This is a genomic window from Pseudomonas sp. NFACC08-1 (genome assembly GCF_900106735.1).
Lineage (GTDB): Bacteria > Pseudomonadota > Gammaproteobacteria > Pseudomonadales > Pseudomonadaceae > Aquipseudomonas > Aquipseudomonas fluorescens_Q.
Map to the genome: position 1 here is coordinate 122,005 of NZ_FNNL01000009.1, position 56,650 is coordinate 178,654.

Genomic DNA, 56,650 nt, shown 5'->3' on the forward strand with positions numbered 1-56,650 from the left:
ACCGCCTTCGGCGACGCGGTTTTCGATCAGGCGATCAGAACCGCCTTCGGCGACGACAGGTTGGGAGGAGGCGGCAAATACGTTGGCGGCCAGTACAGAGAAAGCGAGGCTGAGGATGACTTGGCGTTTCATGATGGTGTGCTCCGGGGGTGCAGTGGTTTGTGTGGGGCCATTGTTGTCCCGGGCGATCATCAAGAGAACTTCATTGACATGATGGTGAACATCGATGGCAGTGATAGCTCGTTGGCCCGCTACCGGTCAGCTCGATGGAACACTGATGGGCTCGCGGGCTCTACCGGCATAACGCTTATGCAGGAGGTACGTTCATGTATCAGTTATTCGGTTGCAGGCAATCGGGCTCTTCGGCGGTGGAGGTTGCCCTGTGTCTCTGTGAGGTGGCTTATCGGCGGGTCGACGCCTATTCGACGCAAGACAACGATGCGGCGAAAGAGCTTGAGACACTCAATCCTCTGAAGCAGGTGCCGACCTTGCAGTTGCCGGACGGTTCGGTGCTGACTGAAGCGGCGGCGATCCTGATTCACCTCGGGTTGACCTTCCCAGCCTCGAAGCTGCTCCCGCAAGACCCGGCCCAGTGTGCCCAGGCCATACGGGGCCTGGTCTACATCGCGGCCAATTGCTACACGCCCATCGGCATTATCGATTTTCCGGAACGCTGGCTGGACGAGGCGGACGAAGCGACTCGACAGCGATTGATATCCGGCACGCAGCAACGGCTGTATCGCAATTGGGCGCTGTTTGCCGACCAGTTCCCGGCCCGACCTTTTCTAGGCGGTGACGAACCCGGAGCGCTGGATATCCTGGCGGCCGTGATCACGAAGTGGAGAAATACGCGGGAGGCGATGCTGAGCGCCCGTCCAGCGTTCCATGAGCTGTTGGAGCGCATTGACCACCATCCGCGCGTTGCGCCGGTGCTGTCGCTGCATTGGCCTGAGTGAATCAAGGACACGCCTTGCGTGCAGCCGCTTGCTCGACAAGGCCGGCAAATTGCCGGACATTCTCCTGATGCGCCGTCACCAGTTCGTCGATACTGGCGCCCGCCGGCGTTTGCAGGCTGCTGCGGCACGTGATGGGACGGGCGTCATTGCCCGGGTTGCGCAGTCGCCATTGCACGTCCATGCGGGCATAGCGGCCAGGGATCGAGTCAAAGCGTTGCACCTCTACCCGCAGCAATGATTTGGGGGCGCCAGGGTTGCTCAGTTGTTCGTCCAGGCTGCTGTGCAGTTCATCGGCCAGGCTGGCGCCCCACCATTCGGTTTCCATGATCGCCAACCCGCTGTTGCCTTGGCGAATGACCATCTGGGTGCGATCCACTTGGGGTGGGACACTGACCTGTTCGATCTGGATGTCCACGCTGGAGCGCGATTGGCCTGCCGGTTGGGCCGGGCTCAACGTGTGATAGTGGATCGGATCGCTGCGGCAGGCGCCGAGCAGCAACGCCACGGCAACCAGGGTGAGTTTCAGCGTCAGTGGCATGGGGCGGGCTCCTGTGATCATTCTTTCACCGGCAATGTGAGGTTCTGCGCCGGTGCGTCCTTGGGACGCCCGCGAAGCAGCGATTCGGGATGGCGGCTCAGGTAGTCCGACAGTTCGCGCAGCGAGCGCGACATGCGCCCCAGGTCGTCCAGGGTCTGGGTCAGTTGTTCGCGCTGCGGTGAATCTTCGGCCAGGGTCGAGTTAGCCGATTGCAGGGTCTTGCTGACGTCTTGCAAGGTGCTTTGCACGCCCGGCAGGGTCTTGCTGTTGAACTGGGCCAGGCCTTTGCGCAGCTCCACCAGGTTGCCATCCAGGTTGCCGGCAATGCTCTCCAGTGGCAGTTTGTTGATCCGCTCGATCATCGTCTGCAGTTGTTCCTGCAATTGCTGGAGACTGCCCGGGAGGGTCGGGATTCGCACGGGGCGGGCGCTGGGATCGAAGGCCACTTTTTCAGCCTTGGGGTAGAAGTCCAGCGAGATGTACAACTGCCCGGTCAGCAGGTTGCCGCTACGGGCCTGGGCACGCAGGCCGCGCTCGACGAAGCTGCCCATCAGGCGGGCACTGGCGGCTTCGTCTTCGGGGTCGTGGTTGAGCGACTTGAGCAGTTTTTCATGGGCCTTGCCCAGGCGCTGAGGGTAGATCACCACGCCGACGTTAACCGGAAAGCTGCGTTGCTTCTCATCGAAATCGAGGTTGATGGCCACCACCCTGCCGATTTCCACGCCGAGGAACTCCACCGGCGCACCGACGCGTAACCCGCGCAGGGCCTGGTCGAAACGCAGGGCCAGGTATTGGCCCTTGCCATCGGGCGGGGCGAGGGCGCTCTGCTGGTCGGCAAACAGCTCGAAGGTCTTGTCTTCGCTGGCGGCGGTGTCGTTGGGGCTGTACTCCGGTGCCCGGAACGCGATGCCACCCAAGAGCAAGGCCGAGAGCGATTCGGTCTTGACGGCGAAACCGTTGGCGCCGACGTTCACGTCGACGCCGCTGACGTTCCAGAACCGGGTGTTTTCGGTGACATACACATCGTTGGGCGCGTTGATGAACACGTCGATGTTGACGCCTTTGCCGTCGGCGTCCAGGGCGTAGGACACGACTTGGCCCACCGGGATCTTGCGCAGGTACACCGGCGAGCCGATGTCCAGTGAACCGAGGTCCTGGGAGTGCAGGGTGAAGCGCTTGCCTGGTTCGCCGTAGGTGATGGGCGGCGGGTTCTCCAGGCCCGTGAAGGACTTGGCGCGCACTTTCGACTGACCGGCGTCGGCCCCAATGAAATCCCCCGACAGCAAGGTGTCGATCCCCGAAATACCGCCGGCCCCGATGCGTGGCCGTACGACCCAGAACACCGAATCTTCGTGAGTGAAGGTGTCGGCAGTCTTGGCGAGCTTGACCGTGGCGGTGACGTTCTTCTGGTCCTCGCTCAGTTGCACGTCGGTGACCTGGCCGATGACCACGTTGCGATATTTCACCTGGGTCTTGTTGGCGGTCAGGCCCTGGCCGGTCTTGAAGGTGATGGTGATGGTCGGGCCTTCCTGCAGCCAGTTGTGGACCACCAGGGACAGCCCCACCAGGACCGCGATGATCGGCACGATCCACACCAGCGACACCGTCCAGCGGCGGGTGGTGACGTGGGCGCGGCCGGGTGCGGGTTGCTGCCCGTCAGTGGCTTGCGACTTCATCCATGACCTCCTCGGATGGTTGAGTGTCCCAGATCAGCCGGGGGTCGAAACTCATGGCCGACAGCATGGTGAACAGCACCACGAGGCCGAAGAACAGGATGCCCGGTCGTGGTTCGATGTCGCTCAATGCCTGGAACTTGACCAATGCCGCCACCAGGGCCACCACCAGCACATCGAGCATTGACCAGTAGCCGATGACTTCCACCAGCCGGTACAGCTTCGCCCGCTGGACTTGGGCCCAGGTGCTGCGCCGCTGTGCGGTCACCAGCAACAGGGTCAGCACCACGAACTTGATGCCGGGCACCGCAATGCTGGCGATGAAGATAATCAGGGCGATGTCCCAGGCGCCGCTTTGCCAGAACTCGATGACGCCGCTGATGATGGTGCTGTCGGCGCCTTCACCGAGCATCTGGGTATTCATGACCGGTAGCAGGTTGGCCGGGATGTAGAACACCAGCGCGGCCAGCATGTAGGCCCAGGTGCGGGTGATGGCGTCGGGTTTGCGTCGATGCAGGGCGGCGTCGCAGCGGGGGCAGGTTTCGGGCTCGTCGGTCATGTCGCAGGCCAGGCCACAGCTGTGGCACAGGCACAGGCCCAGGTCGCGGGCCTCTGGCGGGGTGTCCAGCGGCTGGCCGTTCACAGGCTGTCCCAAAGGTCGCGGACATCGCGCCCGGCAATGCGGATCATCAGCAGGCTCAAAGCCGCCAGGGCGAACAGGCCGATGCCCGGGAGCACGTCCAGCAGGCCGGCGAGCTTGATCACCGCCACCAGCGCGCCCAGCAGGCACACCTCCAGCATGCTCCAGGGCCGCAGGGTTTCCAGGCTGCGCATGCACAGGTTGAACCCCGGCGCCCGCCGCTGGAGGTAGGCATGGCCCAGTACCCAGAGCAGCAGCGCCAATTGAAAGGCTGGTGCAATGATGATCGCCACTGCTGTCACCAGGGCGATGAAGGCGATCGGCCCCTGGTTCAGCGCCACGATGGAATCCCATAACGTCGCGCTGTTGCTCAGGCCCTGGAGGCGGATGCTCATGATCGGGTAGATGTTGGCGAAGGCCCACAGCACCGCCGCGGTCACGCTCAAGGCCAGGCGCTGCTCGATGGTCAGGCCGTTGTAGCGCTGGATCACCGCGTGGCAGCGCACGCACGAGGCTTTCTGGTGCGCAGCGAGCATCACCGGTTCGTACACCGCATCGCAATGTTCACAAATGATCAATCGGTCGGTGTCGGCCATCGGGATGCTCGCAGGAACAACCCCTTCAATATAGAAGTGCCTTGGAAATGAGCAACCCGACCGAACGGATCATTCCCCGCGAATGTATTGCTCCAGTTGTTTGATCAGATCGGCCTGTTCGGCGATGGCTTCCTTGACCAGGTCGCCGATGGACAGCAGGCCGACCAGTTTGCCGTCCTCCACCACTGGCAAATGCCGCAGATGTTTTTCGGTCATGATGCTCAGGCAGGTCTCGACGTTCTGGTGCGGGTCGATGGTGATCACGGGGGAGACCATGATGTCACTGACCTTCGTGCCCACCGATGAGCGACCGCGCAAGACCATTTTGCGAGCATAGTCGCGCTCGCTGATGATCCCCAGCACTTCATCGTTCTTCACCACCAGCAAGGCACCGACATTCTTCTCGGCCATGCGCATCAGGGCCTGCAATACCATGTCGTCCGGTGAGATGGTGTGCACTTGCTGGTTCTTCTCGTCTTTTATCCGGAGCAACTGCGCGACGGTTTTCATGGGGGAGCCTCAGGTGTTGTTTTGCTGGTTGTTAAAGCATCGTAGACCCAACGGTGCAGAGCAAGCGGTAAAGCGGCGGCCAGTCGTCCAAAAGCGTCATTGCCCGGGGATTTCCCTCAATCCCGTGGCCAGGCGCCGTTGTGGCGAGGGAGCTTGCTCCCGCTCGATCGCGCAGCGATCGCAAAAAGGGGCCGCTGCGCAGCCCAGCGGGAGCAAGCTCCCTCGCCACAAAAAAAGCGGGTGGGTGGTGTGTCAGTTGGGCAGGTGAAGTTCCCTCGCCACAGGTAGAATCGTCGCCTACGCAAAATTCGAGGTTGCAGCGGTGGATTTACAGCAGGGCTTCGTCCTGACCCGGCATTGGCGCGATACCCCGGCCGGCACCGAAGTCGAGTTCTGGCTGGCGACCGACGCCGGTCCCCGGCGCGTGCGCTTGCCGGTGCAGACGTCGGTGGCCTTCGTGCCGCAGATCCAGCGCGGCCAGGCCGAAGCGCTGCTGCAAGGGGAGAAGGACGTTGAGTTGCGTCCCCTGGACCTGCTGGATTTCGAGCATCGTCCGGTGCTGGGGCTGTATTGCCAGCAACACGCCCAACTGATGCGCCTGGACACCACCTTGCGCCGCGCTGGCGTGGAGGTGTTCGAAGCAGACATCCGGCCGCCGGAGCGCTACCTGATGGAGCGCTTCATCACCGCCCCGGTGTGGTTCGGCGGTACGCCGGCCGCCGATGGCCTGCTGGTGGATGTCCAGATGAAACCGGCGCCCGAATACCGTCCACCGTTGCGCCTGGTGTCCCTGGACATCGAAACCACCGCCCAAGGCGAATTGTATTCCGTCGCCCTGGAAGGCTGCGGCGAGCGCCAGGTCTACATGCTCGGGCCAGCCAATGGCGACGATACCGGCGTGGATTTCCAGCTGGAATACTGCGAATCGCGCACGCTGCTGCTGAAGAAACTCAACGATTGGTTCGCCCGTTTCGACCCTGACGCGATCATTGGCTGGAACCTGGTGCAGTTCGACCTGCGGGTACTGCATGAACATGCCCGGCGCCTGGCGGTGCCGTTGCGCCTGGGGCGTGGTGGGGAAGAGATGCAATGGCGCGAGCACGGAGCGCGCAACAACCACTTCTTCGCCTCGGCCGCTGGCCGGTTGATCATCGACGGTATCGAGTCCCTGCGTTCGGCGACCTGGAGTTTTCCCTCGTTCAGCCTGGAAAACGTCGCCCAGACGCTGCTGGGGGAGGGCAAGTCCATCGATAACCCGTACCAGCGCATGGACGAGATCAACCGCATGTTCGCCGAGGACAAGCCGGCCCTGGCCCGCTACAACCTCAAGGACTGCGAGCTGGTGACGCGGATCTTCGCCAAGACCGAACTGCTCAAGTTCCTCCTGGAGCGGGCCAGCGTCACCGGCCTGCCAGCGGACCGCAGCGGCGGTTCGGTGGCGGCCTTCACGCACCTGTACATGCCGCTGATGCACCGTCAGGGGTTCGTTGCCCCCAATCTCGGCCAGCGTCCGCCCGAGGCCAGCCCGGGTGGATTTGTCATGGACTCCCAGCCGGGGCTCTACGAGTCGGTGCTGGTGCTGGACTACAAGAGCCTGTATCCATCGATCATCCGCACTTTCCTGATTGACCCGGTGGGCTTGATCGAAGGGCTGCGCCACCCGGCTGACCAGGAGTCGGTGCCAGGCTTTCGCGGGGCGCGTTTCTCCCGTACCCGCCATTGCCTGCCGGCCATCGTGGCGCGGGTCTCCGAAGGCCGGGAAACCGCCAAGCGCGAGCACAATGCGCCGCTGTCCCAAGCATTGAAAATTATCATGAACGCCTTTTATGGCGTGCTCGGTTCCAGCGGCTGTCGCTTCTTCGATCCACGCCTGGCCTCGTCCATCACCCTGCGCGGCCACCAGATCATGCAGCGCACCCGCCAGTTGATCGAAGCCCAGGGGCATGTGGTGATTTATGGCGATACCGATTCCACGTTCGTCTGGCTGCGTCGTGCCCATGGCCAGGAGGAAGCGGCCAGGATCGGTCGCGAGTTGGTCGCCCACGTCAACCAATGGTGGCGTGAGCAGGTGCGCGATGAGTTCGGCCTGGAGAGTGCGCTGGAGCTGCAGTTCGAAACCCATTTCAAGCGCTTTCTGATGCCGACTATCCGCGGCGCCGAGGAGGGCAGCAAGAAACGCTACGCCGGATTGGTCACCCGTGCCGATGGCAGCGACGAAATCGTCTACAAGGGCCTGGAAACCGTGCGCACCGACTGGTCGCCGCTGGCACGGCAATTCCAGCAGGAGCTGTACGGGCGGATCTTCCACCGCCAGCCCTATCAGGATTATGTGCGCGATTATGTGCAGCAGACCCTGGCCGGTGCGTTCGATGATCGGTTGGTCTACCGCAAGCGTCTGCGTCGGCCCCTGGAAGACTACGAACGCAACGTCCCACCCCATGTGCGGGCTGCGCGGCTGGCCGATGAGTTCAACCAGCGCCAGGGCCGGCCACGGCAATACCAGAATGGCGGCTGGATCAGCTACGTCATCACCGTCGCCGGCCCCGAGCCGCTGGAAATCCGCAGCGCGCCGATTGATTACGACCATTACGTGAGCAAACAACTGCAACCGGTGGCGGATGCGATCCTGCCGTTTGTGGACGATGATTTCTCGACGTTGGTGGGGGGGCAGATGGGGTTGTTCTGATGACGAGGGTCAAGGTTCCTGTGGCGAGGGAGCTTGCTCCCGCTGGGCTGCGCAGCGGCCCCTTTTGCGACCGCTTCGCGATCGAGCGGGAGCAAGCTCCCTCGCCACAAAAAGCTGCCAGGCCCGGGGAAACTAGACCATCGCCAACCGCTGCTTGCCCCGGGGCTGGGGAAATATCAGGTCGAGGGCGGCCAGGTCCTGCGGTTCCAGCTTGAGGTTGGCCGCTTCGGCATTCAAACGCACATGCTCAGGCTTCACGGCCTTGGGAATGGCAATCACATTGTCCTGGCGCAACAGCCAGGCCAGTGCGATCTGTGCCGGTGTGGCGCGATGGCGTTCGGCGATCTGTCCCAGGGTGTGATCCTTGAGCAGGTGCCCGCCCTGGCCGACCGGGCAGTAGGCCATGATCGGCATGGGCCGTTGCTGGCACCAGGGCAGCAGGTCGAATTCGATGCCGCGTTCCTGCAGGTTGTACAGCACCTGGTTGGTGGCGCAGGCAGGCGAGGCCAGCTCCTCGAGGTCATCGACGTCAAAGTTCGACACACCCCAGCGGCCGATCTTGCCTTCTTCGCGCAGGCGTTCGAACGCTTCGACGGTTTCTGCCAACGGGTACTGCCCGCGCCAGTGCAACAGATAAAGGTCGATGTAATCGGTGTCGAGCCGGCGCAAGCTGCGTTCGCAGGCCAGGGGAATGCCTTTGCGACTGGCGTTGTGAGGGTAGACTTTGCTCACTAGGAAAACCTGGTCCCGCAGGCCAGTGATCGCCTCGCCAACGACGGTCTCCGCACCGCCTTCGGCATACATCTCCGCCGTGTCGATCAGGGTCATGCCCAGTTCGATCCCCAACCGCAGGGCCGCGACTTCTTTCTTGTGATGGGACGGTTCCTCACCCATGCGCCAGGTGCCCTGGCCAATGACCGGTACGGACACACCCGCCAATTCCAGCGTCCTCATGCCTATCTCCTGTTTTTTGCTTTGACGTGTGGCAGCAGGATAGACCAAGTGTTCAGTGTTGATCGTTCCCACGCGAGCATGGGAACGATTCGGCGGGGGCGTTACTTCGCGGAGAACTTCAACACCATGGTTTGGGTGTAGGTCTGGCCCGGATCAAGCCGCGTCGAAGGGAAGTTCGGCTGGTTGGGCGAGTCGGGGTAGTGCTGGGTTTCCAGGGTGAACGCGCCCCAATGTGGATAGACCTTGCCTTGCTTGCCCTTGACCGTGCCGTCGAGGAAGTTGCTGGTGTAGAACTGCACGCCAGGCTCGGTGGTGTAGAGCTGCAGGCGGCGTCCGGAGTCCGTGTCATACACCTCGGCGGCCAGTTTGCTCACGTCACCCTTGGCGTCCAGCGCCCAGTTGAAATCGAAGCCGCCCTGTTTCGGTTCGGCGAACTTGAGTTGTGGGTGATCGGCCTTGATATGGGTGCCGATGGCGGTGGGTTGGGTGAAGTCCATCGGTGTACCGGCCACGGGGGCCAGTTCGCCGGTGGGAATGAGCTTGCCGGTGACCGGCGTGTAGTGGGCTGCGTGCAGGGTGGCGAGCTGCTCGAGGATGTCGCCGTTACCGGCCCCAGCCAGGTTGAAATAGCTGTGGTTGGTCAGGTTCAGCACCGTGGGTTTGTCGGTGGTCGCCTTGTAATCGATGCGCAACTCGTTCTGTTCGTTGAGGCTGTAGGTGACGTCGGTCTTCAGCGTGCCGGGAAAGCCCATCTCACCATCCGGTGACACGTAGGTCAGGGTGACGCCCACCGAGTCCTTGCCGTCATGGGGCTGGGCCTTCCAGACGCGCTTATCGAACCCTTGCGGTCCGCCGTGCAAGGAGTTGCCATGGTCGTTCTGCGGCACCTGGTAACGCTTGCCGTCCAGCTCGAAGGCGCCGTCGGCCAGGCGATTGCCGAAGCGGCCGATGGTCGCGCCGAAATACACGCTGCCGTTCTTCTGGTAACCCTGCACGTCGTCGAAGCCGAGCACGATGTCGGCGGCCTTGCCGTTTTTGTCCGGCACGCTCAATGACTGGAGGATGCCGCCGTAGGTGATGACCGTGGCCTCCATGCCGTGACTGTTGCGCAGCACGAATTTTTCCACCGCCGTGCCGTCGTCGGTTTTGCCGAACGCACCGCGTTCATTGGTCAGGCCGGCAGCGTGGGAAGCCGAGGTGGCGATCATCAGAGACACTCCGAGGGCCGTGAGCAGTTGTCTGGATTCAAGCATGGTATGACCTTCCTTCCTGTTGTTTTGTTGTTGTTTTGAACGCGGGGCGAGTCCGCTACTGGTCGGACAGCGCTGAAGGTTTTTCTGGTTAGTAGTCTTTCTATTTGGTGGGTGAGAAGGGATTTATAGCCATTAATGGGGATTTATCAATTAAAAAGTAAGACTAATTGCGTGATTGGGTCGTTGCTGAAGACCGAGGGTTTTCTCCAGGTACTGCACTTTTGTGATTTTTGCCGCTCTATCCATGGCCTGGAAGCGACGACCCCCATCGCTTCCCCATGCCCAGACCGAGATTCGATGGCCGGTGTTTTTTATCCTGTGACGAGATTGCGCCGCTGCTGCCTGGCTTTGTTGGTCGGTGTGTCGATGCTGTTCAGCGGCGGCTGCAGCCATCAGCAGGGACAGGACATGGTCACGCAGTTCAGCAACGCCAAGCCCCAGGAGTTCTTGCAGACCAGCGTCGACCGCATGGCCACGTTGTCGATGCACGACAACTTGCAAAGCCTCTATCTGCTGATGAACAAGCTGTACCTGCGCAACCCCGAGGAGCTGCGCAAGTCCGGCTTTCTTGACGCTCGCACTGCGGAAAAACAGGTGCGCATGGCCATCGAGCAGCAACAGCCTTTGCCGACCTTGGGTGGCAAGAAGGACCTGGCGGCCCTGAGCTACGCCATGAGCCCGGAGTTTCTCGGCGATCGGGTAGGGGCGTTCATCTATGCCATCGGCAGCATGCTGGTCACCGCGCACGGCAATCGCCTCGAGTTCTACATGACCGACACCATCGACCCGCGTTTTGTCAGCAACGCGGCGCGCAATATCGAAAAAGCCACCTGGCTGCTGAGTCAGCGGCAGAACAAGGACGGCAAGCTGTTGCTGTTTTCCAATGAAATTTCGGAGGAGGGCAGCAACCTGAGTTTCGCTGTGGAGTTTGGAAAAATCGTCGCCCGATTGGACCTGCTGACCCAGATGCTCGATGAGCGCTACCGGCGGATTGGCTTGAATTACGCCCAGAGCCTGCTGTTCCTCAATTTCCTGCCGGTCCAGTGAAATGACGGAAAAGGAATAAAGATAGATCACATCGATATAGGGGGTTATAAGAAAAATCGCTATGCTCGCGGCCAGATTTTTCATGCGGTCGTGCTGAGACGGGTTTAATGGATTTCGGTAATGTCGGTTTAGTCGTTGCAGGCCTGGTGGTCGGCTTCATCGTTGGGATGACCGGCGTCGGCGGTGGTTCGCTGATGACCCCGATCCTGTTGTGGTTTGGTATCAACCCTGCGACGGCGGTGGGTACGGACCTGCTGTACGCAGCCATTACCAAGTCTGGCGGTGTCCTGGTTCATGCTAAAAATCGCAACATCGACTGGGCTATCACTGGCTGGCTGACGTTGGGCAGTGTGCCGGCAGTCGGCTTGACGCTGTGGTTTCTCAGCAGCCTGCACAGCTCTCCCGACGCCATGAACGCGGTGATCAAGCAAGCCTTGGGCTTTGTGTTGTTCGCCACAGCCTTGGCGATCCTGTTCAAGAAGCGTTTGCTGCAATTCGCCCATGACCGTGCCGGCGGGCACTACAACCCCACTGGCACGCGCCTCAATGTGCTCACGGTCATCACCGGCCTCGTGCTGGGCACCATGGTCGCCTTGACCTCCATCGGCGCTGGCGCCCTGGGCACCGTTGCGCTGTTCATCCTCTACCCGTTCCTGGTCACCAAGCGCCTGGTGGGCACCGAGATCGCCCACGCCGTGCCGCTGACCCTGGTGGCTGGCCTGGGCCATGCGAGCATGGGCAACATGGATTGGCACATCCTGGGTTTCCTGCTGATCGGTTCGTTGCCGGGGATCTATCTGGGCAGTCATTTGTCGGGACGCATCTCCGACGAGTTGCTGCGCCCCTGTCTGGCGGTGATGCTGGCGATGATCGGGTTCAAGCTGGCGTTCTAGCACTGCCACCGAGATCCCTTGTGGGAGCGGGCTTGCTCGCGAAAGCAGTTTTTCAGTCAACGTTGATGTCGACTGACAGACCGCTTTCGCGAGCAAGCCCGCTCCCACTCTCGTTTGTGGTGACTGTATTTTTAGCGCTCACACCTTCCTCCCGCACGCGTTGGCTACCATGGTTGCGCAATGACCCCCCTGGCCTAAGCTTCAAGTCAGGCAGGCGCAGTATTGAGCGACTCTCGCGGAACAATCGCCGCCCTGTGCAATCAGTACAGCGTAAATATCAAAAGGAGAGGCGCATGCTCATTCGGTCGTTGACCTTCGCTACCTTGCTGGCCATCGCCGGCCCCCTGTTCGCTGCCGATGGCGACTCACCCCTGGTGGCGGATGCAGGCAGGGCACGCCCCCTGATCGTTATCGCGCCGAGTACGGTCGACCCGGCCTGGGTCAGCCTGAAAAAGGCCTTGGATGAACCAGCAGGCAAGCAGGGTTTTTCCGAGCGCAACATGGTGCTCTACACCGTGCTCAATACCATTGGGCAGCGCGATGGCAAGGACCTGGACCCGCAAAGCACCATGGCGCTGATCCGCTCCCTCAAGCTGGGCGCCGGGGCTCAGACCAAGATCATCCTGGTGGGCAAGGACGGGGAAAAGAAGCTTGAGCATTCCGGGGCGATCGAACTGAAAGACCTCTTCGACACCGTCGATAAACTCCCCGCCGCGGAAAAAGAAGCGACGCCCCCGGCGCCACCTCCCGCGCCGGAGCCCGCACCGGCCAAGGATGCGAAAGGCACCAAGGCTGGCAAGGCAGTCAAGCCGCCGGCTGCGGTGAAGCCGTTGGACGATTGATAGTCCCGTGGCGAGGGAGCTTGCTCCCGCTGGGTCGCGAAGCGACCCCCCAGCCCCCCAGCTTATCGGTCGACGAACCATGCTAAAAAGCATAGGGCTGCTTCGCAGCCCAGCGGGAGCAAGCTCCCTCGCCACAGTGACTTACTCAACCTTCTACTGCGCTTCCAGCGCCGTCAGGATCCGGTGCGCCGCCTTCACCCGCTCCTCAATCGGATAATTCTTGTTCGCCAACAGCACGATGCCCATGTTTTTACCGGGCACGAAAGCCGCGTAGGCACCAAACCCGTTGGTCGAGCCGGTCTTGTTGATCCAGGCGCCGTCCGGCGCCGGGTGGGGCGGGTCGAGAGGTTCGGCTTTTTGTGGGGCCAGGGCCATCTGCGGTGTGTTGCCAGCGAGCAGGTCATCCAAGGTGAACGGGGCGGGGTAGAACTCCCAGCCCAGCCCCTGATTCATCCCGCCAACCTTGTAGAACCCCATATGCGTCGTGGCGATGGCTTGCTTCAGGTCTGCGTCCAGTTTTTCAGGTCGCAGGTTGGCCTCGACGAAACGAATCAGGTCCGTTGAACTGGTCTTGACCCCATAGGCTTCGGAATCCAGTGCGCCGGCACCGACTCGCACGGGTTTGCCGTCCTTTGCATAGCCTTGGGCGTATCGGCCCATCTGATCCTGCGGCACCCGCACATAGCTGTGCTTGAGGCCCAGCCCTGGCATCAGCGTGCGCTCCATCACCTCATCAAATGGCTGCCCCAGGCTGCGGGCCGCCAGATAGCCGAACAGGCCGATGCTCGGGTTTGAGTAGAGCCGCTGGGTGCCGGCCGGGTAGAGCGGTTTCCAGTTCCTGTAGTAACTGAACATCCGGTCCGGATGGTCCGCCTCGTCGGGAAACTGCAATGGCAGGCCGCCAGCGGTGTAGGTGGCAAGGTCGAGCAGGCGGGTGCTCTCCATGGCGCTGCTACGCAGCTCGGGCGCAAAGCGACTGGCCGGATCCGCCAGGGACAGTTTGCCCTGGGCCTGGGCATAGGCGCCGAGGGTGGCGGTGAAGGTCTTGCTGACCGAGCCGATTTCGAAAAGGGTCTGGTCGGTGACCGGCTTTTTCGTATCCTTGGCGGCGACGCCAAAACTGAAAAACTGCCGTTGGCCGTTGTGCGTGATCGCTACCGCCATGCCCGCGATGTCCTGCTGTTTCATCAAGGGCTGGATGACGGCATTGACCGTGTCTTCAATGCGTTCCTGGGCAAAGCTTACGGGCGTTCCGCAGACCAGGAAAAAAATCCCGGCGAGTATCGATCTGGCAATTGGCATGGTGCAGCGTTCTCGTTGACCTTCCTGGAGGGGGCTCAATCTAGGGCGTTTTTGGCGGCCCGGCAATCCGAGGTTATCGGGCCGAGGCGCGTTTTCTGAGTCGTCTGACGGGGCTGCGGGAACCTTCCCACAAAACGGTCGGGTTACCCGACGCGACCGGACCTCAAGCCAAACCACACAAAGCGGCAGCCGCCGGGTAAACTCGCGGCTCTTTCTAAAGGAGTTCACATGAGTTACTACCAGCCCGGCATTCTCGCCACCCCTGTTCCGCCTCAGGCCCGTCATTTGTTTTTTGCCCTGGAATCGGTCGAGGCATTGCCGGCTGCGCTAGACAAACTCCGGTTGTTGCTCGATAACCGTGCCGTGATCGGCTTTGGTGAATCGCTGGTCCAGGCGTTGGGCGCCCAGGTCGAGGGCCTGCGGGCTTTTCCGGCGCTGGCCGGCGTGGGTGTGGACAACCCCTCGACCCAACACGCGTTGTGGTGCTGGCTGCACGGCGAAGACCGTGGCGAGCTGATGCACCGCAGTCGCGCCATCGAGGCGGCGCTGGCCCCGGCGCTGCGCCTGGTACAGATGAACGAAACCTTCCGCCATATGACCGGCCATGACCTGACCGGCTACGAAGACGGCACCGAAAACCCGCACGACGAGGCTGCCATCGCTGCCGCCCTGGCCCAGGGCGCCGATGGGGTGCGCGGTGGCAGTTTCGCCGCGATCCAGCAATGGCAGCACGATCTGGATGGTTTCGCGGCGATGCAACCCCATGAGCGCGACAACATCATGGGCCGGCGCCTGAGCGACAACGAAGAAATCGATGACGCGCCGGAATCGGCCCACGTCAAGCGCACCGCCCAGGAAAGCTTCGCCCCGGAGGCGTTCGTGGTCCGTCGCTCCATGCCGTGGATCGAAGGCGACCGTGCGGGGCTGATGTTCCTGGCCTTCGGTTTCTCCCTCGATGCTTTCGAGGCACAACTGCGCCGCATGAGTGGCCTGGAAGACGGTATCACCGATGGCCTGTATCGCATGAGCCGGCCCATCACCGGCGGCTATTACTGGTGCCCGCCGCTGTTGGACGGACGCCTGGATCTGCGCGCCCTGGCCCGGTAAGCACAGCGGTTTGTGCAAAGTGTGACGCGAACGCTATTCTTGGCAGCGCACGTCTATCCGTGGAATGGGGGAAGCAAACGTGGATAAAGTCATCGTCATCACCGGTGGCGGCCGCGGAATCGGGGCGGCCACGGCGCTCTTGGCTGCCGAGTTGGGTTATCGGATCTGCATCAATTACCAGTCCGATGAAAGTGCCGCGCAGGATGTGCTCGAACAGGTCCGGGCCAAGGGCGCGCAGGCGATTGCCGTGCGGGCCGACGTGAGCATCGAAGACGAAGTGATCGGCCTGTTCGACCGGGTGGACGCCGAGCTTGGCCGTGTCACCGCCCTGGTGAACAACGCCGGCACGGTCGCGCAGAAATCCCGGCTCGATGAAATGTCCGAATTCCGCATTCTCAAGATCATGAAGACCAACGTACTGGGGCCGATTCTTTGCGCCAAGCACGCGGTGCTGCGCATGTCGCCCAGGCACGGCGGGCAGGGTGGCAGCATCGTCAACGTCTCGTCGGTGGCCGCGCGCTTGGGCGCACCGGGGGAGTACGTCGATTACGCGGCCTCCAAGGGCGCGCTGGACACCTTCACCATCGGCTTGTCCAAGGAAGTGGCCGGCGAAGGCATTCGCGTCAACGCGGTGCGTCCCGGCTACATCTACACCGATTTCCATGCCCTGAGTGGCGACCCGGACCGGGTCAGCAAGCTGGAATCAGCGATCCCCATGGCTCGGGGCGGGCGTCCGGATGAAGTGGCCGAAGCGATTATCTGGCTGCTGTCGGACAAGGCTTCGTATGCGACCGGGACGTTTGTGGATCTGGGGGGTGGGCGCTGAGCCCCGGGTTGTAACCCAAATTCAAAATGATCGAATAATCCGCCCCAACGTCTCCATGGCTTTTTCCGAGGCCTCGGTCCACGGGCTGCCATAGTTCAAGCGGATGCAATTCCTGAAACGCCGGGTCGGTGAAAAGATCGGTCCCGGCGCGATGCTGATGCCTTGGGCCAGGGCCATCTGGAACAATTTCAGCGAGTCCATCTGCTCCGGCAGCTCCAGCCACAGGAAGTAACCCCCCGCCGGTTGGCTGACCCGGGTCTGGGCGGGGAAGTAGCGGGCGATGGCGGCGAGCATCGCGCTTTGCTGTTCCTCCAGGGCATAGCGCAGTTTGCGCAGGTGACGGTCGTAGCCGCCGTGCTGCAAGTAGTCGGCGATGGCGGCCTGGGCCGGCATCGAGGCGCACAACGAGGTCATGAGCTTGAGTCGTTCGATCTTCTGTGCGTAGCGCCCAGCGGCGACCCAGCCGATGCGATAACCCGGCGCCAGGCTCTTGGCGAACGAGCCGCAATGCATCACCAAGCCTTCGGTGTCGAACGCCTTGGCGGGCTTGGGGGCCTGCTGGCCGTAATAGAGTTCGGCGTACACGTCGTCCTCGATCAGCGGCACCTGATGACGGCTCAACAACTCTACCAGCGCCTGTTTGCGCTCCTCGGGCATGGTCGCGCCCATGGGGTTCTGGAAGCTGGTCATGCACCAGCAGGCCTTGATCGGATAGCGTTCCAGTGTTTGCGCCAGCACGTCCAGGTCGATGCCGTCGCGTGGGTGGACGGGAATTTCCACGGCCTTGAGCTTCAGGCGCTCCAACACTTGCAGGCTGGCGTAGAACGCTGGTGCTTCGATCGCCACCAGGTCGCCGGGCTCGGTCACGGCTTGCAGGCACAGGTTCAACGCTTCCAGGGCACCGTTGGTGACCAGCAGTTCCTCCATGGGCAGCATCAACCCGCCGACCATGTAGCGCAGGGCGATCTGTCGGCGCAGTTGCGGGTTGCCTGGCGACATGTCCGTGACCACCATTCGCGGGTCCATGTCCCGTGTCGCGCTGGACAGTGAACGGGACAGCCGTTGCAGTGGGAACAGTGTCGGGCTGGGGAATGCCGAGCCGAACGGTATGGTGGCCGGGTCCTTGATCGAGTCGAGGACCGAAAATACCAGCTCACTGACGTCGACTTCGGTGGACTCGTGCACCTGGCTGCTGATCGCGGGCTCCGAAAACGGGCTCGGCGCGTGGGTATTGACGAAGTAGCCGGAGCGCGGCCGGGCCCGGATCATGCCGCGTCGTTCCAGCAGGTAATAGGCCTGGAACACGGTGGACGGGCTGACACCGTAGGTCTGGCTGGCGTAGCGTACCGACGGCACGCGCTGACCTGGCCCCAGCATGCCCGAGCGGATCAGTTCGGCGATGTCGTCGGCAAATTTCTCGTAGCGTTTCATGGAGGGACCAGTATCGAGTGACATTTGTGGACTTAGCTGTGGGAGCGAGCTTGCTCGCGATGACGGTGACATATGACCCACCGCTATCGCGAGCAAGCTCGCTCCCACAGGTGCCCGGCATCTTAAAGCTTCAACGATTCATCGGTGCGACAAAACGGCTCTTGGCGATGCTGTAAATGCCCGGCGCGTCACTGTCGACGACCTTGAACGTCATTGCCTGGGAGCCTTTGCCGGGCCGTTCGCTGAGCATCGCCACCGACACCGGCACATCGACGATTTCCCCCGGGGCCAGGCTCAGTTGGGTCTTGCCTTGCAGGATGAAGCCGTCGCCGTCCACCAGGGACAGCTGATAGTCCTGGCGCTGTTGGGTCTTGTTGATGATTTTCAGGCTGTAGATGTTCTCGATCTGGCCTGCGCTGTTTTCGCGGAACAGGCCACGGTCCTTGCTGACATCCAGCGACACCATGGGGCGTTGCATCAGCGCCACGACCAGCGCGCCGATCATCACCAGCAGCACGGTGGTATAGCCGATCAGCCGAGGTCGCAGCAGGTGAGTCTTGCCGCCCTGCAACTGATGTTCGGAGGTGTATTTGATCAGGCCACGGGCGTAGCCCATCTTGTCCATGATCGAATCGCAGGCATCGATGCAGGCCGCGCAGCCGATGCATTCCATCTGCAGGCCGTCGCGGATGTCGATGCCGGTGGGGCAGACCTGCACGCACATCTGGCAGTCGATGCAGTCGCCCAGGCCAATATTGGCCGGGTTTGCCTCGCGTTTGCGTGGGCCGCGGATTTCACCACGGGCCGCGTCGTAGGAAATAGTCAGCGTGTCCTTGTCGAACATCACGCTCTGAAAGCGTGCATAGGGGCACATATGCATGCACACCGCCTCACGCAGCCAGCCGGCGTTGAGGTAGGTGGCTGCGGTAAAGAAAAGCACCCAGAACAGGCTCACGCCGGCCATTTGCAGGGTCAGCAGTTCTTCGGCCAGGGGACGGATCGGCGTGAAGTACCCCACGAACGTCAGGCCGGTGAGCAGGCTGATGGCCAGCCACAGTGTGTGCTTGGCGCTGCGGCGCAAGAGTTTGTTCAGGCCCCAGGGCGCGGCCTGCAGCTTGATCCGCTGGTTGCGTTCGCCTTCGGTGATTTTCTCGCACCACATGAAGATCCAGGTCCAGGAACTCTGCGGGCAGGTGTAGCCGCACCACACGCGACCGGCAAACACGGTGATCGCAAACAGGCCGAAGGCGGCAATGATCAGCAAAGCCGACAGCAGGATGAAATCCTGGGGCCAGAAGGTCGCGCCAAAGATGTGGAATTTACTTTCGGAAAGGTCCCAGAGCACCGCTTGGCGGCCGCCCCAGTCCAACCACACCGTGCCGAAGAACAGCAGGAACAGAACCCCCGCACCGCTGATGCGCAAGGTGCGGAACAAACCGGTGAAGCTGCGGGTGTGGATCAGGTTATCGGTGGTCCTGGCCTTGATTTTCGACGGCGCGGGTTCGAAGGTCTGTATCAACTGGACGGGGATTCTATCGCTCATGGTCGGTCGCTCATCAGCCTCTATCTGGCCGGCGCACTATGACCATGGAACTGTTTGCATAACAGACTCAGGTGTTTCGATAAAAACCGGATCAGATGCCGCGAAGCCCAGGCCCTGCGACACTTTGATGCACCCAGGAAGTGCCGAACATATTACGGTGGCGAGAGGGATTTACTGTGGCACGGGAATTTACTGTGGCGAGGGGATTTATCCCCGTTGGGGCGCAAGGCGCCCCCAGGTCAGTGCACCCGGTATACCGGACAGACCCGGTCGAGGGTCTTTAGGGTTGCTTCGCAACCCAGCGGGGATAAATCCCCTCGCCACAAATCGCATCTGTTGCCTGTGGATCGGGATTCAGATCACCGAGCCGCTGTCGGTAGCCTTCAGGTGCTTGCGCTTATCGGTCGCGCCGGCCACGGTCAGGGCATCCACTTCGGCTTCGGTGAGATGGACCAGGTCACCATTGACTTCCACGGCTGACATGGCCTTGTCCGGGTCAGTGATGATGACCAGCTCACTGGCGGGGCGCAGCTTCGTTCCGTTGGCGGTTTTGATGTGGCAGGTATTGTCTTTGTCGATTTGCTCAAGCATGACGTCGCTCCTTCCTGAATGTCCTGAGTATTAGGTCTCGCCCGCTGACCAGGGTTCGTCGTGGCTGATCAGCGGTCGGGCGCACCTCTGGCTTCGCTTGCGGTCCATCGTTTATCCAATGAGAAAGAGGACGGTCCATGGACGCCTGGTGGCATGAAGTCTGGATAACCCTGCAGGCGGAATTCGCCGACATCACCGATGCCCAGCAGATGACCCGGGTCACGGTGCGCCTGCTGATGGCCGCGCTGCTGGGCGGCATCCTGGGTTTCGAGCGCGAACACAAGGGCAAGGCTGCCGGCGTGCGAACCCACATGCTCGTGGCCCTGGGGGCGGCGCTGTTCGTCTTGGTGCCACAGATGTCTGGCTCCCAGGCCGACGCCATGAGCCGGGTGATCCAGGGCGTCGTCGCGGGCATTGGTTTTCTCGGCGCGGGCACCATCCTGAAAAACACCGACGGCGACGAAGGTCATGTCAAAGGCCTGACCACCGCCGCCGGCCTGTGGATGACCGCCGCCATTGGTGTCGCCGCCGGGTTGGGGCGGGAAGCGACAGCTGTGTTGAGTACGATATTGGCGCTGGCTATTTTCAGTGTGATGCCGGTGATTGTCCGGGCGTTGGAGAAGGGCGGCAAGCCATAGCCTGAGCATAAGACTTGTGGGAGCGAGCTTGCTCGCGATGGCGTCCTGCCAGCCAACGTCCATGCAGACTGTCACACCGCTTTGGCGAACAAGCTCGCTCCCACAGGTTTTTCGTCATCCAGTTTCTTTGTTACTACGCTTGAATCAAACACTCTCCGGGGGCTCTTCGCTCGGCGGATCGCCCAACGGAGGCTGAGGATCCAGCGGCGGGTCTTTCTCTGGAATAGGCTCGGGATCAGGGCCGGGCGGTGGCAAGGTGGGATCATCGATGTTCGGATCGGGTGTTTCGGCCGGGATGGGAATATTCATCAGGACGGGTCTCCGTGACGCACATGGCTTGAGTCGTGCTTATTGTTGTTGACCTCCTTGCACCGGCTTTGATCCCCAGGATGCATAGGGGCAAATCCCTCTGAACTTTTAGTCGTTGATTCGGTTCGGAGTTTAAGTGAGTTTTTTCAGGGACCCGTTGGGCCTTTACCGCCACAAGCGCGTCCATGGGGCGTAAAAGGAGCGATGCTCGATGACTGCCGAACACCCGACTGAACTGGCCTACAACCCGCATTTGCCGCTGTCTCAAGCCTTGCTGTTGCCGCGTATCGCTATTGAAAACACCATGCCGGTGATCGACGGCGGACAATTCGCCGCCAAGGCCGTGGCTGGGCAGGACGTGACAGTGACCAGCAAAGTCTTCGCCGATGGACATGACAAGTTGGCCGTGCGCATTCGCTGGCGTTCGCTGCAGGATGAGGTATGGAACAGCGAGGTCATGAGCGACCTGGGCAACAACGGCTGGCGCGGCCAGTTCAATGTGCCGGAGCAAGGTCGCTATGTCTTCTGCATCGAGGCCTGGATCGATCAGTTCGCCAGTTTTCGCTACGAGCTGGAGAAGAAATTCGGTGCCGGGGTGCCGATCAGCCTGGAGCTGCAGGAAGGACGCAACCAGGTGCAAATGGCCGTCGAGCGCAGCACAGGGGAGCTGAGCGAGCAACTGGCGGCCTTGCACCACGAGCTCTCCGGCTTGTTGCCAACGGAACAGGTGGCGCTGTTCCTGGCACCGCGCAGTGCCGATCTGATGTCCCGGGCCGATCATCGCCCGTACTTGAGCATCAGCCCCGAGTATCCGCTGGATGTGGAGCGCAAGCTGTCTGAGTTTGCCAGCTGGTATGAGCTGTTTCCCCGCTCGATCACCGACGATCCTGCGCGCCATGGCACCTTCAACGATGTGCACTCGCGTCTGGCGGTGATCCAGGACATGGGCTTCGACGTGCTGTACTTCCCGCCGATCCACCCCATCGGTCGCAGTTTCCGCAAAGGCCCGAACAATTCCCTCACCGCCGGTCCCGACGACCCGGGCAGCCCGTATGCCATTGGCAGCGAGGAGGGTGGGCACGAGGCCATTCACCCGCAATTGGGTAGCCGCGAGGACTTCCGGCGCCTGGTGGCGGCGGCCGCTGACCACGGCCTGGAGATCGCCCTGGACTTTGCGATCCAGTGTTCCCAGGATCACCCCTGGCTCAAGCAGCACCCGGGCTGGTTCAGCTGGCGACCGGACGGCACGATCAAATATGCGGAAAACCCGCCGAAGAAATACCAGGACATCGTCAACGTCGATTTCTACGCGGCCGATGCGATTCCCAGCCTGTGGACGGAGCTGCGGGACATCGTGGTGGGCTGGGTCAAGGAAGGCGTGAAGATATTCCGCGTCGACAACCCTCACACCAAGCCGCTGCCGTTCTGGCAATGGCTGATCGCCGATGTGCGGGCGCAATACCCTGAAGTGATCTTCCTGGCTGAAGCGTTCACCACGCCGGCCATGATGGCGCGGCTGGGCAAGGTCGGTTATTCCCAGAGCTACACCTATTTCACCTGGCGCAACACCAAGGCTGAGCTGGCGACCTACTTCAGTGAGCTCAATGAATCGCCGTGGCGTGAATGCTACCGGCCGAATTTTTTCGTCAACACGCCAGACATCAACCCGGCCTTTCTCCATGAGTCGGGGCGCGCTGGTTTTTTGATCCGCGCGGCCCTGGCAACCATGGGCTCAGGCCTGTGGGGCATGTATTCGGGCTTCGAGCTGTGTGAGTCGGCACCGGTGCCGGGCAAGGAGGAATACCTCGATTCGGAGAAATACGAGATCCGCCCCCGAGACTTCACCGCGCCGGGCAACATCATTGCCGAGATCGCCCAGCTCAATCGTATCCGTCGACAGAACCCTGCGTTGCATACGCACTTGGGCCTGAAGGTCTATAACGCCTGGAACGACAACATTCTCTATTTCGGCAAGCGCACCGCCGACGGCAGCAACTTCATCCTGGTGGCGGTGAGTCTTGATCCGCACAACCCGCAGGAAGCCAGTTTTGAGTTGCCGCTGTGGGAGATGGGCCTGCCCGACGACGCCCAGACCCAGGGCGAGGATCTGATGAATGGCCATCGCTGGAGCTGGTATGGCAAGTACCAGTTCATGCGCATTGACCCGGCTTACCAGCCCTTTGGAATCTGGCGGATCAGCGTGGCGTGACAGGCGCGATGCCGAGAAAGCGCTGTTGTGTCGAGTGAGCTGTTGCGTGGCGAGGGAGCTTGCTCCCGCTGGGTCGCGCAGCGGCCCCAAAAAAGCGATGAGTGCTGCGCACTCAAGCGGGAGCAAGCTCCCTCGCCACACAACAGCTTCCTGCAGCAGCGCCCTTGCCACATAGACCTCACAAGCCTGCTCCAGCGGCTTTATTGAATTCATCAGGAGTTGCAAATGGCGAAGAAACCCCGGTCTGCCACCTTCATCAAAGATCCGCTCTGGTACAAGGATGCGGTGATTTACCAGGTCCACGTAAAATCCTATTTCGACTCCAATAACGACGGGATCGGTGACTTTCCCGGCCTGATCGAAAAGCTCGATTACATCGCCGACCTGGGCGTCAATACGATCTGGCTGCTGCCGTTCTATCCTTCGCCCCGGCGCGACGACGGCTACGACATTGCCGAATACCGTGGCGTCAGTGCCGACTACGGCACCATGGCCGATGCGCGGCGGTTCATTGCCGAAGCCCATAAGCGCAACCTGCGGGTAATCACCGAGCTGGTCATCAACCACACCTCGGACCAGCACCCCTGGTTCCAGCGTGCGCGCAAGGCCAAGCCGGGTTCGAAGGCGCGGGACTTCTACGTCTGGTCCGATGACGACCACAAATACGACGGCACGCGAATCATTTTCCTCGACACCGAGAAGTCCAACTGGACCTGGGACCCGGTGGCGGGCCAGTATTTCTGGCACCGCTTCTATTCCCACCAGCCCGACCTCAACTTCGATAACCCGCAGGTCATCAAGGCCGTGTTGTCGGTGATGCGCTACTGGCTGGACATGGGCATCGACGGCCTGCGCCTGGACGCCATCCCGTACTTGATCGAGCGCGACGGCACCAACAACGAAAACCTGCCCGAGACCCATGACGTCCTGAAGTTGATCCGCGCCGAGATCGACGCCAACTACCCCGACCGCATGTTGCTGGCCGAAGCCAACCAGTGGCCGGAAGACACCCAGTTGTACTTTGGCGATGTCGACGCCCAGGGGATGAACGGTGACGAATGCCACATGGCTTTCCACTTCCCGCTGATGCCGCGCATGTACATGGCGCTGGCCCAGGAAGATCGCTTCCCTATCACCGATATCCTGCGCCAGACCCCGGAGATCCCCGCCAATTGCCAGTGGGCGATTTTCCTGCGCAACCACGATGAGTTGACTCTGGAGATGGTCACCGACAAGGAGCGTGACTACCTGTGGAACTACTACGCCGCCGACCGTCGGGCGCGTATCAACCTGGGCATTCGTCGGCGCTTGGCGCCGTTGGTGGAGCGCGACCGTCGTCGCGTCGAGTTGCTCAACAGCCTGCTGCTGTCGATGCCCGGCACGCCGACGCTGTACTACGGCGATGAAATCGGCATGGGCGACAACATCTACTTGGGCGACCGTGATGGCGTGCGTACACCGATGCAGTGGTCCATCGACCGCAACGGCGGTTTCTCCCGCGCTGACCCGGCCAGCCTGGTGCTGCCACCGATCATGGATCCGCAGTACGGTTACCAGTCGGTCAACGTCGAGACCCAGGCGGGCGATCCGCACTCGCTGCTCAACTGGACGCGGCGGATGCTGGCGGTGCGCAAGCAGTCCAAGGCCTTTGGCCGTGGCACGTTGAAGATGCTCTCGCCAAGCAACCGCCGGATCCTGGCCTATACCCGCGAATACACCGGGCCTGACGGCAAGCACGAAATCATCCTCTGCGTGGCCAACGTGTCTCGCAGCGCCCAGGCTGCTGAACTGGATCTGTCGACCTACGCCGGCATGGTCCCGGTGGAGATGCTCGGCGGCAACGCCTTCCCACCCATCGGCCAACTGAATTTCCTGCTGACCCTGGCGCCGTACGGCTTCTATTGGTTCGCCCTGGCAACAGAGAACCAGATGCCGAGCTGGCACGTGGAACCGGCCCAGAGCTTGCCGGACTTCACCACCCTGGTGCTGAAAAAGCGCCTGGAAGAATTGCTCGAAGCGCCATCGCGCACCACGCTGGAGCAAACCATCCTGCCGAGCTGGCTGCAGAACCGGCGCTGGTTCGCCGGCAAGGACAGTGCGATCGAGAAGGTCGAGATTGTCTATGGCGTGCGCTTTGGTGACCCGCAGCACCCGGTGCTGCTCAGCGAAATCGATGTCACCAGTGGCGGTCAGACCCTGCGTTATCAGCTGCCGTTCGGCCTGCTCGCCGAAGATCAGGTCGGTGCGGCGTTGCCGCAGCAACTGGCGTTGTCGCGGGTACGTCGGGTGCGTCAGGTGGGCCTGATCACCGATGCATTCAGCCTGGAAAGCTTCGTGCGAGCCGTGCTGCACAGCATGCAGGCCGCCACGGTGCTGCCGTTCGCCGAAGGTGAGTTGCGCTTCGAGCCCACCGAAGGCCTGGCCGCGCTGAATCTGGGGGACGAACCAGAGGTACGTTACTTGTCCGCCGAACAGTCCAACAGTTCGGTGGTGGTGGGCAGCAGCCTCGTGCTCAAGCTGATTCGCAAGGTCGCCTCGGGTGTGCACCCGGAACTGGAAATGAGCGCCTACCTGACTGCTGCCGGTTTCAGCAACATTTCACCGCTGCTGGGTTCGGTGGTTCGCCGCGACGCCCAGGGTGAAGATGCGCTGCTGATGATCGCCCAGGGCTACTTGAGCAATCAGGGCGATGCCTGGGAATGGACCCAGAACAACCTCGAACGCGCCCTGCGCGATGAGCTGGCGGACGCGGTGTCCGAGCAGGAGCAGCATTACAACGCCCTGGGCGAACTGAAGGATTTCGCCGGCATGCTCGGCCAGCGCCTGGGGGAAATGCACCAGGTATTGGCCCAGGCTACCGACGACCCGGACTTCGCGCCGCAGGCCACCAACGCCAAGCAAGCCCAGGCCATCGGCAAGGACGTGGCTGCCCAAGTGGAAAACGCCTTGCGCCTGCTCAAGCAGAACCAAGGCCAATTGAACCCGGCGGACCAAGCCATGGTCGCACGTTTGCTGGAGCACAAGAAAACCGTCCTGGCCCATGTCCAGGCACTGGCCGGCAAGGCTGAAGGAGGCTTGCGCATTCGCGTCCATGGCGACCTGCACCTGGGGCAGGTGCTGGTGATCAAGGGCGACGCCTACCTGATCGACTTCGAAGGTGAGCCGGCGCGACCATTGCATGAACGACGGGGCAAGCACAGCCCTTATAAGGACGTCAGTGGCGTGTTGCGTTCCTTCGATTATGCGGCGGCCATGGCGATTCACTTGCACACCGTCGACAGCACGGCTGATGCCGATGCGGCGCGGCAACGGGTCGCTGATCGTTATCTGAAAGAGGCTCGCCAGGCATTTGTCGAGGCATATCGGCTGGCGGCAGCTAGTCTTGCCCATGAGTGGAAGGATGCTGAAGGCGAAGACGCCGCACTGGCGTTGTTCGGCCTGGAGAAGGCGGCCTATGAAGTGGCCTATGAAGCCGAGAATCGCCCCACCTGGCTGCCCGTGCCGTTGCACGGTCTGGTCGGGTTATTGAGTGGGCTGCAACCCTTTTCCGACGTAGCCGGACCGATTTAGTGGAGAGAATCATGAGTGTCTCGAACAAAGAACCACAGGGGCAGGCCAAAGAGTCGTTGCTGCCGGCGCCCCATGACATCGACGCGCTGGTGCGCGCCGAACACCACGACCCGTTTTCCATCCTGGGACCTCATGGCGACGGCGCCGGCGGCCAATTCATTCGCGCGTATCTGCCCGGTGCCCTGAGCGTGCATGTGCTGGCCCGCGATGGCGGCGAAGAGCTGGGGGAACTGCAACCCACCGCAACCCCGGGGCTGTTCGTCGGCCATTTCGACCGTGCCCAGGCGTACTTGCTGCGCACCCGTTGGGCCGGAGGCGAGCAAGTTGCCGAAGACCCGTACAGCTTCGGTCCGTTGCTGGGGGAGATGGACCTTTACCTGTTTGGCGAGGGCAATCACCGCGACCTCAGTTCCTGCCTCGGTGCGCAACTGACCACCGTCGATGGCATCGACGGCGTGCGGTTCGCTGTCTGGGCGCCGAATGCCCGGCGCGTTTCGGTGGTCGGGGATTTCAACGTGTGGGACGGGCGTCGGCATCCGATGCGCATCCGTTATCCGTCCGGCGTATGGGAGATATTCATCCCGAGGCTGGGTGCCGGTGAGGGTTACAAGTATGAAATCCTCGGTGCCCACGGCATCTTGCCACTCAAGGCCGACCCAGTGGCCCTGGCCACGCAGATGCCGCCAGACACGGCGTCGAAAGTTGCCTCCCCCCTGAAGATCGAGTGGCAGGACGACGAGTGGATGCAGCACCGTCGCGAGCGGCAGCTCCCGGGTGCGCCGCTGTCGATCTACGAATTGCACGCCGGCTCCTGGCAGTGCGAAATCGACGAGGCGGGGGAGGTGGCCCGGCAATACAACTGGCATGAAATGGCCGAGCGGCTGATCCCGTATGTCAAGGACCTGGGCTTCACCCATATCGAGCTGATGCCGATCATGGAGCACCCATTCGGCGGTTCCTGGGGCTATCAGCCGCTGTCGCAATTCGCGCCAACGGCACGCTTTGGTTCGCCGGACGATTTCGCGGCATTCGTCAACGCCTGCCACCAGGCCAGTATCGGGGTCATCCTCGACTGGGTGCCGGCGCATTTTCCCACCGACACCCACGGCCTGGCCCAGTTCGATGGCACCGCGCTGTACGAATACGGCAACCCGCTGGAAGGCTTCCACCAGGATTGGGACACGCTGATCTACAACCTGGGCCGCACTGAAGTGCACGGCTTCATGCTGGCGTCGGCGCTGCACTGGCTCAAGCATTTCCATGTCGATGGCCTGCGAGTGGATGCCGTGGCCTCGATGTTGTACCGCGACTATTCGCGCAAGGCCGGCGAGTGGGTGCCTAATCGCCATGGCGGACGGGAAAACCTGGAAGCCATCGATTTTTTGCGGCACCTCAACGATGTGGTGGCCTTGGAAACCCCCGGTGCGCTGGTCATTGCCGAAGAATCCACGGCTTGGCCGGGCGTCAGCCAGAGCACCCAGCAGGGCGGCCTGGGCTTCGCCTACAAGTGGAACATGGGCTGGATGCACGATTCGTTGCACTACATCCAGCAAGACCCGGTGTACCGCGCCCATCACCATAACGAACTGAGCTTCGGCCTGGTGTATGCCTGGTCCGAGCGCTTCGTCCTGCCGATTTCCCATGACGAAGTGGTTCATGGCAAACGCTCGCTGATCGACAAGATGCCCGGTGACCGCTGGCAGAAATTCGCCAACCTGAGGGCCTACCTCAGCTTCATGTGGGGCCATCCCGGCAAGAAGCTGTTGTTCATGGGGTGTGAGTTCGGCCAATGGCGCGAGTGGAACCACGACCAGCAATTGGACTGGTACCTGTTGCAATACCCTGAGCACCGTGGCGTGCAGAAACTGGTGAGCGATCTGAACCGTCTGTATCGCGAAGAACCGGCGCTGCATGACCAGGATGATGCGCCCCAGGGTTTCCAGTGGTTGATTGGTGACGATGCGCTCAACAGCGTCTACGCCTGGCTGCGCTGGAGCAAGGAGGGCCGGCCGGTGTTGGTGGTCGCCAACTTCACGCCGGTGCCGCGCGAGGCCTATCGGGTCGGCGTACCGTTCGCCGGGCGCTGGGTCGAATTGCTCAACAGCGATGCTGACACCTACGCCGGTTCCAACTATGGCAATGGCGGTGGTGCCTCCACCGAAGAAGTGCCCAGCCATGGCCAGGCCCTGTCGTTGGAACTCAACTTGCCGCCGTTGGCGGTGTTGATCCTGCGGCCGGAGGGTTAGGTTCTACAAAAGCCTGAAGGCGAATGATGACTGTGGCGAGGGAGCTTGCTCCCGCTGGGCTGCGTAGCAGCCCCCTTCGGGCGGTCGCTGCGCAACCGAGCGGGAGCAAGCTCCCTCGCCACAAGAGTTTGCGGTGGTCATAAAATCCAAGACCACCCCATTGGATGTGCCCACCTGAAGGAGTTTTGTGATTCCTTCAGCGCACCAGGCACGGCCGCTTGTTGTTGAACGTCCAGCCTGGAATCAGGTATTGCATCGCCACCGCATCGTCCCGCGCGCCTAGCCCCATGCCCTTGTACAACTCATGGGCCTTGGCCAACTGATCCGTGTCCAGCTCAATCCCCAGCCCTGGCTTTTTCGGCACCTGCACGCAGCCACCCTGGATCTGCAACGGTGCCTTGGTCAGGCGCTGGCCGTCCTGCCAGATCCAGTGCGTGTCGATCGCCGTGATCTCGCCCGGTGCCGCTGCGGCCACGTGGGTGAACATCGCCAGGGAAATGTCGAAGTGGTTGTTGGAGTGCGAGCCCCAGGTCAGACCCCATTCATTGCACATCTGCGCCACCCGCACCGAACCCTGCATGGTCCAGAAGTGTGGGTCGGCCAGGGGAATGTCCACCGATTGCAAGGTGATGGCGTGGCCCATCTCGCGCCAGTCGGTGGCAATCATGTTGGTGGCGGTCTTGAGGCCCGTGGCGCGACGGAATTCGGCCATGACCTCACGACCGGAATAGCCGTTCTCGGCGCCGCAAGGGTCTTCGGCATAGGCCAGCACCTTGTGCTGGTCGCGGCACAGGCGAATGGCCTCTTTCAGTGACCAGGCACCGTTCGGGTCCAGGGTGATGCGGGCCTGGGGAAAACGCTCGGCCAATGCGCTGACCGCTTCGATCTCCGCGTCGCCTTGGAGCACGCCGCCCTTGAGCTTGAAGTCCTGGAAGCCGTAGCGCGAATGGGCCGCTTCGGCCAGGCGCACCACGGCGTCGGCGTCCAGGGCTTTTTCGTGGCGTACACGGAACCAGTCGTTGTCGGCGTCCGGCTCGCTGCGGTAAGGCAGGTCGGTCTGTTGGCGATCGCCCACATAAAACAGATAGCCGAGCATCTTCACTTCATCGCGTTGCTGGCCTTCGCCGAGCAGGGCGGCGACCGGTACGTCCAGGTGTTGGCCGAGCAGGTCCAACAGCGCCGCTTCCAGGCCGGTCACCGCGTGGATGGTGATGCGCAGGTCGAAGGTCTGCAGGCCACGGCCGCCGGCGTCGCGGTCGGCGAACGCCTGACGCACGGTATTGAGAATCTTCTGGTACGTACCGATGGGGCTGCCGACCACCAGCGAACGGGCGTCTTCAAGGGTCTGGCGAATGCGTTCGCCACCGGGCACTTCGCCCACGCCGGTGTGGCCGGCGTTGTCCTTGAGAATAACGATATTGCGGGTGAAAAACGGACCATGGGCGCCACTGAGGTTCAGCAGCATGCCGTCGTGACCGGCCACGGGGACGATCTGCATGCTGGTGATGATCGGGGCTTTGCTGGCTTCTGGGGTGGTCATGTGCGCTTATCCTTGATGATCAGGCGTGACTGGCGGCAGGAGGATTGGCCGGCGTCGTTGCAGATTTGGGTTTAGGCGTATTGCGTGCGGCGAACACAATGATCGCGGCGATGATCGAGGTGGCCGCCAGGCCATAGAGGCCGCCTTGGATAGACCCGGTGTGTTCTTCCAGCAGGCCGAAGGTGGTGGGGGCGACGAACCCGCCGAGGTTGCCCACGGAGTTGATCAGCGCAATCACCCCGGCGGCGATCCGGGCGTCCAGGTAGGCCTGGGGAATTGGCCAGAACAGCGACGACGCGGATTTGAAGCCCAGGGCCGCGAAGCAGATGGCGACGAAGGCGAAGATCGGCCCGCCGGTGGTGGACATGAACATCCCGGCTGCGGCTATCAGCAAGGCGGTTGCGACCCAGGCCTGCTGGAACTTCCATTTGGCCGACAGCGAGGCGAAGGCATACATGCCGACGATCGATAGCAACCACGGGATCGAGTTGAACATCCCGACCTGGATATCGCTGAGCTCGCCCATCTTCTTGATGATGCTGGGCAGCCAGAAGGTGGCGGCATAGATCGTCAGCTGGATGAAGAAGTAGATCAGGCAGAACAGGATGATCTGGCGGTCCTTGAGCAGTTGGCCGATGGACAGTTTGATCGGCGAAGCGGCTTCTCGTGCGCGTTGTTCATCGTCGATGGTCTTGACCAGCACGTCTTGTTCTTCACGGCTCAACCATTTGGCATCGTGGGGCTTGGAGTCCAGCCAGAACCAGACGAAGACGCACAGGCAGACGGAGAACATCCCTTCGATGAAGTACATCCACTGCCAGCCGTGCATGCCCAGGCCGTTGATTTGCAGGAGCAACCCCGACAGCGGGCCGGAGATCAGCGATGCGATGGCCGAGCCGCTGAGGAAGATGGCGATGGCTTTGCCGCGTTCAACCCCTGGCAACCAGCGGGTGAAGTAATAGATCACCCCAGGGAAGAAACCGGCCTCGGCCACGCCCAACAGGAAACGCAGGATGTAGAAGTGGGTTTCGTTCTGGATGAAGGCCATGGCCGCCGCCACCAGGCCCCAGGTGAGCATGATGCGAGTCAGCCAGATACGCGCGCCGATTCGTTGCAGCAGGATATTGGACGGGACTTCGAACAGCGCGTAGCCGATGAAGAACAGGCCGGCACCTAAGCCGTAGGCGGCGGCACCGATCCCCAGGTCGTGCTCCATATGGGCACGGACGAAGCCGATGTTCACACGGTCGATGTAGTTGACGATAAACATGATGACGAACAGCGGCAGGATGTGGCGCTTGACCTTGGCAATGGCCGACAGCAGCACCGGATCCGCTCCGGCATTCGCCTTGAGGCTGGATGTGTTCACTTGGTTTTTCTCCCACTCGTTATTTTTATGCGGGGCATCGTGCAGGTGCCGATGTTGATAGACATCATACAACTTGAATTTTTTCGATGACAAGGGGTTTTTGATGACAAATGGAAAGGAATGCTGGATTTTTTATGCCGTAATTGTTGGGTTATTCGGTGGGTTTTTGGGATTTATGATGCGAAGCGGCTGCGGGAAGTGATGGTTGTGCTGGGTCAGTTATGGATGGGATTTCGCTCTAACTTGAGTGTTGTCATACAAGTTAAGCGTTCACGATGATCATTTCCGGGCCCGCTGATGGTAGGATTGCTTAGCCTGTTTTCGAGGAACCCTGGCGATGCAAGACACTGAAGCCCCGCTGCGCAAGCGCACCCACAACCTGGCCCATGACTTGGTGGCGAAGCTCAGCCAGAGCATTCTGCTGGGGCAACTGAAACCGGGGGAGAAACTGCCATCGGAAGGGGCCATCGTGCAGGAGCATGGGGTCAGTCGTACGGTGGTGCGCGAGGCGATTTCCAAGCTGCAAGCCTCGGGACTGGTGGAGACCCGCCACGGCATCGGCACCTTTGTGCTGGAGCAGAGCGACGAGCCCGGGCTGCGCCTCAATGTCGACACCGCTGCCGGTGTGCGGGGCATCCTGGAGTTGCGCCTGGGCCTGGAAACCCAGGCGGCCGCCTTGGCGGCCCAGCGTCGTAGCGAGCGCCAGTTGCAGCAGATGCGCCAGGCGCTGGATGACTATCAGCGGTTGTTCAGCAACAACGACAGTTGCGTCGAAGCCGATCGGCGTTTTCATCTGCTTATCGCCGAGGCCACGGACAACACCTGTTTCGTCGAAATCATGCAGCACCTGGGCAGTGCGATGATCCCCAGGACCCGAGTGAACGTGGCCGAGCGCGGCCAGGCTGACCTGGGCAAGCTGGCACAACTGGCCAATCTCGAGCACGAAGCGATCTTCAATGCCATCAAGCGCCAAGACCCCGACGCCGCCCGAGCCGCCATGTGGCTGCACCTGACCAATAGCCGTGATCGGTTTGGTGCGCGGACCTGACAGTTCACCGTCGCTTGAGCCACCGCCATCGCGAGCAGGCTCGCTCCCACCTGTGGCCGGCACGAATCTGCCAATCGACACCGATCCCTTGTGGCGAGGGAGCTTGCTCCCGCTGGGCTGCGCAGCAGACCCAAGCCTTTGCCTGAGACACCGAGCCGTCAGGCTTCAGGGCCGCTTCGCGCCCCAGCGGGAGCAAGCTCCCTCGCCACGGGATGTGGCTGCACCTGACCAACAGCCGTGATCGGTTTGGTGCGCGGACCTGACAAACAGTTTTCTGCTAAAAACAGTTCGGCAATCTGTCCTGGTTAGGCGAGCACCTACCTCTGTGGCGAGGGGATTTATCCCCGTTGGGCTGCGAAGCGGCCCCAAACCAAGCAACTCGGTGTGTCAGGAAGGTTGAGTTCACTGCTTTCGGGCCGCTCCACAGCCCAGCGGGGATAAATCCCCTCGCCACAATGGACCGCTCCGTCAGGTACACCGATGTTGACGACATGAAGGGCACCAGAGTCCGATCCGGCCAGTCATGCGCAAAACCAACAGGCAAAAAAAACCGGCGCAACCGAAGTTACGCCGGTGGTGTTGCCAGTGATTGCGCGGATGTTCGTGGGTCCGAGCAACCACCGTTGAACGCTTCGCCGGTCAGGCCCGTTCCAGTGCCAGGGCCACGCCCTGGCCGCCGCCGATGCACAGGGTGGCGAGGCCTTTCTTGGCGTCGCGCTTGATCATTTCATGCAGCAGCGACACCAGCACGCGGCAGCCCGACGCACCGATGGGGTGACCCAGGGCGATGGCGCCGCCGTTGACGTTGACCTTGTCCATGTCCCATTTCAGTTCCCGGGCCACCGCCAGTGACTGGGCGGCGAAGGCTTCGTTGGCTTCGATCAGGTCCAGTTGGTCCAACGACCAGCCGGCCTTGTCCAGGCAGCGACGGGTGGCCGAGACCGGGCCAATGCCCATGATGGCCGGGTCGACGCCGGCATTGGCGTAGGCACTGATTTTCGCCAGCACCGGCAGGCCCAGGGCCTTGGCTTTTTCGGCGCTCATCAGGATCACTGCGGCGGCGCCATCATTGAGCGAGGACGCATTGCCCGCAGTGACGCTGCCGTCCTTCTTGAAGGCCGGCTTGAGCTTGCCCAGGGATTCGGCGGTGGTACCGGCGCGCGGCTGTTCGTCAGTGGCGAAGGCCACGGGATCGCCTTTGCGCTGGGGGATCAGGATCGGTGTGATCTCATCGGCAAACCGACCGCCCTTGATGGCGGCGACGGCTTTCTGCTGGGACGCGGCGGCAAAGGCATCCTGTTCTTCACGGCTGATGCCGTACTTGTCCACCAGGTTCTCGGCGGTAATGCCCATGTGGTAATCGTTGAACGCATCCCACAGGCCATCGGTGATCATGCTGTCGATCATCTTCGCATGGCCCATGCGCAGGCCGGTGCGGGCGGCCGGTAACACGTACGGGGCCAGGCTCATGTTCTCCATGCCACCGGCAATGATCACTTCGGCGTCGCCACAACGAATCGCCTGGGCGCCCAGGTGCAACGCCTTGAGTCCCGAACCGCAGACCTTGTTCAGGGTCAACGCCGGTACCGCATGCGGCAGGCCAGCGAGGATCGACGCCTGGCGAGCCGGGTTTTGCCCGGAGCCCGCCGTCAGCACCTGGCCGAGGATCACTTCATCGACCTGCTCACCGGACAGGCCGGTTTGCTCCAGCAGGCGCCGAATCACCGCTGCACCGAGTTCCGGCGCGGGAATGGAAGCCAGCGAACCCTGGAAACTGCCGATGGCGGTACGGGTAGCGGCGACAATCACGACTTCTTGCATCGAATCTCTCCTCACTGGGCAGCGAACTGCATTTCAGGCACGTGGTCCGGCACGATCAATTTGCCGGCGGTCTTGGCGACGATTTCCTCGACGCTGACGCCTGGGGCACGTTCTTTCAAAATGAAGGCGCCATCCTGGATTTCCAGGTAGGCCAGGTCGGTCAGCACCCGCTTGATGCACCCGGCGCCGGTCAGTGGCAGGCTGCAACGCGGCAGCAGTTTCGACTCGCCGTCCTTGGACGCATGGGTCATGGTGACAATGATGTTCTCGGCGCCGGCCACCAGGTCCATCGCGCCACCCATGCCCTTGACCAGCTTGCCGGGGATCATCCACGAGGCAATGTTACCTTCGACATCCACCTCGAACGCACCCAGTACGGTCAGGTCGATGTGGCCGCCGCGGATCATGGCAAACGATTCGGCCGAGGAAAAGATCGACGCGCCAATGCGCGCGGTGACGGTTTGCTTGCCGGCGTTGATCATGTCGGCATCGACTTCGGCTTCGGTGGGAAATGCGCCCATGCCGAGCAAGCCGTTTTCCGATTGCAGCATGACTTCCATGCCTTCGGGAATGTAGTTGGCGACCAGGGTCGGAATGCCGATGCCCAGGTTCACGTAGTAGCCGTCCTGCATTTCGCGGGCGACGCGTTGAGCCATTTGTTCGCGGGAAAGTGCCATGGTGTTATTCCTTCATTCGGGCCGGGGGCAGGGGATCACTTACGCACGGTGCGCTGTTCGATGCGTTTTTCGAACGTGCCGCAAATGACCCGGTCGACGTAGATGCCAGGGGTGTGGATCTGCGTCGGGTCCAGCTCGCCGGGCTCGACGATTTCTTCGACTTCCACCACCGTGATCTTGCCCGCCGTGGCGGCCAGCGGATTGAAGTTCTGCGCGGTGTGGCGATAGATGACATTGCCGAAATGGTCGGCCTTCCAGCCCTTGACGATGGCGAAGTCGCCGGTGATGGATTCTTCCATCAGGTACTGGCGGCCATGGAATTCACGCACTTCCTTGCCTTCGGCCACCGGCGTGCCGACGCCCGTGGCGGTGAAGAACGCCGGGATGCCGGCGCCGCCGGCGCGCATTTTTTCAGCGAGGGTGCCTTGTGGGGTGAGCACGACTTCGATTTCGCCGCTCAGCAGTTGCTGCTCGAAGAGGGCGTTTTCGCCCACGTAGGAGGCGACCACCTTGCGGATTTGCCGGTCTTCCAGCAGTACGCCGAGGCCGAAGCCGTCGACGCCGCAGTTGTTGGACACCACGGTGAGGTCGCGGATGCCCTTGCGCTTGATCTCGGCGATCAGGTTTTCCGGGATACCGCACAGGCCAAAGCCGCCGGCGATGACGGTCATGCCATCTTTCAAGCCTTCCAACGCTTCTTCATAAGAACTCACGCGTTTGTCGAAACCTGCCATAGACACCTCTTTTATTCTTGATGGGGTCGCAATGGAGTGCAGTGTTGCGCTAAGTCATATATTTGTTAAGTTGATTTTTAGGTTGGATTGATTGATAAAACTCAACAGTCGCCGCCATCCACTGGCGGCTCGAAACTTACGGCTTGCCCCTGGAGCGAAGCGATCCCCATGACCCTCAAGCAGATCCGAGCCTTCCTCGCGGTGGCCCAGAGCCTGAGCTTTGCCGTGGCCTGCGAACGGCTGCACCTGTCCCAGTCGGCCCTTAGCCTGACCATCAAGGCCTTGGAAGAAGGCCTCGGCGGTCGTTTGTTCAGCCGTAATACCCGCAACGTGGCGCTGACGCCCGAAGGTGAGTCCTTGTTGCCACTGGCCCGACGGCTAGTTGCCGATTGGGACAATGCCGAAGACGAAATGCGTCAACGCTTCACCTTGCAGCGTGGTCGCGTGACGTTGGCGGCAATGCCTTCGTTCGCTGGCAACCTGCTGCCACCGATCCTCAAGACCTTCCGCGCCCGCTTTCCGAATGTCAACGTCACGGTCAACGATGTGATCAACGAACAGGTGCTGGAAATGGTCCGCGATCGTCATGTCGAATTGGGTGTGGCGTTCGAGCCGATGCAGGGTGCGTCATTGGCGTTCACACCTTTGTATCTCGATCGCTTCGTCGCGGTAGTGCCGCTGGACTCACCGCTTGCCCAGCGCGACGAAATCCACTGGGAAACCCTGCTGGAACAGCCCTTCATCACGCTGCAACGGCCATCCACCGTACGGGTGATGCTGGAAGAGCATTTGCAGGCCCGGGGCATGAAACTGCCTGTGGAGTTCGAGAGCCACCAGTTGGCGACCGTCGGGCGGATGGTCGCCAGCGGGCTGGGGGTGAGTGCCGTGCCGGCGCTGTGCGTCGGGCAGATGCATGAGCTGGGTGCCCGCTGCATCACCTTGAGTGATCCGGTGATCGAGCGAGCCATCGGGGTGCTGACCAAACCGGGGCATGAACTGTCGGCGGCGGCGCAGGCGTTGTTCGATACGCTCAGGGATCAGGAGTTGGGCTCGTTGACCACAGGCCAACACTGACCCTGTGGGAGTGGTGTGGTTAGCGCGGGTGTTGCGCCAGCAATGGCAGTAATTGCTCACACGGCTCTTCAAGCTTGAGGTCCAGCAACTCATCGGCCCGGGTCTTGCCCCGGTTGATCACCAGCAACGGCTTGCCCTGGTCCTTGATGGCCCGGCACAGGCGAAACGCCGAATACGCCATCAGCGACGAGCCCACCACCAGCAGGCCGTCGGCTTGCTCGACGGCTTGCATGGCGCGGGTCGCGGTGAGGGGGGCGACGTTCTCGCCGAAAAACACCACGTCGGGCTTCAACCGCTCGCCGCCGCAATGGGGGCAATTGGGCACTTGAAAGCGCGCCTCGAACGCCGGGTCCAGCAGGGTATCGCCGTCGGGCGCCTGCACGGCGTCGACACCGGCCAGGTAAGGATTCTGCGCTTCCATCGACAACTGGATCTGCTGCCGCTCGCTGCGCTGGCCACAATCCAGGCACAACACACGGTGCAGGCTGCCGTGAAGTTCAATGACGTCCTGGCTGCCGGCCTGGTCATGCAGCGTATCGACATTCTGGGTGATCAACCCGGTGATGCGCTGCTGCGCCTGCAGTTGGGCCAAGGCGTCATGGGCCACGTTCGGCCTGGCCTGCCTCACCCGTGGCCAGCCCAGCATCGCCCGCGCCCAGTAGCGCCGTCGTGCTTCGGCCTGGGCGAGGAACTCCTGGTACATCATAGGCTGTCGACCCCGTCGTACGCCGTCGCTGTCGCGGTAGTCGGGAATCCCCGAAGGCGTGCTGATGCCGGCGCCGGTGAGCACCAGGAAACGACGCCCGGCCATGTGCTCCAGTAACCGATCGAACGGTGCAAGGTGAAGGTCGTCGGGCATTGGGTGTCTCCGTGGGCCTGGAGCCGTTGAGATTAGCACTGCAATTGCGCAGGAAAACGGTCCCAGCGCCTTTCGTCGCCCTGGCCCGTGGTCTTTTCAAACTTTCCCCGACGCCGCGCTATCCACTTTTATGTGCGGTACTTCAGAACCGTCGCGCTGCGTTGCAGTAGCGACCACGGCTAAGGAGAAGGAAATGGCAACGCCTAAAGAGAACCTGCTGGACTGGCTCAACGATGCCCATGCCATGGAGCAGCAAGCGGAAAAAATGCTCAAGGCCCAGGCCGAGCGCTTGGAGCATTATCCGGTGCTCAAGGCCCGGATCGAGGAGCACTTGCAGGAAACCCTCGGCCAACAAAAGTTGGTCGAACAATGCATCCAACGCCTGGGCGGCAGTACGTCGACGCTCAAGGACCTGGCCGGCAAGCTCATGGCCTTTGGTCAGGCGGTGGGCGGCATGACAATGAGCGACGAAGTGGTCAAGGGGGCCATGAGCGGCTATGTGTTCGAGAACCTTGAAATCGCCTCCTACACCGTGCTGATCGAGGCGGCGAAAGTAGCCGGGGATGTGGAAACGCAACGGGCGTGCGAACAGATCCTGCCCCAGGAAATCGCCATGGCCGAGTGGTTGCGCGACCACTTGCCGGAAATTACCCAGGCGTTCCTGGAGCGTTCGGCCAATCCGCACACCGAAGCCAAGCGCTGAATACGGCTGAGTGTTAAAGAGCGACCGGATGGCGTGTCGAGTGCTCCTTGAAGCGGCCGAGAAGAGGAAACGTATGAAGCAGACCACGGGTGAAGTACGGGCCATCAATCGACAGAGCGCAATGGTGGGGGTGTATGTGGCGCAAGAGGACGGCCATACCGTGCTCGAGCTGAGTTCGGCCAACGACATCGATATTGGCGACATCCTTGAATGGAACAGCGGCACGGCCTTGGGCACGCAGTCCTATCACAACCTGACCAAGGGCTGGACTGCTGATGTGTACGTGGCCAAACACGGCGTTGCGGCGGCGAATCTCGAAGTCCAGCTGATGGTCGGGTCTTCCTGACGGCGCCTCGACCCCTTATTCCGGGAGAAAGAGCATGAGCGAATTAAAGTGCGGTTGCCCCGATTGCCAGTGTGAGATAGATCCGCAACGGGTTTTCAATCATGACGGCGAAGCCTACTGCAGCCAGGCCTGCGCCGAACAACACCCCAACGGTGAACCGTGTCCGGCGCCAGACTGCCATTGCGAACGCAGTGGCAAGGTGGGCGAGCGGGACGTCACCAATAAGCAGCTGGACGACGCGCTGGAGGAGACGTTTCCGGCAAGCGATCCGATTTCACCCTGAGCATTCTTGAATCCGGGTATCGGCGACAGGGTATCCGGACGCCGCAAGCCGGTCAGTGCGGTGGTGCAGGACAACACCGGCAGCCCGCGAGTTTTGGCTTCCTGGAACGGCGCGAGGCCAGGGTGACGAGACCGGTGCAGTAGGGTGCCGGCGCCGCCCGACCTTTGGCGGACAGCGTGGAAAGACACGCACTGCTTTCAATTGAATGTAATAACTAGCTGCTAAGGTGTTTAAGATAATTTATGACTCATCGCTTGTTTGATAGCGAGTTGTAATGCTCAGCAGTTGAATGGATTTGAATTTTCGCCTTCTGACCGTTCGTCGCCGTTCGCTGAATTTCTTTCAAACCTTGGCGAAGTCCAATTCTCATAGTACATACGAGCCAGCGAGGCTCGTTAAACACTAACTAACGAGGTGAATGAAATGGCTAATACAGGAAATAACAATCCTGGCAATTTCGCTAACGATCGTGAGAAGGCATCGGAAGCCGGGAAAAAAGGTGGACAAGCGTCCGGTGGCAACTTTGCCAATAACCCGGAACGCGCCTCCGAAGCAGGTCGCAAGGGGGGGCAGGCATCGGGCGGTAACTTTGCCAACGACCCTGGACGCGCTGCGGAGGCTGGCCGCAAAGGCGGGCAGGCATCGGGCGGTAATTTCGCCAACGATCCTGAGCGCGCCTCGGAAGCGGGCCGCAAGGGTGGCCAGGCTTCGGGCGGCAATTTTGCCAATGACCGGGAAAAGGCCTCCGAAGCCGGTAGGAAGGGCGGCGAAAACAGCCGTGGCGGCGGTCGTGACTCGTAATGCCCGCTGAACAGACAGGCCCCGTGCCCATGGCATGGGGCCCCATGGGCGGCAATAATTGAATGCGGATATAAAGTTTCGCCTGGCTTTACAAGCTTTCCTTTTTATTCGAAATGAGATGTGCGGTATTGTTTTTTCATTACCGTTCATCTTATTTATCGAATAAAAAATAAAATCAAATTCTCTTAACTTTTTCTGATGTCTTGTGGGCCTGTTATTGCTGACAGTGTCTCCATGGTTTATGTCTGATCGAGGGGTTTTATCATGTTTTTACATAATAAAAGACTGCAATACACCGTGCGTGTCGCCGAACCTAATCCCGGGCTTGCCAACTTGCTGCTTGAACAGTTCGGTGGTGCCCAGGGTGAGCTGGCGGCGGCGTCGCGCTACTTCACCCAGGCCTTGTCCGAGGACGATCCAGGCCGTAAGGATTTGCTGATGGACATCGCCACCGAGGAGCTCAGTCACTTGGAAGTCATCGGTTCGATCATCGTGATGTTGAACAAAGGTGCCAAGGGCAAGATGGCCGAGGGCGTGGAAAAGGAGGGCCAGTTGTACCGGGACATCAACGGTGCCGGCAATGATTCCCACATCACCAGCCTCCTGTATGGCGCCGGTTCGCCGTTGACCAACTCCGCCGGTGTGCCCTGGACCGCCGCCTATGTGGACACCATCGGCGAGCCGACAGCGGACATGCGTTCCAATATCGCGGCCGAGGCGCGGGCGAAAATCGTCTATGAGCGCTTGATGAATGTCACTGACGATCCCGGTGTGAAGGAAGCGCTGGGCTTTTTGATGACCCGCGAAATCGCCCACCAATTGTCGTTCGAAAAAGCCCTGCATTCGATCCAGCCCAATTTCCCCCAAGGCAAATTGCCGGGCATGCCGGAGTTCACCAACGTGTACTTCAATATGTCCCAAGGCGAACCTACCGTGCGCGGCCCATGGAATCAGGGCGACGATTGGGAGTTCGTCGAAAATCCAGCGCCGGCGGTGGATGGCGGCGATGGCCTGGCCAGCGTCCAGCTCAGTGAAAAGGACGAAGCGCTGCTGATGGACATGAAGGCACGGACGATGTCCAACCCGGAAAGCAACCCCACCACAGGTGCCGACTTGGGTTCAGGGATGCAAGGTGACAAACTGTAAACAACGGCGAGGGAGGAGACTCCCTCGCCTGAACCTTTGCGTCTGAGCGTTCCCGCCATGCAACGCTCAGACTGGTTATGCCCACAGAGCATTAAGGACATTCGATGGACCAGCCCACTTCCCGGATCCGATCCCCCTGGCGCACCTGGCTGGGTCCTGTACAAGACAATCTGCTGTTGGGCGTGAGTTTCTGGCTGGGGCTTGCGGTGATCACCGCATTGTTACTCTACAGCGGCTATAACGCCTTGGTCGGCGCTGATCGGCACAATCTGGGCTACGCGGTCCTGGGCGGAACGTCCGGTTTCGCCGCCACGGCCTTGGGCGCATTGATGGCGGTGGTGCTGCGCGATATCTCGTCACGCACCCAGGACATCATGCTGGGTTTCGCCGCCGGCATGATGCTCGCCGCCAGCTCTTTCTCTCTGATTCTGCCGGGCATCGAAGCCGCGCAGGTGATTTGTGGCAATCAGTTGCTGGCCGCGTTTGTCGTCGTGCTTGGCCTGGGCTTGGGTGTAGCCCTGATGATCGGCCTCGACCGCTTCGTGCCCCACGAACACGAATTGAGCGGGCGGCGCGGTCCCGAGGTCAAGCGCATTAATCGTGTGTGGCTGTTCGTGCTCGCCATCACCTTGCACAACCTGCCGGAAGGCATGGCCATCGGCGTCAGTTTTGCCGACGGCGATTTCAAGGTCGGCTTGCCCCTGACCACTGCCATCGCCATCCAGGACATCCCCGAAGGACTGGCCATTGCGATGGCGCTGCGGGTCACGGGCATCAGCACCTTGCGTGCTGCGCTGATTGCAGTGGGGTCCGGGCTGATGGAACCGTTGGGATCGGTGATTGGCCTGGGCATGTCATCGGGTGTGGCGGTTGCCTACCCCATCAGCCTCGGGCTGGCGGCAGGGGCGATGATCTTCGTGGTGTCCCACGAAGTGATTCCCGAGACCCACCGTAACGGCCATGAAACGCCGGCGACGCTGGGCCTGATGATGGGGTTTGCGGTGATGATGTTTCTCGACACGGCGCTCGGCTGAAGGCTGCTCGACCGTCTCGATACCCTCCGTCCACGCTTCGAAAAATTTCTTGAACATCTGAAATTTTCTTCGGGTCAGTGTTGATGACAGGTGAAGCAGCGGATGCCGGCTCCACCCTCATCTACCCTTTGAGGCCCGCCAATGCGGCGCCTTTTCTTGACCGGAGGATGATTGAAAATGGCCAGGAAAACAGTGACCGACCTGTTCATTCACGAACTGTCCGATATCTACAGCGCCGAGAAGCAGATCACCCGCGCATTGCCCCGCATGGCCAGGGCTGCGACCAACCCTTTGCTGGCGCAAGCCTTCAACGATCACCTGGAAGAAACCCAAGGCCAGATCGAACGCATCGACACCCTCATCGAAGTGGCCGGCATCAAGCTCAAGCGCATGAAGTGCGTGGCCATGGAAGGGTTGGTGGAAGAGTCCAAGGAACTGCTCGAGGAAATCGAGAAAGGGGCGGTACTCGATGCCGGGTTGATCGGCGCGGCGCAAAAAGTCGAGCATTACGAGATCGCCAGTTACGGCACCCTGATTGCCATGGCCAAGCACTTGAACCTCGGCGATGAAGTGGTCGGGCTGTTGCTGGCGACGCTCAAGGAAGAAAAGTCCACCGACGAGAAACTGTCCAAGATCGCCGAGCAGGGCGGTAACCAGGCCGCGACGATGGACTCTTGACGACCGGCCAGTCGGGGGCTGGCGCAGGATCGACAAGGCCTGCGCCAAGCGCCTGTCGACTCTGACAGTAGCCAAAGACTCGATGCCGGTATCTCATGGCTCCATTGTTTGCGTTCTCCCCGGAGGCAGCTCATGGAACACCGGGTCCCATTCACCGGGCATCTGATCTTCATCGGGTTCGGTTCAATCACCCGGGCAACCTTGCCGTTGCTATTGGGACAGGATCATGTCCCGGTCCAGCACATCACGGTCATTGCGCCTGTTATCGAGAAGCACATCTGGTTCAAGGAGCGAGGCATCAGTTTCGTTCCCAAGGCGCTGACTGAGTCGACCTTCGAGCAAATCCTGGATCGCTTCGTCAGGCGCGGCGACTTCATCGTCAACCTGTCGGTGGCGGTCAGTTCGCTGGCGCTGATGGCCTATGCCTTCGAGAAGGGCGCGCTGTACCTCGATACCTGCGTCGAGCCTTGGGCGGGCGGCTACGACGATCCGCAGTTGAGCCTATCGCGTCGTACCAACTACGCCTTGCGCCATCAGGTCCTGGATTTGCGAAAAAAACTGGGCGAGGGGCCGACGGCGGTGGTGGCCCATGGCGCCAATCCCGGCCTGATCACCCATTTGCTCAAGGCCGGGCTGGTGGAGCTGGCGGTGCAACTGAATCATCCGCTGCCACACAATAGCAAGGGTGTGGATTGGGCCCGGTTGTGCATGGAGACGGGCATCAGAGTGATCCATTTTGCCGAGCGTGATACTCAGTGCTCCAAGCAAATAAAGCAGGACGATGAGTTTGTGAACACATGGTCGGTGGAAGGATTCATCAGTGAGGGCTGCCAACCGGCGGAGTTGGCCTGGGGCACCCACGAGCGCAGTTGGCCGTCGTCTGCCAGGCGCCATCGCTTCGGGAGTCGCAACGCCATTTACCTGGAACGGCCGAGCGCGAGCGTACGGGTCAAGACCTGGACACCGTTGGGCGGGCCCTGCCTGGGCCTGATGATCACCCATCACGAAACGGCCTCGACCGCCGACCTGCTGACCGTGAAAGATCAACGCCAGTTGATCTACAGGCCGACCCTGTATTACGCCTACCATCCGTGCAACGATGCCTTGTTATCGATGCACGAGCTGATCGGGCACGGCTGGCAGGGCCAGCCCCGGCAACGCATCCTCAACGGTGAAATCGACGGCGGCGGCGTCGATGCGCTGGGTGTCCTGCTGATGGGGCACGAACTGAATGCCTACTGGTTCGGCTCGGTGTTGAGCATCGATGAGGCACGCGCGCTGTTGCCCTTCAACAATGCCACCAGCCTGCAGGTGGCTGCGGGCGTGCTGGCGGGAATCGTGTGGGCGGTGGAGCATCCGGATCGCGGTATCGTCGAGCCGGAGCAGATGGACCATGAGCGTGTACTGGAAGTGGCCAGGCCTTACCTCGGCACCCTGGTGGGCAAGTGCACCGACTGGCGACCAACCGGCACCCTCTACGAAGCTCTCCGCAACCGGGCTGCGTTCGAGTGGCAGTTCGAGCAGTTCACCCGTTTTTGACCCGGGCCCCTGAAAACCACCACGCCGTGGCCGCCAGCGCTGCCACCCATGCCAGCACGATCAGTGCCGCTGCCATCTTGTTCACCGGGCGTTGACCGTCGTTCTCCTGCCACTGTAGGGCCTTGGCTTCACACTCGGCCAGTATGGCCGGCGGCATCAATCGAATGGCCAGCCAGATGCCCATCGGTAACAGGATCACGTCATCCAGATAACCCAGCACCGGGATGAAATCCGGAATCAGGTCGATAGGACTCAGGGCGTAGGCCACCACGATGATTGCGATCCATTTGGGCAGCCATGGCGTCTGCTGATGGCGATAGCAGAACCACAGCGTGATGGTCTGGCGCTTCAGGGCCGTGGCCCAGTGGCGAAGACGTTCGAGGAGCGTTGCCATTCAATAAACCTGCTAAGACCGAGATACCAGGCCAGGGTAACCGCAAACGCCGGATAAGCCTGCCTTGGCCCGCAGGTTTTGCTGCTCTGCACCTATACTCAATCCCGTGGTGGATGACATGAATCCGGGGTGGCGCGATCGTGCTGCGTTCGCTGATGTTGGCCGTTATGCTCGTTCTGGCCGGGTGCGCCACGTCACAGCGCGGTCAACAGGCTGCCACGGTGACGATTGACCAGGCCACTTGGCGACAGGTGGACCAGCAGATCATCGCAGCATCGAAAAGCGCCGTAGAACAGGCGGCACTTTACGCCCGTGGGTCGATGGAGCATTGGCGCACGTTGGTCTATAAGCGCACCGAGGTTGAATTCATTCCCTGGTTCAGCAGCTATTGGACCCAGGAGTGGCTGGCGGTGAAGGTCAGTTGGTACGCCGCCAGCGCCGAGGGCGAGACGGATTCTTCGGCCAGGCGCCTGGCGGTTTACCTGCAGGAACAATATCGCGAGCAGGTGCTGGAACCGGTGGCAGTGGAAATCGATCCCGAGGCGATCAGGGCCAACGCCATAGGCTACTACCTGCGCCAGCTCAATCAGCAGGTCCAGGTCATCGCCCTGCGGCATCGCATCCCGAACGAACTGATGAACCGGCGCTTGCACGGCATCCCGGCCATCCGCCTAGGTCCGCCCGCGGCGCGTGATGCTTCGTTGTACGAGATGGTTCACACCGAACCGTTGAACACCCTGCCGGCCTATGCGGCGCTGATCGATCACGTCAACAAGGCTGCAACCACAGGTGCCGGACCCTCTGAGGCGGTGATCGCCACGGTGGCGCAGCGCACCAGCGAAAAAATCGAGGCCCAGTTCGCCACGCGAGGGGCAACCGGTGCAGCGGCGGCCGTTGCCGGGAAGGCGGCCGGGGCGTTGATCTCGGTGGGCGTGGCGGGTATTCGCGCGATCATCCACGAGGGCGAGCGGCCGGAAATGGAGGCGCAGATCCGCAAAAGCCTGAGTGCTGCGTTCGATGAGGCGTGGTTCAAGTCGCTCAAGCATCCCCTCAGCGGGGTAATGGCGCCGGTGTATTACCTGGACGAGGAAGTGGGAGGCAACCTGGTGGAGGCGGACCTGGCCAATCGAGCGGTGGCATTGCCGGACATCAAGCCGTGACGGGCTGGCTCATTCTGACCCAAGGGTGACGCGACACCCCTTGCGCTGGCGGATCTGTTCGTCCGTGGGACGCTCTTTTACGAATTCGAAGCGCGGCTCGCCTTCGCTGTAGATCACCAGCCAGCCCCATTCCAGCTCGCTTTCATCCTGCCCGGGCCTGGGCGGCGAGGCCCACCAGGGTTCTTTTTGCACGATCTGACGCATGGCGTTCCTCCTATCGGTTGATCCCCTCAACTATAGACCGCTTGATTTCGCGATAAGCGTTGGTGAAAACCCAGCATCTTGTGGCGAGGGAGCTTGCTCCCGCTGGGCTGTGAAACAGCCCCATCAAGGGAATGCAGTGGCTGGGTCAGGGGTCGCTTCGTGCCCCAGCGGGAGCAAGCTCCCTCGCCACGGGATTTTGCGGGCAATTCAGTGTGCTCTGACGCCGCCCACCAGCGTCTAGCGTCTGTATCCCCGCACTCGAACGGGGAATGACTGGACCCCGCGCATATGCAAGCACTGTTGAACGAGATCCTCGATGCGGTTCGCCCCCTGATCGGTCAGGGCAAGGTGGCCGATTACATTCCGGCCCTGGGCACTGTGGCGCCTAACCAGTTGGGTATTGCCGTGTATGGCAACGACGGCGAGTTGTACTGCGCCGGCGACGCCGAAACAGCGTTTTCGGTGCAGAGTATTTCCAAGGTGTTCAGCCTGGTGCAGGCCATCGGGCATTCCGGCGAAGCGATCTGGGAGCGCCTGGGCCATGAGCCGTCCGGCCAACCGTTCAATTCCCTGGTGCAGCTGGAATTCGAACGTGGTCGACCACGCAACCCGTTTATCAACGCCGGCGCATTGGTGATCTGCGATATCAACCAGTCGCGTTTCGCCGCCCCGGCGTTGTCGATGCGCGATTTCGTGCGGCGTTTATCAGGCAACCCGCAAGTGATGGTGGACGGCAAGGTGGCCGAGTCGGAATACCAGCACCGTGCCCGTAACGCGGCGATGGCCTATCTGATGCAATCCTTCGGCAACTTCCATAACGATGTGGAAGCGGTGCTGCGCAGTTATTTCAGCCACTGTGCCCTGCGGATGAGCTGCATCGACCTGGCGCGGGCGTTCTGCTTCCTGGCCAACGACGGGTTCTGCAAGCACAGCGGCGAGCAGATCCTCAGCGCCCGGCAGACCCAGCAGGTCAACTCCATCATGGCCACCAGCGGCTTGTACGATGAGGCCGGCAATTTCGCCTATCGCGTCGGCCTGCCGGGCAAGAGCGGGGTCGGTGGCGGGATTGTCGCCGTGGTGCCGGGGCGGTTCACCGTATGCGTCTGGTCGCCTGAACTCAACGCCGCCGGCAACTCCCTGGCCGGCATGGCGGCGCTGGAATTGATGAGTCAGCGGATTGGCTGGTCGGTGTTCTAGTTTCCTGCCGCACAAAAAAGGCCCGCTCCTGATTCAGGAGCGGGCCTTCTTGTCAGGGGATATCAGCAGAGGCGGTCGATGACCCGGACCTCGGAAGTGTTCTGCATCGACTGCCAGGCCTGGGTCAGCGTTTGCAACACGCGACCGATGAAGTCTTTGTCGGCCGCAGCCTTCTTGCCAACATAGCCCTGGCCACGGCGGTACATCTTCAGCCGGGCACCCAGCTCATGCGTGTTCTTTTCGAACTCGTCTTCGCGGGTGTAGGGCGACAGGCAGTCCATATGCACCTGGCCAGTCTTGCTGATCCACAGGATATGGCTGTCGAGCGTGTCTTTGTGTGCTGCGAATATGCGAGCCAGTTCATCAATAGATGGTTGATTATTCAGATTCATGTGTAAGCCCCTTGACCATTTGGTTGATCTGTCTGGTGGTTCGCAAAAACTTCGCTACTCGGTCAGTACCTGCCTGCTACCGAAACCAGGCCGTCAGCATGCTTCCGTCGAACTTCGACGGGGTCGTGCATCGGTTGTGTAGTGTTATCGAAGGGCTGCTACGCAAATGCGCTACAACGAAGAGAAACAGCGAAGAATCTTCAGGCAGTGTCAACTTTCGAGGGTTGAACCACGTGCGTCATGAGGATCTTCACCGACGTTTCTCGTCCTTGTTACCGGACGGTCAGGCCAGGTCAGCACCTTCAATCTGCCTTGTGGGCAGTCCCTTATCCAAAAAACAGCTCGGCGGTCAGACGAGCTTGCTCAAACAGTTGCCTGTACTCCCGATCGGGGAGACGTCTGCATCATGCAAGGGCAAATCGGAGGCGTCAACGGTTTTGTAGTGATTATTTTTGGTCACTACATATTGTCGGACAAAATGGTTTGGGTATGAGCAATTGGGCTTGAGCCGAGCCCTGTGGCGAGGGAGCTTGCTCCCGCTGGGCTGCGTAGCGGCCCTCTGTCAAATCCCCTCGATTACCCTGATCCACCGTGCCGCCAGGTTTAGGGCCGCTTCGCGCCCCAGCGGGAGCAAGCTCCCTCGCCACAGGGTCTGTGTTTGGCATCATAGGCTCAGGTGGCCTTGGCCTTGCTCGCCTTGCGCGGTGCACCGGCTGCCTTGCGCTTGGCCGGCTTGCGCTTGTTCTTCCACGGGGTTGCGCCACGCCCGGCGGGGCTGGCCGGGCCGCTGATGGTCAGGCTCATGCCCTGGCAGCGGGCGACGTGCTTGCTCATCCAGGCGGCTTGCCGGGTCACGAATTCTTCCAGGCTCATTTCGCCGCTTTGCACCATGTCCAGGGCCTGCTCCCAGATGGCCGTGGTGCCCGGGTCGGCAATGGCCCGGGGCACGGCGTCGATCAGGCTGAAGGCCGCCGGGGTGGCCGACAGGGCCTTGCCGTTCTTCACCAGGTAACCGCGGTCGAGCAGCCCCTGGATGATCGAGGCTCGGGTCGCTTCGGTGCCGATGCCGGTGGTGTCCTTGAGCTTCTGCTTGAGCAGCGGGTCCTCCACCAGTTTGGCGACGTTCTTCATCGCCTTGATCAGGTCGCCTTCAGTGAAGGGCTTGGGCGGCTGGGTCCACAGGTCCTTGGGTTTCACCTCGTCCACCGTGCAATCGCGACCTTCGGCCAGTGCCGGCAAGGTTTGCGGTGCCGGCGCTTCACGGCCCTTTGCCGGCGCCAGTGCTTCGGGCAGGGCGCGTTTCCAGCCGGGTTCGACGATCTGCTTGCCCACGGCGCGCAGCGCCTGGCCGGCACAGTCGAAGTCGGCCTGGGTCCGGTCGTATTCGTGGTTGGGCAGGAACTGCGCTAGGTAGCGTGCGCGAATCAGCGTATAGACCGCACGCTGCTTGCCGGCGAGTTTGTCGAGGTTCTTGGCGGCGGCGGTGGGAATAATGCCGTGGTGGGCACTGACCTTGGCGTCGTTCCAGGCTCGGGATTTACGCTGCGGCTGCAGGTGCTCGCGCAGCGGCGCGAGGCTGGGGTCGACCTGGGCGAGGGCGGCCAGGATGGCCGGTGCTTCGCTGTGCTGGCTCAAGGGCAGGAAACCGCAATCGCTGCGAGGGTAGGTGATGAGCTTGTAGGTCTCGTAGAGCGACTGGGCAATGTCCAGGGTTTCCTGGGCGCCGAGGCCGAGCTTCTTCGAGCAGACTTCTTGCAGGGTGCCCAGGTCGAAGGGCAACGGCGCCGCTTCGCGCAGGCGCTCGGTACGCACCTTCAGTGTCCGGGCAGTGGCGGCGTTGCGCATGGCCTGGGCCGCGTCTCGGGCCAGGGCCTGGTTCAGGCAGCGTTCCTGATCGTCGCAGGCATCCGGGTCGGCCCGCCACTGGGCGGTGAAGGCCATGCCTTCGTGACTGAGCTGCACGTCGATGGCCCAATAGGCGACCGGTACGAAGTCGGCGATGCTGCGGTCGCGATCCACCACCAGGCGTAGCGTCGGTGTTTGCACGCGGCCCACCGGCAGCACGCCCTGGTAGCCGGACTGACGCCCCAGCAGGGTGAACAGGCGACTCATGTTCATGCCTATCAGCCAGTCGGCCCGGGAACGGCCCAGCGCCGAGTGATACAGGTTGAAGGTTTCGACTCCCGGCTTGAGGGCGGCCAGGGCCTTGCGGATCGACGCTTCGTCCAGGGCCGACAGCCATAACCGCCGGATCGGTCCGCGATAACGGCAATGTTCCACCAGCTCCCGGGCGATCATTTCGCCTTCGCGGTCGGCGTCGGTGGCGATCACCAATTCCTTCGCTTCCCCCAGCAGGCGCTTGACCGCCTTGTACTGGCTGGCGGTTTTCGGCTTGACGGTCATTTTCCATTGCGCCGGCACAATGGGCAGGTCGGTCAGTACCCAGCGCTTGTAGCGCGCATCGTAGGCGTCGGGCGGGGCGGTTTCCAGCAGGTGGCCGATGCACCAGGTGACCGTGATGCCAGGGCCCAGCCAGCAACCGTCGCCACGGCGCGTGGCACCGAGCACGGCGGCGATGTCCTTGGCCTGGGACGGTTTTTCACACAGGTACAACTGCATAGCGCCCTTTTCCTGAGCAGGTTTCATGGGGCTTTAGCATGGTCATGGATGCGCGCAAGGGCAAGTTTTATCTGTATGGATATACAGATAAAAACGTTGCGCTGCGTTGCCAGGGGGTGTCTGGCATGACATTCGGCGGCCTGTTGGCACGCAGAATGAATTTCTCGCAGGGGGATGGCTCATAACTTCAAGGCGGTTGAAACCCGCAAAGCAGGTTTATGAGGTCAAGGAGAGTCACTTTCATGAATTCGATGCCAAATGGCAACGGCCAGGCGACTACACGTTTGATTCTCGTTGTGGAAGATGATCCGACCATCCTGGAGTTCCTCTGTGAAATCCTCGAGGAGGAAGGGTTTGTCGTGGAGCCTCGGGAAAGCGCCGACGCAGCGCTGACATTTCTGGAGGAGAGCGCGGATTACGTCGATCTGCTGCTCACCGATATCACCATGCCCGGCAAGATTGATGGCGCGGACCTGGCCAACCTGACCGGAGACCGCTGGCCGCAGATACCGCTGCTGATCATGTCCGGTTTCGAGACGCCGGAAAGCGCCGGGATCAAGCACCACGCGTCCTTCATCGCCAAGCCTTGGGCGTTGGGACAGATGCTGGATCTGGTGGAAAGTACGGTGAAAAGCCACTCTCTGCACTGATCGATCCCAGAACGACGGGTTGTGATCGACCCGTCGCACTCATGTTTGGGTTGCAAGCGGCGATGGCTCCCATGACAATGCGAGTCATTATCAGTCGCGAATTATTCCATTGCCATGTCCGCCAACGATCTGTCCTTACGCAGTGCCGTCGACGTTCTGTACAGCGATCATCACAGTTGGCTCCAGGGCTGGTTGCGCAAGCGCCTGGGCAACGCCTTCGATGCAGCGGACCTCACCCAGGACACCTTCGTGCGCGTCCTCAAGGCTCGCTCCGCGTTGGACATTCGTGAACCGCGACCGTACCTGTCGATGATCGCCAAAGGGCTGTTGATCGATCTGTTTCGCCGCCGTTCACTGGAACAGTCCTATCTCGAAGCATTGGCCGCCATGCCGCAAGAGCAGCACCCATCGCTGGAAGACCAAGCCATCCTGCTCCAGGCCTTGATGGAAATCGACCGCTTGCTGCTGGGGTTGGGGCCGCGTATCAGGCAGGCGTTCATCCTGTCGCAGTTCGATGGCCTGACATATCCGCAAATTGCCGAGCGCTTGGGCGTCAGTGTCCGCACGGTCAATAACCACATGGCCAAGGCCATGGAACATTGCTGCCTGATGCAAATTCAATTGCAGCTGTCATGAACCTGCCGCCCGAAGAGTTGAGGGCCATTCGTGCCGCCGCGCAGTGGTACGCCAAGCTGCATTCGGGCATCACGACCGACGCGGATCGGGCCGGGTGGAATGCCTGGCTGAGCGCCGATCCGTTGCATGGCCAGGCCTGGCAAAGAATGACGGCGGTGGCCGAACAGATGGCGAGTGTGCCGGGTGCACTGGCGGCGCCGACCTTGAGTGATACCCACAACCGATCCCGTCGCCAGGTATTGCGCAGCGTGTTACTGCTGACGTCCGCCAGTGGCCTGGGGTGGTTGGGCTGGCGCAGCCAGGCGACTCAGAATCTGTTTTGCGATTACCGCACCACGGTGGGCGAGCGCCGTGAGTTTCAACTGGCGGACGGCAGCACGCTACTGCTCAACACCGACACATCGGTCAATGTTCGTTTCGATGCAAACCAGCGGCGACTGGAGCTGTTGCGGGGGGAGATTCTCGTGACGACGGCGGTTGATCCCTTGCGGCGTCCTTTCAAGGTGGCCACGGGGCCTGTCGAAGTACTGGCGTTGGGGACGCGTTTTATCGTCCGTGGCCAGGCGCGGGGCGGCGAGGTGGCGGTGCTGGAGAAAGCGGTCGAGGTCAGTCTGCCGGCTATTGGATCAAGGAGGCGGGTCGAAGCCGGCCAACGCCTGGACTTCAATGATCGGTCACTGGGTACGCTGCGCGGCAACGATGTGTCGGTGGGTGCCTGGCAGAAGGGAAGCATCATTGCCATTGACCGTCCCCTGGCGGCGCTGCTGGAGGAGCTTTCGCGTTACCGCAACGGTGTGCTGCGTTGTGATCCGGCCATTGGCGACTTGAAGGTGTCGGGTGTGTTTCCCGTCGATGACACGGACCTCGCCCTGGCGGCACTGGAGAGTGGTTTTTCGTTGCGAGTGACCCGATACAGCCGTTTCTGGGTCCAGGTATCGAGTGGCGACCGACGCTGACGCTACGGCGCGATAAAAAAATTGTTCTGCACTTTTCATCCGCATCGTTCGGCTCTTCCTCAGTGAGTTTTTAACGACCGTTTTGGGGAGGGGAAGCATGTCTTGGGTGAGCGCGCCAGGTCGTCTGGTGTTTGCAGTAAAAATCGGCCTGCTGGCAGCCGCTACGGGCAGCGCCGGGGCCGTGAATGCCAGCCCGGTTCCAGAGGCTTCGGCGCAGCAGCGTTGGGTGCAGGCCTACGATATCGGAGCCGGCAGCCTGGTGGATGTCCTGACCCGTTTTTCCAGCGCTGCCGGGGTCGCCATTTCGTTCGATGCCCGGCAACTCCAGGGCCTGCGATCGCCTGGCCTGAGCGGTTCGTTTGGCGTGGTTGACGGATTTGCGCGCATTCTGGGTGGCAGCGGCCTGCAAGCCGACTTCCAGGCCAACGGTACGTATGTGCTGCGCCCCGTGCCCGGCAATGGTTCGGCCATGGAACTGGGCGTCACCACCATCGACGGACAGAGGCTCGGCGCGACCACCGAGAACAGTGGCTCCTACACGACAGGGGCGGTCACCATTGGCAAAGGCGAGCACTCGCTGCGCGAAACGCCACAATCGGTGACGGTGATCACCCGCAAGATGCTCGATGACCAAAACCTGAACACCATCGATCAAGTGATGGAAAAGACGCCCGGCATTACCGTCTACGACTCGACTATGGGCGGAAAATATTTCTATTCCCGTGGGTTCCGGATGTCCGGCCAGTATCAATATGACGGCGTTCCGCTGGACATGGGCAACAGCTATGTCCAGGCCGATAGTTTCAGCAGTGACATGGCGTATTACGACCGTGTCGAAGTCCTGCGTGGTGCGGCCGGGATGATGAAGGGCTCGGGTGGTACCTCCGGCGGCGTCAATTTCGTCCGCAAACGCGGCCTGGCCACGGCCCAGACCGAACTCAGCCTCTCGGGCGGTACTTGGGACAACTACCGTGGGCAGATCGACACCGGTGGCCCACTGAATGATTCCGGTACTGTGCGGGGCAGGGCGGTGATCGCCGAGCAGAGCCGGCATTATTTTTATGACGATGCCCGTCGCAAGGACCAGATCTATTACGGCGCGCTCGACTTCGACCTGAGCCCCGATACGACGCTCGGCCTGGGCGTTGCCTATGAAGACGTCGATGCAAGCCCCTGCTGGGGCGGGCTGCCTCGCTACAGGGATGGCAGCGATCTGAAGCTCAGCCGCTCCACTTGCCTGGATCCGTCGTGGAATACCTGGCGTAGCCAGCGGACTACGGTGTTCGGCGATCTCAAGCATCAGCTCAACGACGACTGGGCCGTGAAGGTGGCCGGTGTCTATACGAAAAACACCCAGGACATCAAATACGCGTTTGCATCGGGCTCGGTGACGCCAGGCATCTCGACCACCAACATGCTGGGCAGCATGTACGATTACGACCAGGTCGATTACGGCCTCGATGCGTATCTGGACGGCAAGTTCGATGCCTTTGGGCAGCAGCACGAATGGGTCATCGGCTTCAACGCCAGTCGCTCGGACAAAGATGACTTTTTCTCGGTGGCATTGCTGCCAGAGAAACAGAATGTGTTCGATCCGGACCGTCATATTCCCGAACCGGACGACAGTTACTTCATCGAAAACTCGACGCGCGGTGGTCCGGTCAAGACCGTTACCGAGCAGCAAGGGATGTATTCGACCCTGCGCCTGAAGCTGGCGGATCCCTTGACGTTCGTGGTGGGCAGCCGGGTAAGCTGGTACAGCTCCAAGACCGACTCGGTGTTCCTCACCGGCGGTACGGAGCACGCCAAGAGCACGGAGACGGGCCAGGTCACTCCGTTTGCCGCCGTGTTGCTGGACCTCAACGAACACCTGACGGCCTACGCCAGTTACTCGGACATTTTCACGCCCCAAGGCAACTACCGCTCCGAAAGCGGTTCGGCACTCAAGCCCCTGGTGGGTGAAAGCTACGAACTGGGGATCAAGGGCGAATGGTTCGAGGGCCGCCTGAACAGCGCCTTCAACCTGTTCCGCACGCTGCAGAAGGACCAGGCCCAGACCGACTACATCTCAAGCTGTTCGTCCTCGGACGGTTTCTGCTATGAGAACGCCGGCAAGGTGCGCGCCCAAGGCTTCGAAGCCGAGATCAGCGGTGAAGTCATCGAGCGCCTGCAACTGCTGGCCGGCTACACCTACACCCAGACCAAGACCCTCGAAGACATTGACACCAGCCTCAACGGTGGTTCGTTCAACAGCTATGTGCCGCGCCATGTGCTGCGGCTGTGGGGCGATTATGCCCTCGGCGGGGCATTGGAACGGTTCAGCGTCGGCGCAGGCGTCAACGCACAAAGCGACAACTTCCGGGTGTCGCCAGCGACGGGCGAGAAGATCACCCAGGCCGGTTATGCGGTGTGGAACGGTCGCCTCGGCTACCGCATCGATGACACCTGGTCGTTGGCGCTCAATGGCAACAACCTGTTCGACAAGCGCTACTACGCCACCATCGGGACCGAGGGTTTCGGAAACTATTATGGCGAGCCGCGCAACTTCACCCTGTCCATGAAAGCGCGCTTCTGATCCGGTGGCGAGGGCGCAAGCGCCCTCGCCACGGTTTCTCCTCAGTTCTTGTCCAGGTCCACGCTCCGGGTTTCCCGCAGGCAGATCATGCCCACTACCAGGCTCACCCCGGTGATCACCACCGGGTACCACAACCCGTAGAAGATATCCCCGGTGTAGACCACCAGGGCGAACGACACGGTGGGCAGGAAGCCGCCGAACCAGCCGTTGCCGATGTGGTAGGGCAGGGACATGGAGGTGTAGCGAATGCGGGTCGGGAACAGTTCGACCATCAACGCTGCCAGCGGTCCGTAGCACATCGCCGAGATGATGATCAGCGCCACGATCAAGGCGACGATCATCGGCCGGTTGATCTGCTGGGTGTCGGCCTGTTGCGGATAGCCAGCCAGGGTCACCGCGCCGCGCAGGGCCGCTTCGTCATAGCCTTCGAGTTTCACGTCACCGACGCTGACCTGCACCGTGCTCCCGGCTGGGGCTGCGACGCTGCTGTAGGGCAGGCCTTGCTTGACCAGGAAGGTCTTGACCTTGTCGCACGGGCTGTCGAAACGCGCCTTGCCCACCGGGTCGAACTGGAAGGTGCAGGTGGCCGGGTCGGCGGTCACGGTGATCGGTGCCTGGCGGCTCGCCTGGTCGATGGCCGGGTTGGCGTAATGGGCCAGGGTCTTGAAGATCGGGAAGTACAGCGCTGTCGCCAGCAGCAGGCCGATCATCAGCACCGGTTTGCGCCCGACCTTGTCCGACAGCCAGCCAAAGAAGATGAAGAACGGTGCGCCGATCACCACGCTGACAATCAGCAGGCTGTTGGCCAGGGCCGGGTCCATCTTCAGGAACTGGGTGAGGAAAAACAGCACGTAGAACTGTGCGGCATAGAAGGTCACCGCTTGCCCGGCGTTGATGCTGAACAGGGCGATCAGCACCACCTTCAGGTTTTCCCACTTGCCGAACGATTCGCGAATCGGCGCCTTGCAGCTCTTGCCTTCTTCTTTCATTTTCAGGAAGGCCGGCGACTCATGCAGGCTCAGGCGAATCCAGGTGGAGATACCCAGCAGCAGGATCGACAACAGGAACGGAATGCGCCAGCCCCAGACTTCGAACTGATCACCGGTGAAGTAGCGGCAGCCCAGCACCACCAGCAGCGACAACAACAGCCCGAGGGTGGCCGTGGACTGAATCCAGCTGGTATGAAAACCGCGCTTACCCATTGGCGCGTGCTCGGCAACGTAGGTCGCCGCGCCGCCGTACTCACCACCCAGGGCCAGGCCCTGGAGCATGCGCAGCACCACCAGGATGATCGGCGCGGCGATGCCGATGCTGGCGTAGTTGGGCAGCAGGCCGACGCAGAACGTCGCCAGGCCCATGAGGATGATGGTCGCCAGGAACGTGTACTTGCGCCCGATCATGTCCCCCAACCGACCGAACACCAATGCCCCGAACGGGCGCACGATGAAACCGGCGGCGAACGCCATCAGGGCGAAGATGAACGCGGTGGTGTCGTTGACCCCGGCGAAGAATTGCTTGCTGATCACCGCCGCCAGGGCGCCATAGAGGAAAAAGTCGTACCACTCGAACACCGTCCCCAGGGACGAGGCGAAGATGACTTTCTGGGTTTCCTGGCTGGTGCCGACGCTGCGCGTGGCTTCCAGGGGCTGAACATGCTCGGACATAGCGGTATCCCTCACAGTGATTGTTTTTGTTGTTCCACTGCGACGCCGGGGTGGCGTCTCCTGATTTGACACACTTTCCTTGAATCGACTCCTCACCTTTTGGGAGCTCGCTCCCACAGGTGTTTCTGTTGTTCTTCAGACCGTAGCAGGTGCTTTTTCGACGTCGGTGTTCCTCATCGCGGGATTGAGCA

General features: G+C 61.4%; 51 protein-coding genes (1 of these 51 cut by a window edge). 27 read left to right on the plus strand and 24 right to left on the minus strand.

Translation table 11 applies throughout. The features are described 5' to 3' along the window. Positions 1–326 precede the first annotated feature (326 nt). Positions 327–956, plus strand: coding sequence for a glutathione S-transferase family protein (locus BLU76_RS19440; RefSeq protein WP_092145492.1), 630 nt, complete (start codon positions 327–329; stop codon positions 954–956). A 1-nt stretch (position 957) separates the two neighbouring features. Here the strand turns inward: BLU76_RS19440 and BLU76_RS19445 are convergent, their stop codons facing one another. From BLU76_RS19445 to BLU76_RS19465, 5 genes are all read right to left on the minus strand, one after another. Further along, positions 958–1,494: a PqiC family protein gene (locus tag BLU76_RS19445; protein WP_092145494.1), complete on the minus strand. Its 537-nt coding sequence runs from the start codon at positions 1,492–1,494 to the stop codon at positions 958–960. A gap of 17 nt (positions 1,495–1,511) precedes the next feature. Continuing rightward, on the minus strand, positions 1,512–3,170 hold the full coding sequence (locus BLU76_RS19450) for a PqiB family protein (RefSeq protein ID WP_092223931.1): 1,659 nt from the start codon (positions 3,168–3,170) through the stop codon (positions 1,512–1,514). After that, positions 3,151–3,795, minus strand: a complete 645-nt coding sequence (locus BLU76_RS19455; RefSeq protein ID WP_063325133.1) for a paraquat-inducible protein A — start codon at positions 3,793–3,795, stop codon at positions 3,151–3,153. Before BLU76_RS19455 ends, BLU76_RS19450 begins: the two co-directional genes overlap by 20 nt. An 11-nt stretch (positions 3,796–3,806) precedes the next feature. Beyond that, a complete protein-coding gene (locus BLU76_RS19460; RefSeq protein WP_092223933.1) occupies positions 3,807–4,403 on the minus strand; it encodes a paraquat-inducible protein A in 597 nt (198 codons plus the stop codon). A gap of 69 nt (positions 4,404–4,472) precedes the next feature. Further along, complete coding sequence (locus BLU76_RS19465; RefSeq protein ID WP_003200075.1) at positions 4,473–4,913, minus strand: CBS domain-containing protein; 441 nt, start codon at positions 4,911–4,913, stop codon at positions 4,473–4,475. Positions 4,914–5,235: 322 nt separating this feature from the next. Here BLU76_RS19465 and BLU76_RS19470 point away from each other — a divergent pair, with 322 nt between their 5' ends. After that, positions 5,236–7,599: a DNA polymerase II gene (locus BLU76_RS19470; RefSeq protein ID WP_092223935.1), complete on the plus strand. Its 2,364-nt coding sequence runs from the start codon at positions 5,236–5,238 to the stop codon at positions 7,597–7,599. A 132-nt stretch (positions 7,600–7,731) separates the two neighbouring features. Here BLU76_RS19470 and BLU76_RS19475 read toward each other — a convergent pair whose 3' ends face one another. Beyond that, positions 7,732–8,553, minus strand: a complete 822-nt coding sequence (locus BLU76_RS19475; protein WP_092145502.1) for an aldo/keto reductase — start codon at positions 8,551–8,553, stop codon at positions 7,732–7,734. 101 nt (positions 8,554–8,654) lie between these two features. Next, positions 8,655–9,806 (minus strand): aldose epimerase family protein, encoded by a 1,152-nt coding sequence (locus BLU76_RS19480; RefSeq protein ID WP_092223937.1) that lies wholly within the window; start codon positions 9,804–9,806, stop codon positions 8,655–8,657. A 297-nt stretch (positions 9,807–10,103) separates the two neighbouring features. Between BLU76_RS19480 and BLU76_RS19485 the strand changes: the two genes are divergently transcribed. The 3 genes from BLU76_RS19485 (at position 10,104) to BLU76_RS19495 (ending at position 12,588) form a co-directional block, all read left to right on the plus strand. Next, positions 10,104–10,853 carry a hypothetical protein gene (locus BLU76_RS19485; RefSeq protein ID WP_057447798.1) on the plus strand — a complete coding sequence of 250 codons (750 nt, stop codon included), beginning with the start codon at positions 10,104–10,106 and terminating at the stop codon, positions 10,851–10,853. Positions 10,854–10,960: 107 nt separating this feature from the next. Continuing rightward, the gene (locus tag BLU76_RS19490; RefSeq protein ID WP_063322060.1) at positions 10,961–11,746 is read left to right on the plus strand and encodes a sulfite exporter TauE/SafE family protein; all 786 of its coding nucleotides are present in this window, start codon (positions 10,961–10,963) and stop codon (positions 11,744–11,746) included. 293 nt (positions 11,747–12,039) lie between these two features. After that, a complete protein-coding gene (locus BLU76_RS19495; RefSeq protein WP_092223939.1) occupies positions 12,040–12,588 on the plus strand; it encodes a DUF4174 domain-containing protein in 549 nt (182 codons plus the stop codon). A gap of 153 nt (positions 12,589–12,741) precedes the next feature. Here the strand turns inward: BLU76_RS19495 and ampC are convergent, their stop codons facing one another. After that, positions 12,742–13,890 carry a class C beta-lactamase gene (gene ampC, locus BLU76_RS19500; protein ID WP_092223941.1) on the minus strand — a complete coding sequence of 383 codons (1,149 nt, stop codon included), beginning with the start codon at positions 13,888–13,890 and terminating at the stop codon, positions 12,742–12,744. 228 nt (positions 13,891–14,118) lie between these two features. Here ampC and BLU76_RS19505 point away from each other — a divergent pair, with 228 nt between their 5' ends. Next, the gene (locus BLU76_RS19505; RefSeq protein ID WP_072348903.1) at positions 14,119–14,997 is read left to right on the plus strand and encodes a Dyp-type peroxidase; all 879 of its coding nucleotides are present in this window, start codon (positions 14,119–14,121) and stop codon (positions 14,995–14,997) included. 79 nt (positions 14,998–15,076) lie between these two features. Then, positions 15,077–15,823: an SDR family oxidoreductase gene (locus BLU76_RS19510; RefSeq protein WP_063322056.1), complete on the plus strand. Its 747-nt coding sequence runs from the start codon at positions 15,077–15,079 to the stop codon at positions 15,821–15,823. A gap of 21 nt (positions 15,824–15,844) precedes the next feature. Here BLU76_RS19510 and mapR read toward each other — a convergent pair whose 3' ends face one another. The 3 genes from mapR to BLU76_RS19525 all read right to left on the minus strand — a co-directional run bounded on the left by mapR (position 15,845) and on the right by BLU76_RS19525 (position 19,388). Continuing rightward, positions 15,845–17,254 (minus strand): GntR family transcriptional regulator MpaR, encoded by a 1,410-nt coding sequence (gene mapR / locus BLU76_RS19515; protein WP_092145508.1) that lies wholly within the window; start codon positions 17,252–17,254, stop codon positions 15,845–15,847. Between the two features lie 130 nt (positions 17,255–17,384). Further along, entirely contained in the window at positions 17,385–18,797 is a 1,413-nt protein-coding gene (gene ccoG / locus BLU76_RS19520; protein ID WP_092223942.1) for a cytochrome c oxidase accessory protein CcoG, read from the minus strand. Positions 18,798–19,151: 354 nt separating this feature from the next. After that, positions 19,152–19,388, minus strand: coding sequence for a DUF3203 family protein (locus BLU76_RS19525; protein WP_092145512.1), 237 nt, complete (start codon positions 19,386–19,388; stop codon positions 19,152–19,154). Positions 19,389–19,525: 137 nt separating this feature from the next. On the opposite strand from BLU76_RS19525, the gene BLU76_RS19530 reads away from it, so the two are divergent. Beyond that, the gene (locus BLU76_RS19530; protein WP_092223944.1) at positions 19,526–20,026 is read left to right on the plus strand and encodes an MgtC/SapB family protein; all 501 of its coding nucleotides are present in this window, start codon (positions 19,526–19,528) and stop codon (positions 20,024–20,026) included. A gap of 144 nt (positions 20,027–20,170) precedes the next feature. Here BLU76_RS19530 and BLU76_RS31575 read toward each other — a convergent pair whose 3' ends face one another. Then, a complete protein-coding gene (locus BLU76_RS31575; protein WP_170867310.1) occupies positions 20,171–20,335 on the minus strand; it encodes a hypothetical protein in 165 nt (54 codons plus the stop codon). A gap of 211 nt (positions 20,336–20,546) precedes the next feature. Between BLU76_RS31575 and BLU76_RS19535 the strand changes: the two genes are divergently transcribed. The 3 genes from BLU76_RS19535 (at position 20,547) to glgB (ending at position 28,360) form a co-directional block, all read left to right on the plus strand. Beyond that, positions 20,547–22,544: an alpha-1,4-glucan--maltose-1-phosphate maltosyltransferase gene (locus BLU76_RS19535; RefSeq protein ID WP_072348891.1), complete on the plus strand. Its 1,998-nt coding sequence runs from the start codon at positions 20,547–20,549 to the stop codon at positions 22,542–22,544. A 225-nt stretch (positions 22,545–22,769) separates the two neighbouring features. Continuing rightward, a complete protein-coding gene (gene treS, locus BLU76_RS19540) occupies positions 22,770–26,114 on the plus strand; it encodes a maltose alpha-D-glucosyltransferase (RefSeq protein WP_092223946.1) in 3,345 nt (1,114 codons plus the stop codon). A gap of 11 nt (positions 26,115–26,125) precedes the next feature. Continuing rightward, positions 26,126–28,360, plus strand: a complete 2,235-nt coding sequence (glgB, locus tag BLU76_RS19545) for a 1,4-alpha-glucan branching protein GlgB (RefSeq protein ID WP_072348887.1) — start codon at positions 26,126–26,128, stop codon at positions 28,358–28,360. Positions 28,361–28,556: 196 nt separating this feature from the next. Here glgB and gudD read toward each other — a convergent pair whose 3' ends face one another. Further along, on the minus strand, positions 28,557–29,900 hold the full coding sequence (gene gudD, locus BLU76_RS19550) for a glucarate dehydratase (protein WP_092145518.1): 1,344 nt from the start codon (positions 29,898–29,900) through the stop codon (positions 28,557–28,559). Positions 29,901–29,919: 19 nt separating this feature from the next. After that, the gene (locus tag BLU76_RS19555; RefSeq protein ID WP_092145713.1) at positions 29,920–31,269 is read right to left on the minus strand and encodes an MFS transporter; all 1,350 of its coding nucleotides are present in this window, start codon (positions 31,267–31,269) and stop codon (positions 29,920–29,922) included. A gap of 337 nt (positions 31,270–31,606) precedes the next feature. Between BLU76_RS19555 and BLU76_RS19560 the strand changes: the two genes are divergently transcribed. Further along, a complete protein-coding gene (locus BLU76_RS19560; RefSeq protein WP_063322044.1) occupies positions 31,607–32,317 on the plus strand; it encodes a FadR/GntR family transcriptional regulator in 711 nt (236 codons plus the stop codon). Positions 32,318–32,956: 639 nt separating this feature from the next. Here BLU76_RS19560 and BLU76_RS19565 read toward each other — a convergent pair. From BLU76_RS19565 to BLU76_RS19575, 3 genes are read right to left on the minus strand one after another with little or no spacing between them, the layout of a single operon-like run. Continuing rightward, positions 32,957–34,138, minus strand: a complete 1,182-nt coding sequence (locus tag BLU76_RS19565) for an acetyl-CoA C-acetyltransferase (RefSeq protein WP_092223948.1) — start codon at positions 34,136–34,138, stop codon at positions 32,957–32,959. Between the two features lie 11 nt (positions 34,139–34,149). Next, positions 34,150–34,815 carry a CoA transferase subunit B gene (locus tag BLU76_RS19570; RefSeq protein WP_003180355.1) on the minus strand — a complete coding sequence of 222 codons (666 nt, stop codon included), beginning with the start codon at positions 34,813–34,815 and terminating at the stop codon, positions 34,150–34,152. A gap of 35 nt (positions 34,816–34,850) precedes the next feature. Continuing rightward, the gene (locus tag BLU76_RS19575) at positions 34,851–35,549 is read right to left on the minus strand and encodes a CoA transferase subunit A (protein ID WP_063322042.1); all 699 of its coding nucleotides are present in this window, start codon (positions 35,547–35,549) and stop codon (positions 34,851–34,853) included. A 168-nt stretch (positions 35,550–35,717) separates the two neighbouring features. Here BLU76_RS19575 and BLU76_RS19580 point away from each other — a divergent pair, with 168 nt between their 5' ends. Further along, entirely contained in the window at positions 35,718–36,623 is a 906-nt protein-coding gene (locus BLU76_RS19580; protein ID WP_092145526.1) for a LysR family transcriptional regulator, read from the plus strand. A gap of 19 nt (positions 36,624–36,642) precedes the next feature. On the opposite strand, the gene BLU76_RS19585 is transcribed toward BLU76_RS19580, so the two are convergent. After that, positions 36,643–37,482 carry an NAD-dependent protein deacetylase gene (locus tag BLU76_RS19585; protein ID WP_092145528.1) on the minus strand — a complete coding sequence of 280 codons (840 nt, stop codon included), beginning with the start codon at positions 37,480–37,482 and terminating at the stop codon, positions 36,643–36,645. A gap of 193 nt (positions 37,483–37,675) precedes the next feature. Here BLU76_RS19585 and BLU76_RS19590 point away from each other — a divergent pair, with 193 nt between their 5' ends. The 8 genes from BLU76_RS19590 (at position 37,676) to BLU76_RS19625 (ending at position 44,012) form a co-directional block, all read left to right on the plus strand. After that, the gene (locus BLU76_RS19590) at positions 37,676–38,185 is read left to right on the plus strand and encodes a ferritin-like domain-containing protein (RefSeq protein WP_092145531.1); all 510 of its coding nucleotides are present in this window, start codon (positions 37,676–37,678) and stop codon (positions 38,183–38,185) included. A 73-nt stretch (positions 38,186–38,258) separates the two neighbouring features. Continuing rightward, positions 38,259–38,531: a hypothetical protein gene (locus tag BLU76_RS19595; protein ID WP_092145533.1), complete on the plus strand. Its 273-nt coding sequence runs from the start codon at positions 38,259–38,261 to the stop codon at positions 38,529–38,531. A gap of 34 nt (positions 38,532–38,565) precedes the next feature. Further along, complete coding sequence (locus tag BLU76_RS19600; RefSeq protein ID WP_092145535.1) at positions 38,566–38,814, plus strand: metallothionein; 249 nt, start codon at positions 38,566–38,568, stop codon at positions 38,812–38,814. Between the two features lie 423 nt (positions 38,815–39,237). Then, complete coding sequence (locus BLU76_RS19605) at positions 39,238–39,615, plus strand: con-10 family general stress protein (protein ID WP_092145537.1); 378 nt, start codon at positions 39,238–39,240, stop codon at positions 39,613–39,615. A gap of 264 nt (positions 39,616–39,879) precedes the next feature. Next, positions 39,880–40,761 carry a manganese catalase family protein gene (locus tag BLU76_RS19610; RefSeq protein ID WP_072347677.1) on the plus strand — a complete coding sequence of 294 codons (882 nt, stop codon included), beginning with the start codon at positions 39,880–39,882 and terminating at the stop codon, positions 40,759–40,761. A 104-nt stretch (positions 40,762–40,865) separates the two neighbouring features. Next, positions 40,866–41,795 carry a ZIP family metal transporter gene (locus BLU76_RS19615; RefSeq protein ID WP_092145539.1) on the plus strand — a complete coding sequence of 310 codons (930 nt, stop codon included), beginning with the start codon at positions 40,866–40,868 and terminating at the stop codon, positions 41,793–41,795. 177 nt (positions 41,796–41,972) lie between these two features. After that, complete coding sequence (locus BLU76_RS19620; protein ID WP_092223950.1) at positions 41,973–42,473, plus strand: YciE/YciF ferroxidase family protein; 501 nt, start codon at positions 41,973–41,975, stop codon at positions 42,471–42,473. Positions 42,474–42,605: 132 nt separating this feature from the next. Further along, positions 42,606–44,012, plus strand: coding sequence for a saccharopine dehydrogenase NADP-binding domain-containing protein (locus tag BLU76_RS19625; RefSeq protein ID WP_092145541.1), 1,407 nt, complete (start codon positions 42,606–42,608; stop codon positions 44,010–44,012). Here BLU76_RS19625 and BLU76_RS19630 read toward each other — a convergent pair. Beyond that, complete coding sequence (locus BLU76_RS19630) at positions 43,999–44,406, minus strand: YkvA family protein (RefSeq protein WP_092223952.1); 408 nt, start codon at positions 44,404–44,406, stop codon at positions 43,999–44,001. The genes BLU76_RS19625 and BLU76_RS19630 overlap by 14 nt on opposite strands. Before the next feature lie 140 nt (positions 44,407–44,546). Here BLU76_RS19630 and BLU76_RS19635 point away from each other — a divergent pair, with 140 nt between their 5' ends. After that, complete coding sequence (locus tag BLU76_RS19635; protein WP_092223954.1) at positions 44,547–45,566, plus strand: hypothetical protein; 1,020 nt, start codon at positions 44,547–44,549, stop codon at positions 45,564–45,566. 9 nt (positions 45,567–45,575) lie between these two features. On the opposite strand, the gene BLU76_RS19640 is transcribed toward BLU76_RS19635, so the two are convergent. Beyond that, the gene (locus BLU76_RS19640) at positions 45,576–45,770 is read right to left on the minus strand and encodes a hypothetical protein (protein ID WP_092145547.1); all 195 of its coding nucleotides are present in this window, start codon (positions 45,768–45,770) and stop codon (positions 45,576–45,578) included. Between the two features lie 288 nt (positions 45,771–46,058). On the opposite strand from BLU76_RS19640, the gene glsB reads away from it, so the two are divergent. Then, entirely contained in the window at positions 46,059–46,967 is a 909-nt protein-coding gene (glsB, locus tag BLU76_RS19645; protein WP_063322034.1) for a glutaminase B, read from the plus strand. 62 nt (positions 46,968–47,029) lie between these two features. On the opposite strand, the gene BLU76_RS19650 is transcribed toward glsB, so the two are convergent. Both BLU76_RS19650 and BLU76_RS19655 read right to left on the minus strand, forming a co-directional pair. Continuing rightward, positions 47,030–47,359: a hypothetical protein gene (locus tag BLU76_RS19650; RefSeq protein ID WP_063322033.1), complete on the minus strand. Its 330-nt coding sequence runs from the start codon at positions 47,357–47,359 to the stop codon at positions 47,030–47,032. Between the two features lie 672 nt (positions 47,360–48,031). Then, positions 48,032–49,978, minus strand: coding sequence for a DNA topoisomerase III (locus BLU76_RS19655; protein WP_092223955.1), 1,947 nt, complete (start codon positions 49,976–49,978; stop codon positions 48,032–48,034). Positions 49,979–50,220: 242 nt separating this feature from the next. Here BLU76_RS19655 and BLU76_RS19660 point away from each other — a divergent pair, with 242 nt between their 5' ends. The 4 genes from BLU76_RS19660 to BLU76_RS19675 all read left to right on the plus strand — a co-directional run bounded on the left by BLU76_RS19660 (position 50,221) and on the right by BLU76_RS19675 (position 54,795). Then, on the plus strand, positions 50,221–50,628 hold the full coding sequence (locus BLU76_RS19660; RefSeq protein WP_063322031.1) for a response regulator: 408 nt from the start codon (positions 50,221–50,223) through the stop codon (positions 50,626–50,628). Between the two features lie 114 nt (positions 50,629–50,742). Beyond that, positions 50,743–51,264, plus strand: coding sequence for a sigma-70 family RNA polymerase sigma factor (locus BLU76_RS19665; protein ID WP_092145553.1), 522 nt, complete (start codon positions 50,743–50,745; stop codon positions 51,262–51,264). Then, a complete protein-coding gene (locus BLU76_RS19670; protein ID WP_092223957.1) occupies positions 51,261–52,220 on the plus strand; it encodes a FecR domain-containing protein in 960 nt (319 codons plus the stop codon). Before BLU76_RS19665 ends, BLU76_RS19670 begins: the two co-directional genes overlap by 4 nt. 97 nt (positions 52,221–52,317) lie before the next feature. Beyond that, positions 52,318–54,795 carry a TonB-dependent siderophore receptor gene (locus BLU76_RS19675; RefSeq protein WP_092223959.1) on the plus strand — a complete coding sequence of 826 codons (2,478 nt, stop codon included), beginning with the start codon at positions 52,318–52,320 and terminating at the stop codon, positions 54,793–54,795. Positions 54,796–54,836: 41 nt separating this feature from the next. On the opposite strand, the gene BLU76_RS19680 is transcribed toward BLU76_RS19675, so the two are convergent. After that, a complete protein-coding gene (locus BLU76_RS19680; protein WP_092223961.1) occupies positions 54,837–56,459 on the minus strand; it encodes an MFS transporter in 1,623 nt (540 codons plus the stop codon). Positions 56,460–56,594: 135 nt separating this feature from the next. Further along, positions 56,595–56,650, minus strand: the 3' end of a protein-coding gene (locus BLU76_RS19685; RefSeq protein WP_092223964.1) for a GMC family oxidoreductase. Its footprint extends 1,588 nt past the window's final position; 56 of the gene's 1,644 nt are visible here — the last part of the coding sequence; its start codon lies off the right edge, out of view; the stop codon is at positions 56,595–56,597.

What these genes read in the sequence shown, in the direction of transcription:
- BLU76_RS19440 (WP_092145492.1), top strand. Translation starts at nt 327, where the DNA reads ATGTATCAGTTATTCGGTTGCAGGCAATCGGGCTCTTCGGCGGTGGAG.
- BLU76_RS19445 (WP_092145494.1), bottom strand. Translation starts at nt 1,494, where the DNA reads ATGCCACTGACGCTGAAACTCACCCTGGTTGCCGTGGCGTTGCTGCTC.
- BLU76_RS19450 (WP_092223931.1), bottom strand. Translation starts at nt 3,170, where the DNA reads ATGAAGTCGCAAGCCACTGACGGGCAGCAACCCGCACCCGGCCGCGCC.
- BLU76_RS19460 (WP_092223933.1), bottom strand. Translation starts at nt 4,403, where the DNA reads ATGGCCGACACCGACCGATTGATCATTTGTGAACATTGCGATGCGGTG.
- BLU76_RS19465 (WP_003200075.1), bottom strand. Translation starts at nt 4,913, where the DNA reads ATGAAAACCGTCGCGCAGTTGCTCCGGATAAAAGACGAGAAGAACCAG.
- BLU76_RS19475 (WP_092145502.1), bottom strand. Translation starts at nt 8,553, where the DNA reads ATGAGGACGCTGGAATTGGCGGGTGTGTCCGTACCGGTCATTGGCCAG.
- BLU76_RS19480 (WP_092223937.1), bottom strand. Translation starts at nt 9,806, where the DNA reads ATGCTTGAATCCAGACAACTGCTCACGGCCCTCGGAGTGTCTCTGATG.
- BLU76_RS19485 (WP_057447798.1), top strand. Translation starts at nt 10,104, where the DNA reads ATGGCCGGTGTTTTTTATCCTGTGACGAGATTGCGCCGCTGCTGCCTG.
- BLU76_RS19490 (WP_063322060.1), top strand. Translation starts at nt 10,961, where the DNA reads ATGGATTTCGGTAATGTCGGTTTAGTCGTTGCAGGCCTGGTGGTCGGC.
- BLU76_RS19495 (WP_092223939.1), top strand. Translation starts at nt 12,040, where the DNA reads ATGCTCATTCGGTCGTTGACCTTCGCTACCTTGCTGGCCATCGCCGGC.
- ampC (WP_092223941.1), bottom strand. Translation starts at nt 13,890, where the DNA reads ATGCCAATTGCCAGATCGATACTCGCCGGGATTTTTTTCCTGGTCTGC.
- BLU76_RS19505 (WP_072348903.1), top strand. Translation starts at nt 14,119, where the DNA reads ATGAGTTACTACCAGCCCGGCATTCTCGCCACCCCTGTTCCGCCTCAG.
- mapR (WP_092145508.1), bottom strand. Translation starts at nt 17,254, where the DNA reads ATGAAACGCTACGAGAAATTTGCCGACGACATCGCCGAACTGATCCGC.
- ccoG (WP_092223942.1), bottom strand. Translation starts at nt 18,797, where the DNA reads ATGAGCGATAGAATCCCCGTCCAGTTGATACAGACCTTCGAACCCGCG.
- BLU76_RS19525 (WP_092145512.1), bottom strand. Translation starts at nt 19,388, where the DNA reads ATGCTTGAGCAAATCGACAAAGACAATACCTGCCACATCAAAACCGCC.
- BLU76_RS19530 (WP_092223944.1), top strand. Translation starts at nt 19,526, where the DNA reads ATGGACGCCTGGTGGCATGAAGTCTGGATAACCCTGCAGGCGGAATTC.
- BLU76_RS31575 (WP_170867310.1), bottom strand. Translation starts at nt 20,335, where the DNA reads ATGAATATTCCCATCCCGGCCGAAACACCCGATCCGAACATCGATGAT.
- BLU76_RS19535 (WP_072348891.1), top strand. Translation starts at nt 20,547, where the DNA reads ATGACTGCCGAACACCCGACTGAACTGGCCTACAACCCGCATTTGCCG.
- treS (WP_092223946.1), top strand. Translation starts at nt 22,770, where the DNA reads ATGGCGAAGAAACCCCGGTCTGCCACCTTCATCAAAGATCCGCTCTGG.
- glgB (WP_072348887.1), top strand. Translation starts at nt 26,126, where the DNA reads ATGAGTGTCTCGAACAAAGAACCACAGGGGCAGGCCAAAGAGTCGTTG.
- gudD (WP_092145518.1), bottom strand. Translation starts at nt 29,900, where the DNA reads ATGACCACCCCAGAAGCCAGCAAAGCCCCGATCATCACCAGCATGCAG.
- BLU76_RS19560 (WP_063322044.1), top strand. Translation starts at nt 31,607, where the DNA reads ATGCAAGACACTGAAGCCCCGCTGCGCAAGCGCACCCACAACCTGGCC.
- BLU76_RS19565 (WP_092223948.1), bottom strand. Translation starts at nt 34,138, where the DNA reads ATGCAAGAAGTCGTGATTGTCGCCGCTACCCGTACCGCCATCGGCAGT.
- BLU76_RS19570 (WP_003180355.1), bottom strand. Translation starts at nt 34,815, where the DNA reads ATGGCACTTTCCCGCGAACAAATGGCTCAACGCGTCGCCCGCGAAATG.
- BLU76_RS19575 (WP_063322042.1), bottom strand. Translation starts at nt 35,549, where the DNA reads ATGGCAGGTTTCGACAAACGCGTGAGTTCTTATGAAGAAGCGTTGGAA.
- BLU76_RS19580 (WP_092145526.1), top strand. Translation starts at nt 35,718, where the DNA reads ATGACCCTCAAGCAGATCCGAGCCTTCCTCGCGGTGGCCCAGAGCCTG.
- BLU76_RS19585 (WP_092145528.1), bottom strand. Translation starts at nt 37,482, where the DNA reads ATGCCCGACGACCTTCACCTTGCACCGTTCGATCGGTTACTGGAGCAC.
- BLU76_RS19590 (WP_092145531.1), top strand. Translation starts at nt 37,676, where the DNA reads ATGGCAACGCCTAAAGAGAACCTGCTGGACTGGCTCAACGATGCCCAT.
- BLU76_RS19595 (WP_092145533.1), top strand. Translation starts at nt 38,259, where the DNA reads ATGAAGCAGACCACGGGTGAAGTACGGGCCATCAATCGACAGAGCGCA.
- BLU76_RS19600 (WP_092145535.1), top strand. Translation starts at nt 38,566, where the DNA reads ATGAGCGAATTAAAGTGCGGTTGCCCCGATTGCCAGTGTGAGATAGAT.
- BLU76_RS19605 (WP_092145537.1), top strand. Translation starts at nt 39,238, where the DNA reads ATGGCTAATACAGGAAATAACAATCCTGGCAATTTCGCTAACGATCGT.
- BLU76_RS19610 (WP_072347677.1), top strand. Translation starts at nt 39,880, where the DNA reads ATGTTTTTACATAATAAAAGACTGCAATACACCGTGCGTGTCGCCGAA.
- BLU76_RS19615 (WP_092145539.1), top strand. Translation starts at nt 40,866, where the DNA reads ATGGACCAGCCCACTTCCCGGATCCGATCCCCCTGGCGCACCTGGCTG.
- BLU76_RS19620 (WP_092223950.1), top strand. Translation starts at nt 41,973, where the DNA reads ATGGCCAGGAAAACAGTGACCGACCTGTTCATTCACGAACTGTCCGAT.
- BLU76_RS19625 (WP_092145541.1), top strand. Translation starts at nt 42,606, where the DNA reads ATGGAACACCGGGTCCCATTCACCGGGCATCTGATCTTCATCGGGTTC.
- BLU76_RS19630 (WP_092223952.1), bottom strand. Translation starts at nt 44,406, where the DNA reads ATGGCAACGCTCCTCGAACGTCTTCGCCACTGGGCCACGGCCCTGAAG.
- BLU76_RS19640 (WP_092145547.1), bottom strand. Translation starts at nt 45,770, where the DNA reads ATGCGTCAGATCGTGCAAAAAGAACCCTGGTGGGCCTCGCCGCCCAGG.
- glsB (WP_063322034.1), top strand. Translation starts at nt 46,059, where the DNA reads ATGCAAGCACTGTTGAACGAGATCCTCGATGCGGTTCGCCCCCTGATC.
- BLU76_RS19650 (WP_063322033.1), bottom strand. Translation starts at nt 47,359, where the DNA reads ATGAATCTGAATAATCAACCATCTATTGATGAACTGGCTCGCATATTC.
- BLU76_RS19655 (WP_092223955.1), bottom strand. Translation starts at nt 49,978, where the DNA reads ATGCAGTTGTACCTGTGTGAAAAACCGTCCCAGGCCAAGGACATCGCC.
- BLU76_RS19660 (WP_063322031.1), top strand. Translation starts at nt 50,221, where the DNA reads ATGAATTCGATGCCAAATGGCAACGGCCAGGCGACTACACGTTTGATT.
- BLU76_RS19665 (WP_092145553.1), top strand. Translation starts at nt 50,743, where the DNA reads ATGTCCGCCAACGATCTGTCCTTACGCAGTGCCGTCGACGTTCTGTAC.
- BLU76_RS19670 (WP_092223957.1), top strand. Translation starts at nt 51,261, where the DNA reads ATGAACCTGCCGCCCGAAGAGTTGAGGGCCATTCGTGCCGCCGCGCAG.
- BLU76_RS19675 (WP_092223959.1), top strand. Translation starts at nt 52,318, where the DNA reads ATGTCTTGGGTGAGCGCGCCAGGTCGTCTGGTGTTTGCAGTAAAAATC.
- BLU76_RS19680 (WP_092223961.1), bottom strand. Translation starts at nt 56,459, where the DNA reads ATGTCCGAGCATGTTCAGCCCCTGGAAGCCACGCGCAGCGTCGGCACC.